The sequence below is a fragment of the Ruegeria sp. BF10 genome (assembly GCF_056538725.1).
The window spans coordinates 513,562-571,232 of the sequence record NZ_JBQFTR010000002.1 but is presented as its reverse complement, the minus strand read 5'-3'; the positions used below and the strand labels follow the sequence as shown (position 1 = coordinate 571,232).

Below are 57,671 nucleotides of genomic sequence, written 5' to 3'. Positions count from 1 at the left end.
TCGGGCTGGCCATCCTCACCCGGATGACGCTGGAGCTCGATGTAAAACCGATCGGGGAACATTGCCGCCAACCGATCGACCAACGCGTCGGCCGCCGGGCGCTGACCCTGTTGCAGCAGCATCCCGACCGGGCCGTCTGGTCCACCGGACAGGCAGATCAACCCTTCGGATCGTTCAGCCAATTCTTCCAAAGTGACCTGAGGCAGTTGCCCGCCCTTGCCCACATAGAGGCAAGTGCTGAGCTTCATCAGGTTTTCGTACCCGGTCTCGGACTGCGCCAGCAGCACCAGAGGCGCGGGTGTCTTCGGCTTCTCGCCGGGCTGGGCCTGAACATAGGTCAGATCGACCTGGCACCCCATGATCGGCTGCACCCCGGCCCCGCTTGCGGTGACCGCGAATTCCAGCGCCGAAAACATCGAATTGGTATCCGTTACGGCAACGGCTGGCATCTCCATCTTCTCGCACAGGCCCGGCAGCTTTTTCAGCCGCACGGCGCCTTCCAGAAGGGAATATTCAGTGTGAACGCGGAGGTGGATGAATCGTGGAGAGCTGCTCATGACACCCAAGCTACCCCAGCCGGCTGCGCGACAAAAGGTGGAACCGCGCCACGTTTGCCGCAAAAAAAATCGCCATTGATTATTCGGCTTTTTCAGAAGGTGCTTCGGGATTGACTGGGCGCCGCAATTAAAAACTGCTTTATTTACAAGTGGCTGCCCATTAATCAGACAAGACGGCAACAGGCCGTATACGTCTAATGGTGTATAACAGAGGCGGTTTTTCTTGCCAGACAAGCCGCGCTGTTTCTAACATCTCATGGCAAGCAATTCGCCCGCCACTCTTTCTACGTCGCATCGAAGGAGGGCCGCAGGGGCGCAACTGGGTAAGGCGACGGGTTTCTCGAATGAACATCACGTTTCTTCTGAACGGAGAGACAGTGGAGTTGGCTGGTGTTGATCCGACAGCCACCCTGCTGGATTGGCTGCGCGAAGATCGCGGTCTGACCGGCACCAAAGAAGGCTGCAACGAAGGCGATTGCGGGGCTTGCACCGTGATGGTGACGGATGACCAAGGCGCCAAGGCCCTGAACTCGTGCATTCTGTTTCTGCCGCAATTGCATGGCAAGGCCGTCCGAACAGTTGAAGGCGCAAGTGGCCCGAATGGCGAAGCGCACCCGGTCCAGCAGGCAATGGTCGATCTGCACGGCTCGCAATGCGGCTTCTGCACACCCGGGTTCGTCATGTCGATGGTCGCCGGGCACACGAATGGTGCAACGGACCATGACACTTTGCTTGCAGGCAACCTTTGCCGCTGCACCGGCTATGCGCCGATCATTCGCGCGGCGAAAGCGGCCGAGGAACAGCCCGTTCCGGTTTGGGTCAAAGATAGCCTACCTGCAACGATTGCCGCTTCGCGCATGCTGCCAACCTCATCCGACGAATTGGCCGCCGTGTATGCCGAGAACCCGAATGCGACTCTGGTCGCTGGTGCGACCGATGTGGGCCTTTGGGTCACCAAGCAACTGCGCGAACTGGACCCGGTGATCTTCCTCAACCGATGTGACGATCTGAAAGAGATCACGATCACCGACGATGAAGTCCGCTTTGGTGCCATGGTCGACATGAATCGCATGGCAGATGCATTGGTCGATCTGCATCCCTCCTATGCCGAGATGATCCGACGCTATGCGAGCGTTCAGGTTCGCCATGCGGCCACGGTCGGAGGCAATATCGCCAACGGCTCGCCCATCGGGGACAACCCGCCCGCGCTGATCGCATTGAACGCGACACTGCACCTGCGCAAGGGCAACGATCGGCGGTCGATCCCGCTGGAAGAGTTCTTCATCGACTACGGCAAACAGGATCGGGTTCCGGGCGAGTTTGTCGAAGCCGTCAGCTTCCCGCGCCAACCAGATCGCCTGAAGGTTTACAAGCTCAGCAAACGGTTCGATCAGGATATCTCGGCCGTCTGCGGCTGTTTCAACATAACCGTTTCGGAGGGCAGCGTCACACAGGCGCGCATCGCGTTTGGTGGCATGGCCGGTACTCCGAAACGGGCAACCCATGTCGAGGCCGCTTTGATCGGCAAACCGTGGACTCGCGCGACCGTTGACGCCGCGCTGCCTTCCTTTGCCGACGACTTTTCGCCACTCACGGATATGCGCGCCTCGGCCCTGTATCGACTGGAAACCGCCAAGGCGATGCTGCAACGGTATTTGCTGGAAGATCAGGGTGAGATCACCAATGTGCTGGAGGTGTCGGCATGAGTGTGACGCAAGCCCTGCCCCACGACGCCGCCCCATTGCACGTTTCGGGCGCGGCGCGGTACGTGGATGACATCCCGACACCCAAGGGCACGCTGCATCTGGCCTTTGGCCTGAGCCCGATCGCCAGGGGCAAGATCACCGCAATGGATCTGTCGGCTGTCAAAGACGCCGAGGGTGTCGTGATGGTCATGACGGCACAGGATCTGCCATTTGCCAACGATGTCTCGCCCTCGATCCACGATGAGCCGCTGCTGTCGGACGGCTCGGTGCACTATATCGGTCAGCCCGTGTTCCTGGTCGTTGCCACCAGCCATTTGGCCGCCCGCAAAGCGGCGCGATTGGGTAAGGTCGACTACGCCGAAGACGTGCCGATCCTGACGATCGAAGAGGCGCTGGCCGCCGACAGCCGGTTTGAAGACGGTCCACGCATCTATGCCAAGGGCGATGCGGATGCGGCCATTGCCAATGCACCGCATGTGATCGAAGGTTCGTTTGAACTGGGCGGGCAGGAGCATTTCTATCTGGAAGGTCAGGCCGCGCTGGCCGTGCCGAATGAGGGCGCGGATATGCTGGTGCACAGCTCGACCCAGCACCCGACCGAGATTCAGCACAAAGTGGCCGACGCTCTGGGCGTTCCTATGCACGCCGTCCGGGTCGAGACCCGCCGCATGGGCGGAGGATTTGGCGGCAAGGAAAGCCAGGGCAATGCGCTGGCCGTGGCCTGCGCGGTGGCCGCGCGGGCAACCGGCAAGGCGTGCAAGATGCGCTATGACCGCGACGATGACATGATCATCACCGGCAAGCGCCACGCTTTCCGCATTTCGTACAAGGCCGGGTTCGATGAGCATGGCCATATACAGGGCGTCTCACTCCACCACTATGCGATCTGCGGCTGGGCGCAGGACCTGTCGTTGCCCGTGGCGGACCGGGCGATGCTGCACTCGGACAACGCCTACCTTTTGCCGAACGCCCGGATCGAAAGCCACCGGTTGAAGACCAACACCCAATCTGCCACGGCCTATCGCGGGTTCGGCGGCCCCCAGGGCATGGTCGGCATTGAACGGGTCATGGACCATGCCGCGCATGCCCTGGGTTTGGATCCCGTTGAGCTGCGCCGCCGGAATTACTATGCACCCGCGCACGCCGTGGCCGAGAGCACACCGACAGAAAAACCACTGGGGCATCCCGATCCGCACGAAGACCTGACCAGCCGCGGCGCCGTTGAAATGGGCGACGCACCGGTGCGTCCCCTGCCCGCCGGCGGCAACACCACACCCTATGGGATGGAGGTCAGCGATTTCGAACTGCACGGCATGACCGAGGCGTTGCTGAAATCCAGCGACTATGCCGCGCGCAAGGCGGCCATCGCGCAATGGAACGCCGAAAACAGCGTAATCAAAAAGGGCATCGCCTTTTCCCCGGTCAAGTTTGGTATCTCGTTCACGCTGACTCACCTGAATCAGGCGGGTGCGCTGGTGCATGTCTATCAGGACGGATCAGTCCACCTGAACCATGGTGGTACCGAGATGGGCCAGGGCCTGTTCCAGAAGGTCGCTCAGGTCGCCGCGTCGCGCTTTGGCATACCGCTGGAGATGGTGAAAATCACCGCAACCGACACGGCGAAAGTACCAAACACGTCTGCGACGGCGGCATCTTCGGGAAGTGACCTGAACGGTATGGCGGTGAAGGCCGCTTGCGACACGATCCGTGATCGGATGGCCGTCTATCTTGCAGAGCGTTATCAGGCCGATCCATCGACGGTCACGTTCACGGATGGGTATGTCTCGGTCTCAGAAGAACGCTACACCTTCGCCGAAGCCGCCGCACTGGCCTATCAAGGGCGCGTCAGTCTGTCGGCCACGGGCTTCTACAAAACACCCAAGATCGAATGGGACCGGATCGCCGGGCGCGGTCGCCCCTTCTTCTACTTTGCCTACGGCGCTTCCGTTACCGAGGTGGCGGTGGACACTCTGACCGGTGAAAACCGCATTCTGCGAACGGATATCCTGCATGATGCGGGCGCGTCGCTGAACCCGGCGCTGGACATAGGTCAGGTCGAAGGCGGTTATGTGCAGGGCGCGGGGTGGCTGACGACCGAGGAACTCGTGTGGGACGGCAAAGGAAACCTGCGCACGCACGCGCCCTCGACCTACAAGATCCCGGCCTGCTCGGACCGGCCGGACATCTTCAACGTCACGCTTTGGGATGGCGAAAACCGCGAGGACACGATCTATCGCTCGAAAGCTGTGGGCGAGCCGCCTTTCATGCTTGGTATTTCCGCATGGCTGGCGCTGTCGAACGCAGTTGCCGCCTGCGGAGACAAGTACCCGGCCCTGAACGCTCCGGCCACGGCCGAAGAGGTTTGGCACGGGGTCCAGAGGATGAAGGGAGGCATCTGATGGGATTTGACCTTGAGGCTTTGAGGGAGGCGGTCAAAACCCACGGGAAAGTGGTTCGGGTTGTCATCGCCGGGATCAAAGGGTCGTCCCCGCGCGGGGTGGGTGCTGCAATGCTGGTCTGGAAAGACGGGCAAAGCGGAACCATCGGCGGTGGAACGCTGGAATACCAGGCCGCAGAGGCCGCACGAACGCAAACAGTGGCCACGCGCCTGACGCATCACACGCTGGGACCGGACATGGGGCAATGTTGCGGCGGAGCAGTCTCTTTGTTCAGCGAGGTCTATGATCTCAAGACGGTTGAAACGCTGGATGATACGATCATTGCACGATCAGCTTCGGGGGGCGCCATGCCTCTTTCCGTCAAGCGAATGCTGGCGGCGGCACGCAGTCAGGGCATTGCACCCGAACCGCGCCTGATCGACGGCTGGATGATCGAACCGGTGCATAAACCGGCGCGAAACCTGTGGATCTGGGGCGCAGGTCACGTCGGGCGGGCGCTGGTGGATGTTCTGTCCCCCCTGCCCGATCTTGCGATCACTTGGGTCGATACCGGCCCCGAGCGCTTTCCCGACGTGATTCCCCAAGGCGTGACCGATCTGCCAGCGACGAAACCGGCCGACCTTGTGCGACATGCACCGGCCAATGCCGAGCACCTTGTGCTGACTTATTCACACAATCTGGATCTGGAACTGTGCAACAGGCTGCTTTTGCACGATTTCCGCTTTGCGGGACTGATTGGCTCGGCTACCAAATGGGCGCGGTTCCGATCGCGGCTGGCGGCCCTTGGGCATCCGCCCGACCGGATAAGCCGGATAACCTGCCCGATTGGTGACTCGTCGCTGGGCAAACACCCGCAGATGATCGCCGTGGGCGTCGCAGCGCAACTGCTGCGTCCGGCCCGGCAGAACGAGTTGAAGAAGGACCTGAGCGCGTGACCACTCCATTGCTGAGCCTGCAAGGGTTGACCAAAGCCTATCCCGGTGTCGTGGCCAATGATCAGGTGTCCTTTGACATCGGTGAGGGCGAAGTTCACGCCTTGTTGGGGGAAAACGGGGCCGGGAAATCCACGCTGGTCAAGATGATCTATGGGCTGGTGAAACCTGACAGTGGCACCATGCTGTTGCGCGGTCAGCCTTTTGCGCCGCCTGAACCCCGCGCCGCGCGGGCTGACGGAATTGCGATGGTGTTTCAGCATTTTTCGCTGTTTGACGCCCTGAACGTGGCCGAAAACATCGCCTTGGGGATGGAAAACCCGCCCGCCATGGGTGATCTGGCCTCGCGCATCCGCGAAGTGTCCGAAACCTACGGCCTGCCGTTGGATCCGTTCCGCACTGTGGGCGATCTGTCCGCCGGCGAACGCCAGCGTGTCGAAATTATCCGTTGCCTGCTGCAAGACCCGAAACTGCTGATCATGGACGAACCGACCTCGGTACTGACCCCGCAGGAGGTCGAGATCCTGTTCGAAACGCTGAACAAGTTGCGGTCCGAGGGTACGTCGATCCTGTATATCTCGCACAAGCTGGAAGAGATTCGGACCCTGTGTGACCACGCCACGATCCTGCGGCTTGGGAAAAATGTCGGCGAGTGCGTCCCCTCTGAGACCTCGGCCCGCGACATGGCCGAACTGATGGTGGGAACGGCCCTGCAAACCCCGAAACGTTCCGGGCGTGATTTTGGCGCAGTTGCGCTGGATGTCAGCGGGCTGTCGGTGCCTTCTCCGTCAGAATTTGGAACTGCCTTGCGCAACGTGCATTTGACCGTCCGCAAGGGCGAGGTTCTGGGCATTGGTGGTGTTGCGGGCAACGGGCAGGATGAATTGCTGGGCGTTTTATCTGGTGAAATCTTGACGACGGCCGATGCGATCAAATTCAACGGTCAGGCAATTGGTAAGCTGGGCCCGACTGCGCGACGCAAACTTGGCGTGTTGACCGCGCCCGAAGAACGGCTGGGCCATGCCGCTGCCCCGAACATGAGCCTGACCGAAAACGCCCTGTTGACCGGTTCGGTTCGAGAGGGTCTGGAAAGCAACGGCTTTCTGAAATGGACCGAGACCAGGAGCTTTGCGGAGAAGATCATCGAGGTTTTTGACGTCCGGACACCCGGCCCGGACAACGCGGCACGGTCTTTGTCCGGGGGGAACCTACAGAAATTCGTGATCGGACGCGAAGTGCTGCAAAACCCGGATGTGTTGGTGGTGAACCAGCCAACCTGGGGCGTGGATGCCGCAGCGGCCGCGTCGATCCGGCAGGCAATCCTCGACCTGGCGGCAAAAGGAACGGCGGTTGTCTGCATCTCTCAGGATCTGGATGAGTTGATGGAAATCTCGGACAGCTTTGCTGCGCTGAACGAGGGCCGCCTGAGCGCGCCACGCCCGACGACCGGACTGACAGTGGACGAGATCGGGCTGATGATGGGCGGTGCCCACGGAATGGAGGTGGCGCATGTGTGATCTGTTGGGCCGCCTTCGGCGAGAGTATTTGAAAAAAGATGAAGAAGTCAGGGGAACGAGCTGATGATTGTGCTGGAGAAACGTCCTCAGCCTTCCAGGGTCTGGTCTTATGCGACGCCGTTGGTTGCAGTTTTGGCGACGATGTTTTTTGGTGGTTTGTTGTTCGCCATACTGGGCAAGAATCCGGTCGAGGCCATCGGCACCATCTTCTGGGAACCTCTTTTTGGTGAATTCGCCTTTTATTACCGCCCGCAGCTGCTGGTGAAAGGCGCGCCGCTGGTGCTGATCGCCATCGGCCTTTCGTTGGGGTTTCGGGCAGGCATCTGGAATATCGGGGCCGAGGGCCAGTATATCATGGGCGCCATTTTCGGTGCGGGTGCCGGGCTGGCATTCTACCCGCTTGAGGCATGGTACATATTCCCGATCATGGTCATCGCCGGTGCCTTCGGTGGCTGGCTGTGGGCAATGATCCCGGCTGTTCTGAAAGTACGCTTCGGCACCAACGAAATCCTCGTGTCGCTGATGCTGGTTTACGTGGCCGAGCAGATGCTGGCCTCGGTTTCGCTGGGGTTGCTGAAAAACCCCGAGGGGTTCGGCTTTCCGGGATCGCGCAACCTGCAATCTTATGAAAGTGCTCACAATGCTGAATTGATCATCGGTTCCGGGATGCACTGGGGTGTGGTCGCGGCTTTCATCGCGGTGATTTTTGCCTATGTGCTGCTCAATCGTCACATGTTGGGCTTCCACATTCGTTTGACGGGTGAAGCACCCCGTGCGGCCAAGTTTGCGGGTGTAAACCCCGCCCGCCTGATCCTGTTCTGTCTTGGGATGTCCGGCGCTCTGGCCGGTCTGGCCGGGATGTTCGAAGTATCCGGGCCTTCGGGTCAGGTCAGCATTGATTTCAACGTCGGCTATGGTTTCACAGCAATCATCGTGGCCTTTCTGGGCCGCCTGCACCCGGTAGGCATACTTCTTGCCGGGTTTCTGATGGCGCTCACCTATATCGGCGGTGAAATCGCGCAGTCTCAGCTGGGCCTGCCAGCCGCTGCCATTCAGGTGTTCCAGGGCATGCTTCTGTTCTTCCTGCTGGCCTTAGACCTGTTGACCAACTACCGCATCCGTGCGGCCCGAAAAGAGGTGGCGTGACTCATGGATCTTGGCCAAATCAACCCCGTACTTCTGGTCGCCTCACTGATGGTGGCCGCAACGCCCCTGCTGCTTGCAGCAATCGGAGAGCTGGTCGTCGAAAAGTCAGGTGTTCTGAACCTAGGCGTCGAAGGCATGATGATCGTGGGTGCGATCAGCGGCTTTGCCATCTCGGTCGAGACCGGCTCGCCCTGGCTGGGCTTTGTCGCTGCCGCCATCGGCGGCGCTGTTCTTTCGCTGCTGTTCGTCTTGCTGACGCAGTTTGCATTGGCCAATCAGGTGGCCAGCGGTCTGGCTCTGACCCTGTTCGGCCTTGGGTTCAGTGCACTGATCGGGCAGAGCTATGTGGGGATCAAACCCCCCAGTATGGGCGACATCCATATTCCGCTGATCAGCGATATCCCGGTTGTCGGCCCGATCCTGTTCCAACATGACCCGATCCTGTACCTGGGCATCGCGATCACGGCGGCCGTCTGGGCGGTGCTGAAATACACGCGTGTTGGTCTGATCCTGCGGGCCGTCGGTGAAAACCACGATGCCGCGCATGCGCTTGGCTACAAGGTGATCAAGATCCGCATTCTGGCCATCATGTTCGGCGGCGCCTGCGCCGGTCTGGGCGGGGCTTATATCAGCCTGATCCGCGTGCCGCAGTGGACCGAGGGCATGACCGCCGGCGTCGGCTGGATCGCATTGGCCCTTGTTGTCTTTGCAAGCTGGAAACCGTGGCGGGTCCTGTTGGGTGCCTATTTGTTCGGCGGCATTACCGTGTTGCAGCTTAATTTGCAGGCGGCAGGCGTTGCCATTCCCGTCGAGTATCTGGCAATGTCGCCCTATATCATCACGATCCTTGTGCTTGTGATCCTTTCGGCCGACAAGAGCAGCGCGCCTGCTTCGCTGGGCCGGATATTCCATGCCTCACACTAGGGGCCAACAGTACCAATTTGGGGAGTAACACATGAAATTCACCGCACTTCTGACGAGCGCCGCCATGGCGCTGGGTCTGGCCTCGGGGGCCATGGCCGAAGACAAGACCAAAGTCGGTTTCGTCTATGTCGGCCCGGTCGGCGATGGCGGCTGGACCTATGAACATGACAAGGGCCGGCAGGCCGTTGAAAAAGAGTTCGGCGACAAGGTTGAAACCGTATTCGTTGAATCGGTTCCCGAAGGCCCGGACGCCGAGCGTGTGATGACGCAGATGGCGCTGGAAGGCGCGGATCTGATCTTTACCACTTCGTTCGGTTACATGGACCCGACCATCAACGTGGCCAAGAAATTCCCGAACGTGAAATTCGAGCATGCAACCGGCTATAAAACCGCCGACAACGTCTCGGTCTACTCGGCCCGCTTCTACGAAGGCCGCGCGGTTCAGGGCCACATCGCCGGTAAAATGACCAAGTCGAACATCATCGGCTATATCGGGTCCTACCCGATCCCCGAGGTGATCCGCGGCATCAACTCGGCCTATATGCACGCCAAGAAGGTGAACCCGGATGTCGAGTTCAAGATCGTCTGGGCCTACACGTGGTTCGACCCGGCGAAAGAAGCTGACGCCGCCACCGTTTTGATCGAACAGGGCGCGGACGTAATCCTGCAACACACCGACTCGACAGCACCGCAAGCAGCGGCGCAAGAGGCCGGCAACGTGATCACCTTCGGTCAGGCATCGGACATGAGCGAATACGCACCGCTCCCGCGTGTGTCATCGATCATCGACAACTGGGCCCCCTATTACATCGCGCGGACTAAAGCGGTAATGGACGGGACATGGACATCCTCCAACACCTGGGACGGTATCGGAGCAGGAATGGTTGAAATCGGCGAGATTTCGGACGCGGTTCCCGCAGATGTCAAAGAAGAGGCGCTGGCCCTGAAGGCGGCGCTTGCAGATGGCAGCTATCACGCGTTCACCGGTCCGCTGAAGAAGCAGGACGGAAGCGACTGGCTGGCTGAAGGCGAAACCGCTGACGATGGCACGCTGGCTGGCATGAACTTCTATGTTGAAGGGCTGGAAGGCGAGATTCCGCAGTAAGCTTTTTCATCAAGGAATGAATTAGGCCCGCACCTGGTCTGCGGGCCTTTTTTATGCGCACCGGCATCGGACAACATCTGGTTAGCGTGAATGACGTTCGCATACCGCCCGGGTCGATCAAGCCCTGCCCTGCGTTCGCCACCCCACCAGGCTGAGACAGGCAAACAAAACAGCGGCCACGCAGACTATCGAAGGCCCCGCCGGAGTATCGAACACATAAGCCGCTCTGAGCCCCGCAATCGCGGAAAACGCGCCTATTGCGGCCGCTATCAATGCCATTGATTCGGGCGATCGGGCCAGATTTCGTGCCGCCGCCGCGGGAATGATCAGCATCGCCGCAATCAGCAATACCCCCACGACCTTGATCGCAACAGCCACGGTTACCGCCAGAGACAGGGTCAGGATCAACTGTTCCCGTCTCGGGTCGAAACCACTGGCATAGGCCAGTTCCTCATTCAATGTGGCCGTCAAAAGCTGAGCCCATCGCCAGGCGATCAGCGCCACGACAAGCGCGGCGCCGCCCCAGATCACCAGCAGATCCGATCGGGAAACCGCAAGAATATCCCCGAACAGATACGCCATCAAATCTATGCGGACGCCGGACAAAAACGAGACAGCAACCAGACCGAAGGCCAAAGCGGAATGCGCCAGGACCCCCAGCAGCGTGTCCATCGCATAGCCACGACCGGCCAACAAGGTGACCGTCAGCGCCATAATCAGTGCAACGGCCAGCGCTCCGGTGAAGATCGACATCTGAAAGGTCAGCGACAGGGCCACGCCCAGAATTGCGGCATGTGCGGTTGCGTCACCGAAATACGCCATGCGGCGCCACACCACGAAACACCCAAGAGGAGCAGCCGCAAACGCAACACCGATACCTGCGAGCGTTGCCCGCATCATGAAATCGTCAAGCATCATTCCGCCGCTTCCTGAGGGTTTGCATCATGGTCGTGATTGTGATCATGCTCGTGCCGGTACAGGGCAAGCGCACCGCCTGTTCCCGTTCCGAACAAGGCCCGGTATTCGGGTGCCGAAGCGACCACCGCCGGCGATCCTTCACAGCAGACATGCCCGTTGAGACAAATCACCCTGTCCGAGGCGCTCATGACCACGTGCAATTCGTGACTGATCATCAGGATTGCACATCCGGTTTCGCGGCGTACGGCCTCGATTTGCTGGTAGAAACTCGCCGAACCGCGCTGGTCCAGCCCTTGGGTCGCCTCATCCAGCAGCAGAAGGTCAGGTTTGTTGATCAGCGCCCGCGCCAGCAACACACGCTGAAACTGACCGCCCGACAGTTGCGACATCTGACGTTTCAACAGATCCGGGACGCCCGCCGTTTCCAGCGCCTCGACGCATTGGCGACGTGAAACGCGATCCGTCAGGCGCATGAACCTCTCGACCGAGATTGGCAAGGTGGGATCCACATGCAGTTTCTGCGGCACATATCCGATCTTCAATCCGGGTTTCAGTGATACATGCCCGGCACATGGCCTGGTCGCGCCAATGATGGCGCGCAACAGGCTGGTTTTACCCGATCCGTTTGGCCCGACGATGGTGACGATCTCACCAGGTTCGACTGCCATATCCACATGGCTCAGAACAGTATTGGCGCCGTAGCGCACACTGAGATTCTCGACACAGACGAGCGTCATTTTCAGGCCTTTTCGGTGCAGTCGGGGCAAAGTCCCTCGGCTTCTACAACCGTTCGCTCGATCTCGAAACCCGCAGCGCGCGCGGCAGCACCAAGAACACCTTTAGCCGGCGCAGACTGCGCTTCGGCAACCGCATCGCACTTCCTGCAAATCATGAATGCCGGAGAATGCGACGCGCCGGGATGAGAACAGGCGACGAACGCATTCAGGCGCTCGATCTTGTGAACGAACCCGTTTTGAACAAGGAAATCAAGCGCCCGATAGGCGACCGGTGGTTGAGATCCGAACCCTTCCTCTCGCAATCGGTCAAGGATGGCATAGGCACCAAGGGCCCGATGCTCTTGCAGCAGCATTTCCAAGACCTTGCGGCGAACCGGCGTCAGGCGCAGCCCCTCGCCCTTGCACCGTGCCTCGGCGGATAACAACGCCGTTTTGACGCAAGTCTGGTGGTCATGTTCCTGAAACCCGACCGGGGCCGCCTCATCGACAGAGACAGGATTCGTATCACTTGTCATGTTATTTCATATCATGTATTGCCACTCGTAACGTTATAAAATCACACAGAGGGTCTGATGTCCAGAAAGCTTCTTCCAGTTTCGATCACGGTTGCATTGATGGGAGGAACCGCCATCGCGGACGTTCCGAACGTCGCGGTCGATATCGCGCCTATCCACTCGCTTGTTTCCCGGGTTATGGACGGCGTCGGAACACCGGCCCTGATCGTCGCACCAGGTGCCTCGCCTCATGAATACAACCTGCGCCCATCCGAGGCGGCCGCATTGCAGGATGCCGATCTGGTGTTCTGGGTGGGAGAAGACCTGACACCTTGGATGGAAAGCGCCATCGAAACCCTTGCCGACAGTGCGACGGTCACGTCCCTACTTGACGCCGATGGTACGGTTCTTCTGGAGTTCCGCGAAAGCGCCGTTTTCGAGGCACATGAACATGCCGGCGAAGAGGAACATGATCATGATGATGAGCACGTCGAAGACGACGGGCACGATCATGATGATCATGAACATGGTCACGACGATCATGCAAAGGATGATGATCACGACGACCACGCCAAGGATGATGACCACGATCACGAAGAACATGCCGTTCAAGAAAGGCATGATGAGCATCACGATCACGCGCATGGCGAGCACGATCCACATGCATGGCTTTCACCCGCAAATGCAGAAACCTGGCTGAACCTGATCGCCGCACAGCTGTCGTCTGCCGATCCGGACAATGCAGGTGCATATTTTGCCAATGCCGCGGCCGCGCGCGCGGAATTGGCCGCGCTGTCTGCACAAGTGGCCGAGACGCTTGGACCGGTTCGCGGAGGAAGCTTCGTCGTGTTCCACGACGCCTACCAGTATTTCGAGGATGCATTTGACTTTCCAGCCGCAGGTGCGATTTCCATCGCCGACGCCTCGGACCCGAGCCCGGCTCGTATCGCCGAGATTCAAAGCCGTATCCGCGAAGAAGGTATCAGCTGCGTTCTGGCCGAGCCACAGTTCAACCCCGGCATCGTCAAAACCGTGCTGGACGGGACCGAGGCCAAAACGGGCGTCATCGATCCGCTGGGCTCTGATCTGGAACCCGGAGCGGATCTCTACCCGCAAGTCATTCTCAACATGGCAAAAACTCTGGCCGAGTGTCTCTAGCCCCGTTGCAAACCCGGCTCGGGTTGAGAAACCGGCCGGGTTCAACCTTGCAGGAGACAGGGCGGATCAGCTCGCAGACCGAAATAACCAGCAGCTGCATCATGTCCGACGGCAATGTCAGGGAAACCTGACGTTGCCGCTTCTCTGACCCAGCGTGTTGCAACCAAACGATCCTTCAGGAACACATCTCAATCGCCAACGCGCTTGTCAGATCGCCTCGGAAACGGATTGGTCTCACTCCTTGAGACGTGCTTTTAGGAAGGTGATTTCAAACCCAGCTTTTTCAGGGCTGCATCCGCTGCCCGCGTCCACCTTTCCCGAAGGGCAGCGTTGGTGCTGTGGCGCAAGCCAAGTGATCTCAGATGCTCAAATCGTTTCGGGTCATCCCTCCCGAAAGACACAGCTACGCGGGGCCACCAATAGTCCACAGCGTCTTGCATATCTTGCGACTCTCCGTTTTCAACCAGCTTCACAGCACCTTCCAACGCCAGTTCGCCGTGATGCGCCTCGATCGGTGCGATCTGCCGGAAAGCCTCGGCGAGTGGTTGATAAGAGACGGTCGAGAACTCCGCCAGTTGCTCTGCCACGGCACGGCTCATCAGCAGGTTCATGACGACGGCGTCAGTCCAACCGGCAATCGGATAATTGAACACCGCAAGCCGCATGTCATGTTCGCTGCGGGTCGCGCCGATATCCGCTTTTCGATCCAACCGGGCAGTCCAGGGGTGATGCGTGGCATAACGATCCGTGTCGGCGCCGAACTCACCCATGATTTTCAGAACCCGGTCCGCGTGGTCCGTCTTTTCCAGCACGATCTTCGCCGCCGCGATACGTTCCTTTATGCCAGGGCCCTGGTTGATGACATCAGCAAAGCCTGCGGCACCTGCGAGTTCGCTGTCCACAAACGTAGCCATCAGTTTCATCAGCTCGGCGCGGTAACGCGGCGGTACGTTGGTCGGATTGGTCAGCACTCCGCCTGCGGCCAGGTAGCTGTCGAGTGTCATGGCGTCGGTCATTGATCCTCTCCCTTTACTGGTCGTAGTCCACGACCACGCGGTCGGTCACCGGGTAAGCCTGACAACTCAGCACGTAACCTTTTTCGACCTCGTAATCTTCCAGCGCGTGATTGGCGAGCATCTCGACCTCGCCCTCAAGAACACGGCAGCGGCAGGTCGAACAAACCCCGGCTTTGCAGGCGTAAGGCGCATCCATGGCGTTTTCCAAGGCTGCATCCAGAATGGACTGATCTTTCGGCAAGGTCACGGTCTGCGTCGCGCCATCCAATGTGATCAAAGCGCTGGTCTGGTTTGCCTGCGTGCCTGCGTCGGCCGCACTTGTCTCGCGCTTGGCCCGACCCGGCTGGGCGCTGGCAAAGAGTTCGAACTTGATCTGGCTGTCCTCAAGACCGTGTTCCCGCAGAGCGGCGGCAATACCCAGCATCATCGGCTCTGGTCCGCAGATGAATGCGGTGTCGGCAGTCTTGACATCGATCCAGTGCTTGAACAGCTCGCGGCATTTTTCCTGCGTTACCAGACCGGTGAACAGGTCAATCTCCTGCGCGTCCGTTTCCAGAATGTGGATGACGTTCAGCCGGCCCATATAGAGGTTCTTCAGATCCTCCAGTTCTTCACGGAACATGATCGTGTTGATGCCCTTGTTGGCATAGATCAGCGTAAAACGGGATTTGGGTTCGCGGGCCAAAGTGGTTTTGAGGATCGACAGAACAGGCGTGATCCCCGATCCGCCGGCAAAGCCAAGGTAGTGTTTTTCCGCATCCGCATCGATGGGTACGTGAAAATTGCCCATTGGTGGCATCGCCTGCACGACGTCACCTATGTTGAGCTCTTCATTTGCCCAGCTTGAGAACGCACCACCCTCGACGCGTTTTATGCCGACCTGAAGAACACCGTCATCCTTGCCGGCACAGATGGAGTAGGAGCGGCGCAGTTCTTCGCCGTCGAATTCGCGCCGGAACGTCAGGTACTGGCCGGCGGCGAAGTCGAACTGATCCGCTGCGCCGTTAACGGGTTCAAGCGTAACGACAACCGCATCGCGGATGGTTTTGTGGATGTCGGTGACTTTCAGGTCGTGAAAACGTGCCATCCGGTGCTCCTCCTCAGATGCACTTGAAATAGTCAAAGGGTTCCAGACAGTCCGTGCAGCGCCAATGGGCCTTGCACGGGGTCGAGCCGAACTGGCTGACCTTTTCGACTGCTTTGCTGCCGCAATGCGGGCAGCGATCCGGGCCGCCCGCGGGTTGCGGCGGCGCAATTCCATAATCTTCCAGCTTGGCGCGGCCTTTTTCGCTGAGCCAATCGGTGGTCCAGGCGGGTGAAATGCTGGTTTCTATGCGCAGATCCCCGATGCCGTGATCGCGCAGGGCGGTTTCGATATCCAGACTGATGATGGATGTCGCCGGGCAACCGGAATACGTTGGCGTGACGGTTACGACCAGCGTGTCAGCATCCCAGCGCACATCGCGCACTATGCCCAAATCCACGACGGAAATCACCGGGATTTCGGGATCGGGCACGGCATCCAGCCAGCTCCATATCTGGTCAGTCGAGACCCGCATCCGCTTTTACCACTTTGCTCCGGGATAGGCGCGTTGCAGCCATTGCATCTGCGTCAGCAGATGGCCCAGATGTTCGGTATGCATGCGCCCGTCGCGGCCGCCTTTATGGGCAAAACGGCTTTCCGGAATACTCAGCGTTGCCTGATTGAGGACCCGCTCAACCAGCGCGTCGTATTCCTCTCGCAAATCCGCCGGGTTCGGCGCGATACCTGCGGCGACCATCTGGGCGTCAACCTCGTCGCTGGCAAACATCTCGCCCACATAGGGCCACAGGTAATCCAGTGCGTCCTGCATCCGGGCATGGCTTTCCTCGGTTCCGTCACCAAGCCCCACGACCGTGTCGCCCGAACGTTCCAGATGGTAGGTCACTTCCTTGCTGGCCTTGGCGGCGATTGCCGCAACCCGCTGGTCCGAAGATGCCATCAGGCGTCCCAGCATGATCGAGTGCCACGCATCGAACAGGAATTGACGCATCAGCGTACGACCGAAATCGCCGTTCGGCACCTCGACCAGCAACACGTTGCGGAAATCCCAGGCGTCGCGCAGGAAAGCCAGATCGTCGGCGCTTTTGCCACCATCGGCCTCTCCTGCAAGGCCCAGCCACATCTGGGTCTGGCCAATCAGGTCCAGCGCGGTGTTGGCCAGCGCTATGTCTTCTTCCAGAACCGGCGCATGGCCGCACCACTCACTGACACGATGCCCGAGGATCAGTGTGTTGTCCCCCATCCGCAGCAGGAATTGCAGAAATGCCTCATCCCGGGTCATCACATTGCCCCCACTTCATCGGGAATGTCGAAGAAGGTCGGGTGCCGGTACACCTTGCTTTCGCTTGGTTCGTACAGCGGGCCTTTGTCGCTGGGCGATGACGCCGAGATATTGTTGGCTTCGACCACCCAGATCGAGACGCCTTCGTTGCGGCGGGTGTAGACGTCGCGCGCGTTCTTGATTGCCATTTCCGCGTCAGGGGCATGTAGCGAACCGACATGTCGGTGGCTCATCCCATGCTGACCGCGGATGAAGATTTCCCACAGGGGCCATTCGGTATTCATCGGGTATCCTCCTCAGGGTAAGCTTATTCAGCAGCCAGATTGCCGGCCTTTTTCTTGCGGGCGTGGGCCAACAGCCCGTCACGGACCCACTTGCCGTCGTCCCATGCCTTGTTGCGCGCGGCCAGCCGGTCCACGTTGCAGGGGCCGTTGCCTTTGATCACGTCAAAGAACTCGGACCAGTCGGGTTCCGTAAAGTCGTAGTGCCCCCGCTCTTCATTCCACTTCAGATCCGGGTCAGGGATCGTCAGGCCCAGATATTCAGCCTGCGGCACGGTCTGGTCGACGAATTTCTGGCGCAGCTCGTCATTGGTGTTGATCTTGATCTTCCACGCCATCGACTGGGCCGAATGCACCGAGTCCTTGTCGGACGGGCCAAACATCATCAGTGACGGGTACCAGAAACGGTTCATCGCATCCTGGGCCATCTTGCGCTGTTCCGGCGTGCCTTCGGCCATCTTGCGAATGGCATCGTACCCCTGGCGCTGGTGAAAGCTTTCTTCCTTGCAGATGCGGATCATCGCGCGCGAATACGGCCCGTAGGACGTTCTTTGCAGCGGCACCTGGTTCATGATCGCCGCGCCGTCAACCAGCCACCCGACGGCACCGATATCGGCCCAGTTCAAGGTCGGGTAATTGAAGATCGACGAGTATTTCATGCGGCCATCCAGCAGCATCTCGGTCAGCTCATCGCGGCTGACACCCAGCGTTTCGGCGGCACAATACAGGTAAAGACCATGCCCGGCCTCGTCCTGCACCTTGGCGAGAAGGATCGCCTTCCGCTCCAGTGTCGGCGCGCGCGTGATCCAGTTGCCTTCGGGCAATTGACCCACAATCTCGGAATGAGCGTGCTGGCCAATCTGACGGATCAGCGTCTTGCGATACCCGTGAGGCATCCAGTCCTTGGGCTCGATCTTGATATCCGCGTCGATCCGCGCCTGGAATTCAGCAAGCTTGTCCGGATCTTCATTCGACGCTTCGGATTCTACCATCTGAGCATACATGTCCCGTCTCCTCCGTTACACGCGTTCAAGTATAAGGGCCGCACCCTGCCCGACACCCACACACATGGTGCACAGGGCATAGCGCCCGCCGGTACGTTTCAATTGATAGGCCGCGGTCAGCACAAGACGCGCACCGCTCATGCCAAGGGGATGGCCCAGCGCTATCGCACCACCATTGGGGTTCACGTGGGCCGCGTCGTCGGGAAGACCCAGCTCGCGCAAGGTGGCAAGGCCCTGAGACGCAAATGCCTCGTTCAGTTCGATCACGTCCATCTGATCCACGCTCAGCCCTGCCCGGGCCAACACCTTGCGGCTGGCCGGTACCGGACCGATGCCCATCACACGTGGCGCAACACCCGCAACCGACATGCCAACCACTCGGGCCATCGGGGTCAGACCGTTCTTGGCTGCTGCGGCCTCATTCGCCATCAGGATCGCCGCCGCACCATCATTCACACCGGACGCATTCCCCGCCGTCACAGTCTTGTCGGGCCCGTTCACACCTTTCAGACCCGCGAGTTTTTCGGCCGTTGTTCCCGGGCGCGGGTGCTCATCCGTATCAACGACAATCGGATCGCCCTTGCGCTGGGGAACCGAAACCGGGGTGATTTCATCCTTGAACACGCCTGCCGCGTGCGCGGTGGCCCAGCGGGACTGGCTGCGCGCGGCAAAGGCATCCTGGTCTTCCCGGCTGATACCATAGTCTTCGGCGACATTGTCGGCCGTTTGCGGCATGGAATCGACGCCGTATGCCTGCTTCATCTTCGGGTTCACGAAACGCCAGCCGATCGTGGTGTCGTACACCGCATTGCTGCGGGTGAACGCCGAACTTGCCTTGGGCATCACGAACGGCGCGCGTGACATGCTTTCCACGCCCCCCGCGATGGCCAGATCGTAGTCGCCCGCCTTGATGCCGCGCGCCGCCATACCCACAGCATCCATGCCGCTGGCACATAGACGGTTCACCGTCGTTCCCGGAACGTCAATCGGCAAACCCGCCAGAAGAGCAGCCATACGCGCAACGTTTCGGTTGCTCTCGCCCGCCTGATTGGCATCGCCATAGATCACGTCGTCAACACTGGCCCAGTCGACCTGAGGGTTGCGCGCCTTCAATGCCGCCAACGGAAGAGCAGCCAGATCATCTGTGCGGACCGACGATAGCGCCCCTCCGTACCGTCCGATCGGAGTGCGCGTCGCGTCACAAATGAAAGCGTCCATCTTAGAGTACTCCTGTTCCCAAGGAACAATATCAACCGTCTGGTCGGTTAATAAATCCTCCCCTGATTCGATGCAAGACTTATGTTACTCAATCTTCTCACATGTCGCACATCCTGTAACATTAAATGTGCCTTCTGACCGAAGCGGTTTTTGCGACGGCACAAAACAGCGCAGTCACTTTTTGATTATGGCAGGAAACCCAACAGCTCGCCCGAGCTTTGCCCCGCTGTGGGTCAGTCCATCAGCTCGGCTTCCAAACTCGATAGCGAGGGGCGCGGCAGCCTTTCCAACAAGTGCGAGACAGCTTCTCTGCACGCCGCACCTTTCCAGTCGTCCGGCAGGAAAACCGGCGGCAGGCTTGGATGGCGCAGAACGATGCGTCGCCAGGCGTGCACGACCAGAACACGCAGAACCGCCGAACGCATCGGATCGCCCGCCCCCTCTGCGGGCAAAAGCCGCTCAACAACCTGAATGGCATCCCAGAACTGATCATAGGCGGTTTTCAACGGCTCCGGCCCGCACAGGTCGCGAAGCCAGTTCGGGACGGACATCGTGTCGCTCTCGAAACCCAGAAGCTCCTCAAGATCATCCGGCATCGGCCCGGGCGCCATGGCCGTGGACGCATTCAGCGAGAAGTAATCCCCTGTCAGCATCAGATCCGACAATTCCTTCCGGGAACTTTCCGAGTTGCTGGCGATAAGAACATGCCAGATATCCGGCATGTTCGAGTCGCGGGAATAGATACGCGGTGCGGCTGCAACGCTTTGACGGCGACCAAAGCTGGTCAGCCTGTGCACACTGTTCCGACCGACCCGCGTGCTTTCAATCCAGCCTTCCTTGCGCAACCGATGCAACGCAACCCGTGTGGCCTCGGCCCTGATCCCCGCCAGACGCGTAAGCGCCGTGATGAGTGATCCACTGATCTGATCCGACCCATCCTGCGCCAGATCGCCGAAAATCGTGACCAGAACTGACCACACCCGCTGGGTGCTTGTCGTGGTCAGCCGGCTGACACAGGATTCAAACCAATCTGGAGCAGTATCTTTCATTTGCCCAGTATAATCGGGCCCGAAGGAAATGCCATCCGGCCCCGCACGCCCAGTTTCGTACAGGGTCAGGATTTCGCCAACCGGGTCGGTTCAGTCAAGCGCTGTCGGGCAAAACAAGTGATCCGCCAAAGTGGTGCCATCTGTGCACCGCCCGCGTTGCGCGCCGCTCTATTTGGCGTGCATGTCACGTTTGCGGTTGCGTGTTCGTTTCGTGGCCTCTTCCGAGCCGTCGTGATAGGTTCCGAACCACTTGTCCCAGGGCATTTCCGCGTTGCCGTAATTGCATTCGTAATACCGGTGATGCAACTGGTGGAAAAACGCCCCAATCAACAACGCCTGACGGTCGCGCGCCCAGATGGCCTCGTACCCGGAATGAGACGAGGCGGCACCCAGCATAAGCCAATAGCCCAGAAAGATCATGTGCACCGGGTGGCTGGGCAATACCAACACGATAAGGATGGCGCTGAGATACCCGAAAGCCTCGACGGGGTGCATCGACATGCCTGACCATGGGCCGGTGTTGACGTTGCGGTGATGCACGGCATGAACATGCTTGTAGATGAATGGCTGGTGCAGAAGCAGGTGTACAACGTAGAAATGAAAGCTCTGCCAGATCGCCAGGGTCGGGAACAGCAACACGAACCAGACCGGATGCGCCGCGAAGCTGAGCGTGGCGATATAGTTGTTGGCATACATCCAGCGCAGAAAGCACTCCAGCATCGACAGGAATGTCGCGCCAAAGACCATCGAATGGTAGATGTTGTCCCACGTCTGATAGCCGAACTTGTACAAAGCGTTCTTGCGCTTCATGTAAGGCCGTGGGTCGTATTTCAGCAGCTTTCCCTGCCCGTCGACCCCATAGAACCACATGTGCAGGCCACCGGCGACGATCAACAGCAGCACCCAGTTCCGAATGAATACCCATGACACCCAGCCCGGGGCAAACGAGGCCTGCCCGACACCGACGGGTTGTACCCAGAAGGCCACCAGGAAGGCCAAGGCCAGAAAGATCGAGCGGTCCGAGAACTGAAGCCAGTTCTGCCAAACCCATTTCGCCAGGACGCCGGTTTTCGGCGGCCAGTTCCAGTACGGGGCGTATTTCACCGGCAAGTCCGGGTGCCAATACCATTCGCGGCTCATGGGGCCGGGCTCGGGGTTTGCTTTGGTGATGTCCTGAGGGTTCCCATCTGGGGTCGTCACGTGATTGTCCTTTCCTGAATAAAGTCGCCTTTGCAGGACCAAGCCGGAGGCGGCTCGTAAGGATGTTTGCGTGATGGCCGGCGATACATGATGTGACCTATTCGCGGGACGGGCGGCGGTTGTCGAGCGCCTTGCGCGACCTGCCCCGCCCATCCGGTTTCTTGCGGACACCGGCACCGGAAAACGAACCGCTCCCCTCAGAAACGGCGGCACGAAAAACGGCCAGACGTTCCAGCCGATTTGCTTCAGGCGTGATGCAGGATCCGCCCATGTCGGCGAATGCAATGGCGCAAGAATGACGACCCGCCATGGCGTAGACCCGTTTCCTGCCCGCCGCGCACCGCCCTATTCGGCGGCCTTCAGGTCAGATCCTTGCGGGATCACTTCGTAACCGGGCTCTTCCGGTTCATCGTCCCGCATTTCCGATGGGAACCCCGGCGCGCGGATATCCAGCCCGGTTTTGTCTTCAAGCCGGCGGATGATGTTGGGGGAAAACTCACGAGGGCCGTATTTCTCGATCCCGTCCCTGAAAATCTCGATCATCAGCGGATTGATCTCCAGCGGCACCCCGGCGCGATCCGCGACCTCCTGAAACAGGCCGATATCCTTCAACACCAGGTCCATCGTGAACGAGATATCGCGAGATCCGTTTAGGATAACCTGGCTTTCGGTTTCATGCACGAAGGATGTCCCCGAACTGATCTTCATTGCCTCATACGCCGTGTTCAAATCCATTCCGGCGGCCTTGGCGACGACAAGCGCCTCTGAACAGGTGATCAGGTTTGCGGTGGCCAGATAGTTGGTCAGCACTTTCAGTACCGAAGCAGATCCCAGCTCACCGGTATGAAGGATGCGACGCCCCATCGTGGTCAGAAAGGGCAGAATACGTTCGAACGTGGCGCGATCACATCCGGCAAAAATCGAAATGTTGCCGGTATCCGCCCGATGACACCCGCCCGAAACCGGACAATCGACGGCAGCGCCACCGCGTTCCTTCACCATCGAACCCAGACGCTTGACCTCTGCTTCATCCGTCGTGGACATTTCCATCCAGATTTTGCCCTCGGTCACTTCGGGCAGCATGTCCTGCATCACGGCGTCCGAAGCCGCCGGAGAAGGTAGGCAGGTGATGACCGCATCACAATCCCGCATCAGTTGTGCCGGATTCTCGGCAGCCTTTGCCCCGCGGTCGACGAAACCTGACACCAGGTCAGAGCTCAGATCATGTACGGTCAGATCAACGCCATTGCGCAGCAAACTGCCACTGAGTTTCCCGCCGACATTTCCAAGGCCGATGAATCCAACTTTCATACCTGCGTTCCCTTTCCGGTGGCCAATCAGAGGACCAGCACTGTTTTCCCTGATGAAATCTACGGGCGTTGAATGCAGCGTGTAAAACGAATAAACATCGCCGGTATCCATAAAATTTTTTGGTGCTGGAAATGTCCAAATCGCCCAATCTGGTCTGGCTGCGGTCTTTTGACTGTGCCGCACGGCATATGAGCTTTACTGCTGCGGCAGAAGAACTTGGCATCACACAGACGGCCTTGAGCCTGCACGTCCGCTCATTGGAAGCTCAGCTGGGCTGTCCTTTGTTCTTTCGCGCCGCGCGAAACCTCAGCCTGACAGAGGTCGGGCAGGCGTATGCGTTTTCAGTTCGGCGTGCCTTGGGCGATATCGACCTATCAACCGCAAGCCTGTTTGGCTCCAGTCAAAAGCACGAGCTGGTCGTGCGTGTGCCGATTTCCACGGCCAGCTTGTTCCTTGCCGGCAGATTGCCCGAGTTTTCACGCACACACCCGGGTGTGTCGATCAGGTTGGTTTCAAATATCTGGGCAGAATCCGCAGGCAGGGAAAACGTCGATGTCGAACTGCGTTTGGGGAACGGGGAATGGAACGACGGGCCGTTCAGCAAGATCTCGGATGAGCGCATCGTTCCGGTTGCTGCCAGATCACGAGAACGGAAATGGCCTTCGACGAAAGAACTGCTGGTCAAGCCCCAGATACAGATCTTGGGATTTCAGGACATGTGGCACCGGTATTTTTCCGCTTTCGGCACAGAGTATTCTCCTGCGGCGTCTGCCTTCACCGTGGACACGACAATTGCCGCCGTGGACATCGTGGCGGAAGGTGGAGGATACGCGGTAATCCTTGAGCGCTTTGCCAGAACGGCAATCGAGGCCGGAAGATCCATCGCGATTGTCGGGGACGCCATTCCAATCGAACAGAGCCATTTCCTTGTCGATGGCCAGAGATCGAACGCGAACTCTGCGGCAAAACAGATGTTTGAAACCTGGCTCAAACAGGTTTTTGCCTGAGACGTGCCTGCGGGCAATGAGTTCAATCTTCTGTATTTGCCCAGTTACGCGCGTGCCCGCGTCTGCTTGCTGATCCAGTTTGCAAAAGCCTGAACCGCGTCGTTCTTCTGACCAGTTGGCGTCGCAATGTAATAGGCGCTGTTCGACGTGTTGGTGATCTGGCCGATTTCGGTCAGAACGCCGGACGCCAGCTCTTCTTCTATCAGGTAAGAGGGCAGAATGGCGGCACCCAAACCGACGACGGCGGCCTCGATCAGCATCGAGAACTGGTCAAACCGCATCCCCGGAAAAACCGCCCCCGGATCCAGCCCGAGTTGAGAGTGATAGGTGGACCACAGTTCGGGGCGCGAGGTCAGATGCAAAAGCGGCAGATCAAAGGTTTGCGCGCGGGTGTCCAGCCTGTGACGTCTCAGCAGCGCGGGTGCTGCCGTGACCACCAGATGCTCGGGGAACAACCTGCGCAGTTGCGCACCCGGCCAATCCTCCTGCCCGAAATGGATGGCCAGATCCATGCGTCGTTCTTCAAGGCTGAAAGGAGTCGTGTAGGAATGCAGATCCAGTTCGATCCCGGGATGGCGCGTTTTGAAATCCGGCAGGCGCGGCACCAGCCACCGTGTCGCAAAGGTGGGCAGGACGGCCAGCGTCAACAGCGACGCACCGTCTCCGGCTGCAATTGCACGGTTGATCGTACCACTGAGACGCTCAAGATCACCTGCCAGCTCGTCCCGCAAGGCCCGCCCCGCCTTGGAAAGGCGCACTGCGCGTCCGACCCGCCGAAACAGCGTAACGCCAATCGCGGCCTCAAGCTCTCGGACCTGACGGCTGATCGCGCTTTGGGTCACGCCAAGCTCCTCGGCCGCCATGGTATAGCTTTCATGGCGCGCGGCGGCTTCGAAACTGCGCATGAGCGCAAGAGATGGAAGTGAATTGATCCGGGGCATGACATTCATGAGTTTTAGTCACTGAAAGGATACTTATTGGCGTATTTTTATCAAGTGACTTTCTGGCTAGAACCGAACCTGTTTGCAGAGGAAGGTTCATGGTGTTCCAGCGCGCTGACCGGTTGAACGGTATCGAATTGTCGGAAATCGTCCAGATCTCAGAGACCGCCGCCCGCCTGCGCGCCCAAGGGCGTGATATTCTTGCGCTGTCTACCGGCGAACCGGACCTGCCGACGCCGCCCCATGTGGTCGAAGCTGCCCATTCAGCGACACTGGAGGGCAAAACCAAGTACCCGCCCACTGCGGGTGTGCCTGCGCTGCGCACGGAAATCGCCCGACAAGCGGGGGCCGAGATTGCTCAGGTCATCGTTTCAACAGGCGCGAAACAGGTGATCGCGAATGCCATGCTGGCCAGCCTTAACCCCGGCGACGAAGTGATCATGCCTGCACCTTATTGGACGAGTTATTCCGATATTGTCCGGATGGCAGGTGGGGTGCCGGTGGTTTTGCCCTGCCCGATGGAGCAGGGCTTCAAACTGCTGCCTGAACAATTGCAGGCCGCCATTACGCCGCGCACCCGCTGGCTGATGCTGAACTCGCCCTCGAACCCGTCGGGCGCGATTTATTCGAAGGCAGAACTTGCGGGGCTGGCAGAAGTGCTGGAGCACCACGCGCAGGTCTGGGTTCTGGCCGATGAGATTTATCGCCATCTCAGCTTTGCACCTTTCACGTCCGCAGCCGAGGCCGCCCCGGCGCTGACCCATCGCATGTTGATCGTCAACGGTGTGGCCAAAGCGTGGTCGATGACCGGATGGCGCATCGGCTGGGGGATCGGACCGACCGATCTGATAAGCGCCATGATCGCTGTTCAGGGTCAGGTCACATCAGGGGCATGCTCGATCTCGCAATGGGCGTCGCTGGCCGCGATAACTTGCGAACCCGAGTTGCTGGAGGAGCGTCGCGCCCTGTTTGTCGCGCGCCGCGATCTGGTCGTCGACGGGTTGAATGCCGTGCCCGGGCTGCGCTGTTCCACCCCGGACGGGGCGTTTTATGCCTTTCCGTCCTGCGCTGGCCTGCTGAAGGAACAAGGCGGGCCATTTGACAGCGACGCGGAATTCTGCACGTGGTTGCTGGAAGATGCCGGCGTTGCCCTGGTGCCCGGCCGCGCCTTTGGGATGCCAGGCCATCTTCGCCTGTCGTTCGCTTATGCCGAAGATACAATTGCAGCGGGCCTTGCACGTCTGAAAACCGCTGTGGAAAGGAAACTTGCATGAAACCTCAATCCGCCCCGCACCTTGGCCCCTTCACCTGGGACGACCCGTTCCTGATGGAAGACCAGTTGGCCGAAGACGAACGCATGGTTCGTGACGCAGCACATGCCTACGCGCAGGACAAGCTGCTGCCTCGGGTAACTGCCGCGTTTGCCAATGAAGAAACCGACCCGGCCATCTTTCGCGAGATGGGTGAGATGGGCTTGCTGGGGACAACCATCCCTGAGGAATATGGCGGCATTGGGTCCAGCTATGTGACCTATGGCCTGGTCGCGCGCGAGGTCGAGCGTGTGGACAGCGGCTATCGTTCGATGATGTCGGTGCAGTCCAGTCTGGTGATGTATCCGATTTACGCATACGGCACCGAAGAGCAGCGCCAGAAGTACCTGCCCAAACTGGCAACCGGCGAATTTATCGGCTGCTTCGGGCTGACGGAACCCGATGCCGGTTCCGACCCCGGTTCGATGAAGACCGTCGCAAGGAAAACCGAGGGCGGCTATGTGCTGAACGGGTCCAAAATGTGGATCTCGAACGCCCCGATCGCCGATGTGTTCGTCGTTTGGGCCAAGTCCGAGGCGCATGGCGGCAAGATCAAGGGCTTTGTTCTGGATAAGGGAACGGCGGGACTGTCGGCCCCCAAGATCGAAGGCAAGCTGTCTCTGCGCGCCTCGATCACCGGTGAGATCGTGATGAACAATGTCGAGGTCGGCGAAGACGCCCTGCTGCCCAATGTCGAAGGTCTGAAGGGCCCGTTCGGCTGTCTGAACCGTGCGAGGTACGGCATTGCCTGGGGGTCGATGGGGGCCGCCGAGGCGTGCTGGCACGCGGCCCGGCAATACGGGCTGGACCGCAAACAGTTCGGCCGTCCGCTGGCGCAGACACAACTGTTCCAGCTGAAGCTTGCCAACATGCAGACCGAGATCACGCTGGGCCTGCAAGCCGCGCTGCGCGTGGGTCGCCTGATGGACGAGGCCCGCGCCGCGCCCGAGATGGTCAGCCTGATCAAACGGAACAATTGCGGCAAGGCGCTTGAGATCGCCCGTCATGCCCGCGACATGCATGGTGGCAACGGGATCAGTCAGGACTTTCACGTGATCCGTCACATGGTGAACCTTGAAACCGTCAACACCTATGAAGGCACCCATGATGTGCACGCCCTGATCCTGGGCCGTGCGCAGACAGGTCTGCAAGCCTTCGCCTAAGGACATCAGACATGGATCGCGCCGCAATCGTGCATGACAATTTCCTGCGCCGTGTTGCGGCGCGGGACTTTCCCGAAGGGTCCGCACCGGCCGGACCGCTGAGCGGTCATGAAGCCGTCGCGCTTTACAGGGCGCAATGCCTGAGCCGGGCGCTGGACCGGCAAAGCCGCGCGATGCAGAAGGCCGGTCAGGGGTTCTATACGATCGGGTCGTCCGGACATGAGGGCATGGCGGCCGTTGCCGCAGCCCTGCGCCCGACCGATCCGGCCTTTCTGCACTACCGCGATGCGGCCTTTCAGATTGCCCGCTCGGATCAGGTGCCGGGCCACAGCCCGACATGGGATATTCTGCTGTCCTTTGCCTCGTCTTCCGAGGACCCGATCAGTGGCGGGCGTCACAAGGTGCTGGGATCGAAAGCGCTGTGCATTCCGCCGCAGACCTCGACCATCGCCAGCCATCTTCCCAAAGCGGTCGGCGCGGCATATGCCGTCGCCGCTGCACGGCGTCATCGCCCTGAGCATGCAGACATGCCCGAGGATGCCATCGTATTTTGTTCCTTCGGGGATGCCTCGGCCAACCACTCCACCGCACAGGGCGCGTTCAACACGGCGCAGTGGACGTCCTTTCAATCTGTGCCTCTGCCCCTGATGTTCTGCTGCGAAGACAACGGGATCGGCATCTCGACCAAAACGCCGAAAGGCTGGATCGCGGCCACTTTCGCCAACCGTCCGGGCCTGAAGTATTTCTCGTGCGACGGGTTGGATTTGTTCGACACCTACCGCGTCGCGCAACAGGCGGCCGACTATGTGCGCAGCCGAAAGAAACCCGCCTTCCTGCATGTTCGGACCGTGCGTCTGTACGGTCACGCCGGGGCCGATATGCCAACCACCTATATGCCAAAGGCCGAGGTTGAGGCCGAAGAGGCCAACGACCCGCTGCTGCATTCCGTGCGCCTGCTGGATCAGTGCGGCGCGATGAGCCCGGACCAGGCGTTAGGCGTCTACAATGATACCTGCGCCCGGGTCGCCCGCGTGGCCGAACAGGCTGTCACACGCCCGCGCCTGCAAAACGCAAAAGAGGTGATGGCCAGCCTGATCCCGCCCGCACGCCCCTGCGCACCGACCAACGGCCCAACCCCCGAGCGTCGGGCCGAGGTGTTCGGCGGCGATCTCAAGGCCCATTCCGAACCGCAGATCATGTCGCGATTGATCAACTGGGCCCTGACCGATCTGATGCTGGAACATGGCGAGATCGTCATGATGGGCGAAGATGTAGGGCGCAAAGGCGGCGTTTACGGCGTGACCCAAAAGCTGCAAACACGGTTTGGCCCTGACCGGATGATCGACACGTTGCTGGACGAACAGTCGATCCTGGGCCTGGCGATCGGCATGGCTCAGAACGGGTTCACGCCAATGCCTGAAATCCAGTTTCTGGCGTATCTTCACAATGCCGAGGATCAGCTGCGTGGTGAGGCCGCCACCCTGCCCTTTTTCTCGAATGGTCAATACACCAACCCGATGGTCGTGCGCATTGCCGGGCTGGGGTATCAAAAAGGGTTTGGGGGACATTTCCACAACGACAACTCGGTCGCTGTATTGCGCGACATTCCGGGCCTGATCCTGGCCTGCCCGTCGAACGGTGCCGACGCCGCGCGGATGCTGCGTGAATGCGTGCGTCTCGCGCGTGAAGAACAGCGGCTGGTCGTCTTCCTCGAACCCATCGCGCTCTACCCGATGCGGGACCTGCACGAGGCCGGAGACGGCGGCTGGATGCAAACCTATCCCGACCCTTCTGAAAAGATCGGCTTCGGCGAGGTGGGCGTGGACGGTGACGGTGACGATCTGGCCATCGTCACCTTTGGAAATGGCGTCTATCTCAGCCATCAGGCGCGCACGGCCTTGCAGGCCGACGGGATCAAGACACGGATCATCGATATGCGCTGGTTGTCCCCTTTGCCCAAAGCGGCACTGACACGGGCCGTAACCGGGGCCAAACGCATCCTGATCGTCGACGAAACCCGCCACCATGGCGGCGTGGCCGAAGCTTTGATGGCGCATTTCCACGAAACCACCGATGTGCCGCTGGCTCGTATTACCGCCGAAGACAGCTTTATCGCCACGGGCCCGGCCTATGCTGCGACCATGCCATCGAAAGACAGCATCGAAGCCGCCGCGCGATCCTTGATGGAGGCCGGCACATGAGTTCCGCCAAACAGACTGCCGTCGTCATCTGCCCTGGCCGGGGTACTTACAACAAACCCGAACTGGGTATCTTGAGCCGGCAATTCAGCGACAAGGCCCTGCTGCGGCGCTTTGATGACATGCGGCGCGCGCGGGGACAAGATACCCTCAGCGAACTGGACGGTGCCGCCCGATATTCCATTGCCAAGCACACGCGCGGCGACAATGCATCTGCTTTGATCTATGCCGCTACTCTGGGCGATTTCCGCGCCATCAACCCTGACAAAATCGAAGTGGTTGCGGTTACGGGAAATTCGATGGGCTGGTATTCGGCGCTGGCCTGCGGCGGTGCGCTGTCAGCCGAAGGAGGGTTCGAGGTGGTCAACACCATGGGCACTCTGATGCAGGAAAACATGATCGGCGGCCAATTGATCTATCCTTTCATGGATTCCGACTGGCATCCTGACCGGGTCCGCAAGGCAGAGCTGCTTGCCTTGGTGGATGACATTGACCGAACCGATGCAACGCTGACGCTGTCGATTGATCTGGGCGGCATGTTGGTGCTTGCAGGCGATGACGCCGGTTTGGCCGCGTTCGAAAAGGCCGTACCGGTGGTTCAGGAACGTTTTCCAATGCGATTGGCCAACCATGCCGGGTTCCATTCGCATCTTCAGACTCCGGTCTCGGCGCAGGGCCGCACGCAACTGGGCGCTGGCCTGTTTCGGCAACCGGACCTGCCCCTGATCGACGGTCGTGGCCGGATATGGTGGCCCGGAGCGTGCGACCCGAATGCGCTTTGGGATTACACATTGGGCCACCAAGTGACCGAAACTTATGATTTCACCCATGCCATAGCGCAAGCCGCGCATGAGTTCGCACCGGATCTGTTCATTGTGACCGGTCCCGGCACCACGCTGGGCGGAGCCGTCGCACAAAGCCTGATCCTGACCAATTGGTCCGGACTGTCGGACAAGTCGACATTCCAGTCTCGCCAGAGAAACAGCCCGATTCTGTGTTCGATGGGAATGGATGATCAAAGGAAACAGGTGACATGATCCTGCGGGCCCGCCGGTCAGCCTCTGAGCCGGCGCGCCGGGATTGCCAAGCCGTCTCAGAAAACCGGTGCAGGGAGTCCGGTTGTCACGACCGTCGCTATTCAATGCGATAGAAACGTTTTGATGTGCCGCGAAAGACGTCGTCCAGCATCGACCCCGGGATGAGTTTCTCATGCCGGGAAACGGCTTCCGTGTAGGTCGAAGTAAGGCTGTCGACCGGGAAATTCGATCCGAACATGCAGCGATCGGCGCCAAACTGGGACAGGCAAGTTGAAACGATCGGCGAGACACTTTCAGCGTTCCAGTTGTGGTCGAACATTCCCAGGCCGGAGAGTTTGCAAAAGACATGTGGCAGGTTTGACAAGGCCGTCAATTCATCTGCCCACCGTCGCAACCCTTGCGGAGTCCGGTCGTAGGGCGAACCTGCGTGGCAAAGAACGATCCGGGTCTCCGGAACCTGTGCAAGGACATTCGCGGCTTGACCCATCAGCTCAGGCAGCAGTTGAAGATCAAAGGAAAGACCGCGCGCACCCAGATTCACAAGACCTTCCAAGAATTTTGGGTCTTGCAGCAGGACGTTGGTCCCTGAAAGCGCGTCTTCACCCGGAGCCCGGCCAATAATCTGACGAACGCCACGCACTGAAGGCAGGGTTTGAAGACGGTCGAGCTGTGCATCCAGATCATCCGATGTCAGATCGCAGAATGCCACCTGCACCAACGGCCAGTCCGGGAACTGGTCGGCAACGGATTGTACCCACTGCGCCTCGGCCCAGGGGTCAGCGGCGCCGACCTGAATGTGAACCGAAGCGCCGAACCCCATGGCTTCGGCGTCCGCGCGAAACTCCGGCAGCAAATAGTCCCGCTGGATGGAAGACGGATCGCCGAAAAACCGAACGATACCTTTCTCTGTAAGCCAGGGGTAGTGCACGGCGGAAAGATCCCACAGGTGGTGATGCGCATCTATCTTCATGATGCTTCGATCCCGGTGGTACGCGCCAGAATATCCACACCCTGCCCTTTCCAGAAATGCAGCAAGTCGATGAAGATCCAGTTTTCGGCCAGCTTGTCTTCGACGCGGCGATAGATATCGATCACCCTGAATTCGCCGGGTTTGCCGGTGGCTGGCATCCCCATGAAACCCCCTGTAGGCGTGGCAGTGAAGTTGGGCCATCCAAAGAAGCCACCGTAATGCCCTTCGGCCAGACGGCAGACGTGATTGGTCTTTGACCGGTCCGTGAAGGCGGCGCGAAACGGGCCAGAGTGTTGCCTGGCATAGCGTTCTATCGTGTAGGTCGCGCCAATTCCTTCGGGGCCCCACCAGATCATGTCCTGATGCCACGTTCGCGCCAATTCTTCTTCCAGCGACAGTCCGCTGTCCCAACGACCCAGATCCGCAATCATCGCGTTGATGACCGCCAGCGTCTTTTCGCCTTCGTCTGCGGGTTGCTCATCAAGCAGCAAACCATCATGGGACCTCGGTCCGGGCTGCACCAGATGTGCCGCGGTCTGGGGGGGGAACGGGTTCTGGCCAGCCTGGACCATCAGGTGCGGGATGTCGAAATACATCGCCGTTTCGACAATTCTGCCACCGGCCACCTTGTAGAACGCGCAATAACGCAGGAATGCCATCTTGCCGGTCGGGCGAATACCTAGCCACGGTCGGTCGAACAGCCCCATCAGATGGCCCATGGCAACAACCCAAACGTCGGTTTCCTTGCGTAACGCGTTTTGTCCCGCAAACAGAATATCCACTCGGTTCTGCACGTGAGCAAGGCTGCCCTTCAGCGGCTGCCAGAATTGCCGGGCAACCTGTTCGGCGCCGTTGATTTCGTTGAACGGGTGAAAGCCGCGCCACCTCAAATCCGAAGCGCAGAATTGGCTCATCACCTTCGGAGTTTCCGTCACTGTGGCGGAGTCCAGTGCGGTGTGAAACGCAGAGACCAGTTTTTTTTCTGTCTGAAAGTTCACGGTTTTACCATTGTAGTCATAGTTTTGCGAGCGGCGTGAAGCCAGATTGAGTCGGATTTCCTCCGCCATTTTTGCATACGTATGCAAAAAAGTCTTGCCTGATTTGATACATGCGAATTACAGTTTTGCAAACGTATGCAAAACGATTCCTTGCAGGGGGCACCATGGCGGAAATTCAATTGCGGAACGTCGGCAAGCGATGGGGCTCATTCGTTGGGGTTCACAATTTCGACCTGACGATTGCAGATCGCGAGTTTCTGGTGCTGCTCGGCCCATCCGGCTGCGGCAAGACAACCACCATGCGCATGATCGCCGGCCTTGAAGACGTGACGGAGGGCGAAATCCTTGTCGACGGCAACGTGATCAATGATCTGGAGCCCAAGGACCGCGACGTGGCGATGGTGTTCCAAAGCTACGCTCTGTATCCCAACATGAACGTTTACGAGAACATCCGCTTTCCGCTGAAAGTGCGCGGTATCGACCCGGCAACCCACGACGAAAAAGTGCGCCGCGCCAGCGCGATGGTTGAACTGGACGATTTTCTGCATCGCAAGCCAGCCGAGTTGTCGGGTGGTCAGAGACAGCGTGTGGCACTTGCGCGTGCCATCGTTCGCGAACCCAACGTGTTCCTGATGGACGAGCCGTTGTCCAATCTGGACGCCAAGCTGCGGGTTTCCACCCGGGCCCAGATCAAGAACCTGAGCCATGAGCTGGCCGTCACCACCATTTACGTCACCCACGACCAGATCGAGGCCATGACCCTTGCCGACCGCGTCGTCGTGATGAAACAGGGCGTGGTTCAGCAGGTCGGAAGCCCGACCGAAATCTATGACCGTCCCGCGAATACGTTCGTCGCCAGCTTCATCGGTTCACCTGCAATGAATTTGATGGATGGCGAAGTTGCCGGCGGAATTTTCCGCGCCGAGCATGTCGAAATTGCTGTGGACGCACCGGATGGCCCAATGACACTGGGCTTCAGGGCCGAAGATGCCAGCCTTGCCGATGGCAAAGGTCAGATCACCGCTCCGATCTATACGCTGGAATTGCTGGGCGACGCGACCATGATCTCGGTTCGGGTCGGCGGAGCTCTGGTTTCGGTGAAAGCAGACAAAGCATTCCGCGCCGAGATTGGCGAAACGGTCTCGTTCTCTGTGCCGACGGAAATCTGTCACCTCTTCGAAGCTGGAAGCGGTGCGCGGATCGGGGGCTGACCCCACAAACGGCCCGCAAGGGCATAACGCCGGTCCGGACGTCGACGACGGACCGATCCTGACAGGGAGAAACCTATGAAACTCAAGACGATCCTCATGGCCGGTGCCATGTCCATCGCCGCCACCGGCGCGTGGGCAGATTGCGCCTTTGAAAACGATGTGCCGCTAAAATCACTGTCCGCCGGTTTTGAAGCCTGGAAGGCGGTCACCGATGCGATGGCAGAATGCGGCAATTTCAGCGCATCGCTGGATCAGGAATTCCGCGAAAAGCAACCCGAAGCATTTGCTGCGGATCCCGCACTTTATCAGATTGGCGGTGTATCGAACGCGACCCTGGTGCCGTTGCTGAACGCAGGCACGATCCGTCCGCTGGATGATCTGGTTGAAAAATACGGTCAGGATTTGCTGCCCAACCAGTTGATCAAGGTCGATGGCAAGACCATGGCCATTGCGATGATGGTGAATGCGCAGCACCTGATGTATCGCGATGATGTTCTGGCTGAGCTGGGCATCGAAGAACCAAAAACCTATGATGACGTCCTGGCCGCGGCTGCCAAGATCAAGGAAGCCGGTGTCATGGACTATCCCATTGGTGGGACGTTCAAGACCGGTTGGAACCTCGGCCAGGAATTCGTCAACATGTACCTTGGCGAAGGCGGCTCGTTCTTTGGCGATGGCAACATGCCCGCGATCAACAACGAACAGGGCGTTGCGGCACTTGAGACATTGAAAGCCATGACCGAGTACATGGATCCGGAATATCTGGTTTCTGACTCGACCTATGTTCAGCAACAGTTCCAGCAGGGCAAGATCGCCATGGCGAACCTTTGGGCCAGCCGTGCAGCCGCGATGAATGACGAGGCCGAAAGCCAGGTCGTTGGCAAAGTCACCATGGCAGCCGCTCCTATGGGTTCGGCAGCGCCGGCAACCACCATCTGGTGGGATGGCATCGTTCTGGCGTCGAACATGAGCGACGAAGAAGCAGATGCCGCTTTCCGCGTCGCGCTTGAGGGCATGGACAGCGAGATGGTCAGCGCAAACAACGACGTCGCTGTTTGGCTGAGCCCTGCCTATTCAGCGGGTGCTTTGGCGGCAGGAGCAGCAGCTTCGGCTGAAGCGGGTGCAAAGGCGTACCCGGCATCTGGCCCGATGGGCATCATGCACACTGCCCTGGGCAACGGTCTGGCCGACTACCTGACCGGCGCCAAGGATGCTCAGACAACGCTGGCTGATATCGAGGCGGATTACATCACTGCCGCGAAAGAAGCAGGTCTGATCAGCAACTGATCCTCCCGTGGGAGGGCTACGGCCCTCCCGCCCCTTCCCCTCGAGAGTCATGAGAAAGGCAGAGCCATGAATTTCCGGACATTTGCCGCGTTTGTCGGCCCCTCTGTCTTTATGATGCTTCTCTTCATCGCGTTCCCGTTGATCAGCGTGTTCAAGCAGAGTTTCTATGTAACCCAGCCAATCTATGAGACTGTCGAAAAGGAAACCTGCACGCCCGGTTTCCTGACGCAGACCTGCGTGACCGAGATGGTTTCGCAGCCAAAGCTCGACGAACATGGCGAGGTCATTACCCAAACCCAATATGTCGGCTTGCAAAGCTATCGCAACGTGTTGGAGCCTGAACGCGCATGGCGCGCCATAAGCGACGGCAGTTGGCATGTGCTGTCTACGATCAACTTCTGGAAGGCGCTTCGGTTCACCTTGACCTTCACCTTGATCACTCTGCCGCTGGTGGTCGGGTGCGGGCTTGGAATAGCAATCCTGATAAACAATGCCGCGCGGTCCATCCGCGGGCCTGTGATCTTTGTGTCCCTGCTGCCCTTCATCATCACACCCGTGATCGGTGTGCTGTCGATCAACTGGCTGTTTCGGGGCGACGGCATCCTGACCGCTATGATGGAATGGTGGCTGAACCGGGACATCGCCTTGTTCGCCCAAGCCTGGACCATCGAGTTACTGATGATGCTCTACCGCGTCTGGCACGTGGCACCCTTTGCCGCCATTGTCTTCTATGCCGGGCTGCAAACGGTCAATCAGGACAGCCTGGAAAGTGCCGTGATTGACGGTGCGACCCGATGGCAGCGCCTGAAATACATCGTCATTCCACACCTGATGCCGCTGATCATCTTCGTGTCGATGATCCACCTGATGGACAGCTACCGCGTGTTCGAAGAGATCGTCGGTTTTTCAAGCCAGGGCTACGTCATCTCGCTGCAATGGCTGACCTTCGACTATCTGACGCCGGATCAGGCCGGCAACCGGTCGATCAGCCGGGCGTCCGCCAACTCGATGCTGACCATGATCGGTGTCGTCATCCTGCTTATCCTGCCGCTGCGCCGAACGTGGCGCGACCATAAAGGAGGTCACTGACATGTCCTCGCGTGCGCTTCGCCAGCCCTTCAGCCTGCGGTTGACCTCGAACATCTTCCTTGCGCTCTGGTGCCTGATCGCGGCCTTCCCGATCTTCTGGATCGTGGTGATGAGCTTCAAATCACCCGTTGATGCGTTCGACGGCAACGCGCTGAACGTGATCTTCGGGCCGGCCACGCTGAGCGTCGGAAAGGGCTTGTCACTGCTGGATATCATCCTGGGCATCGCGGTCATCTGGGGCACGATCCTCGTGGCGACCAGAACGTTACCTTCAATGGTCAGGTCCTACACCAAGCCCGGACAGGAATGGTTCGGCTGGCTGATCGGTGTTCTGGCCGTGCTGGTGGGTTTCCTGCTGGTGTTCTTCGTCGTCCTGCCTGCACTCCTGAATGTGTTGAACCCCCTGTTTGGCCCTCTGGGACGGGATGTGCTTGGTCTGACGACCGAGCATTACAAAACCGTCTGGATCGACCGGGGCTTTTCGAACAACTTCAAGAATTCGCTGATTGTCACAACGGGCGTGGTGACCGTGTCGCTGACCGTGGGCACGTTGGCAGGCTACGGTCTGGCCCGGTCAGGGTCGACTTTGGCCTTCTGGATCCTGATCGTTGCACTGGTGTTCCGAGCCCTGCCACACTCGGTTCTGGTGGCGGGCTATCTGCCGGTTTTCATCAACTCGGCCGAATGGCTCAGCCCGATCCTGGGGGAAAACGCACCAACCCTGTACGGCAAACCCTTCGCTGTGATCGCGGTGCTGGTCGCGATCAATCAGCCCTTCACGATCTGGATGCTACGCTCGTTCTTCCAGAACATCCCGGCCGAATTGGACGAGGCCGCCCGCGTGGATGGGTGCAGCCACTTTCAGGCCTTCCGCCGTGTCATCATGCCGGTGATGTGGCCGGGTGTCATAACCACAGGGCTGTTCAGCTTCCTGCTGGCGTACAACGATTTTCTGGTCACCGCGCTGCTGCTTGATGCGCAGAACCAGACCATGGTTCCCGCCATCGTCGGCATGTTCAACCGCGAGACCACGACAACCGATCAGGTCGTTGCGGTTGCCGCTGCCGTGTCGATCACCGCGCCACTGATCTTCCTTGTCCTGATCTTCCAGCGCCAGATTGTCAGCGGTCTGACAGCCGGGGCGGTGAAAGGCTGATGAGCAAGAACGCCCGACATAACGCCATGTCGCGCCACCCGGCGCTGAACAGGATGCCAAGGGACTTTCTGAGCATTGGGGCCGCACGTCCCAATCCCTTCCCTCGGCAACCTGAAAGGATAGAAAGATGAAAGGTTCCCGTCCCGAACAAGCGGTTCTGACCCGCGACACGGACATGAGCAAAACCGACGACACGCGCCGCGTGATCGAAACAATGGTGGATGGTCTGAATGACCACCGCATCGATGACATCGGTGAATTCTTCGCCGAAGGTTTTCGCTGGATGGGCAATCAGGGCTGCGGCACCAAGACCGGCCTGCAAGAGTTTCAGGACAATTGGCAGCGCCCGTTTCAAGCCGCGTTTTCGGATAAGGTCTGCGTTGACGAAGCGCGCCTTTACATGGGTGAATGGGCCGCCGCGTTTGGCCGTCAGGAAGCCACGCATTCCGGCGAGTTTCTGGGCATCGCCCCCACGGGCAGGCGTGTCGAGATCAGGTACATGGACTTCTGGAAAGTGGTCAACGGCAAGATCGTCGACAACTGGGTGAATGTCGACTTTGCCCACGTTGCGGCTCAGCTGGGCGTGGACCTGTTCAACGGCGAAGGCTGGGAAGCATTTGACCGGGGCGAGAAGACTCCGCCCCGGCCGGAAAACTGAGGATTGGAAAGATGGCAATCGAGTATCTTAAACGCGGCAAATCCGATGCGGATCGGGCAGAGGATGATGCCAAGACCCGTGCCGTGGTTGAGGCGACGCTGAAAGACATCGAAACCCGTGGGGATGCCGCGGTGCGTGCGTTGAGTGAGAAGTTCGACAACTACTCGCCAGCCTCGTTCCGCCTGAGCCAGCGGGAAATTGATGACCTGATCGGGCAATTGTCCGATCGTGAGCTGGCCGATATCAAGTTCGCGCAGGAACAGGTGCGCAACTTTGCGCAGGCGCAGCGGGATTCAATGCTGGACATCGAGGTCGAAACCCTGCCCGGCGTCATTCTGGGGCATAAGAACATCCCGGTGCAATCGGTTGGATGCTACGTTCCTGGCGGCAAGTTCCCGATGGTCGCCTCGGCGCATATGTCGGTAGCGACCGCCTCGGTGGCAGGGGTGCCGCGCATCATCGCATGCACGCCTCCGTTTCAGGGCAAACCCAACGCGGCGGTGATTGCCGCCATGCACTTGGGTGGCGCGCATGAGATCTATGTCATGGGCGGCATTCAGGCCATCGGAGCCATGGCATTGGGCACCGAGACGATCGATCCCGTTCACATGCTTGTTGGTCCCGGCAACGCCTTTGTCGCGGAAGCCAAACGTCAGTTGTTCGGTCGTGTCGGGATCGATCTTTTTGCAGGGCCGACCGAAACGATGGTCATTGCCGACGAAACCGCCGCAGATGCCGAGCTGTGCGCAACCGATCTTCTGGGGCAGGCCGAGCATGGATACAACAGCCCCTGCGTTCTGCTGACCAACTCACGCAATCTGGCCAATGACACCATGACCGAGGTCGACCGGCTGCTGGGCATCCTGCCAACCGCGGATACCGCAAAGGTGTCGTGGGACGAATATGGTGAGGTGATCGTTTGCGACACTTATGATGAGATGCTGCAGGTTGCCGATGACATCGCCTCGGAACACGTGCAGGTGATGACCGACCGAGACGACTGGTTCCTTGAAAACATGACCTGCTATGGGGCGTTGTTCCTTGGGCCGCGCACCAATGTTTCGAACGGGGACAAGGTGATTGGCACCAACCACACGCTGCCGACCAAGAAGGCCGGGCGATACACGGGTGGTCTTTGGGTTGGTAAATACCTGAAGACGCACAGCTATCAAAAGGTTCTGACCGATGAGGCCGCAACGCTGATCGGCGAGTATGGTTCGCGCCTGTGCATGCTCGAAGGGTTCGTTGGTCACGCTGAACAGTGCAACCTTCGTGTGCGCCGATATGGCGGAATCAATGTTCCCTACGGTGCGCCGGCGCCTTACCGGGACGCTGCTGAATGAGTGACAAACACACGCATCACAAAGCCCTGATCGAACCGCTCAGGGCTGCGATGTACGATTTCGATGAGGCGGGCGTACGTCGGGCTTTCGCGGATATCACGTCACCGGATGCCGTGTTCCATCTGTGTCATCCCTTTGGGGACAGCATCGGCAGTGATGCTTTCTATGACACTGGCTACAAAGACTTGCTGGCGGCCTGGCCCGATCTTGAACGGCGCGATTACATCGTCATGGCCGGCCCGGATGAGTTCGGCGCAGATTGGATCGGATGTGGTGGCTATTACACCGGTGTTTTCACCGGCCCCTGGCTGGACATCCCACCGACGGGTCATCAGGTTACGATGCGGTTTCATGAATTCTACCGCTTTGAAAACGGCAAGATCGTCGAGATGCAGGCCCTGTGGGACATCCCCGAAGTCATGATGCAGGCGAATGCCTGGCCGATGGCACCCAGCCTGGGCCGGGAATGGCACGTACCGGGACCTGCCACCCAGGACGGGTTTGTGCCTGGCCCTTATGATGAAGCCAAGGGCAAACTGACCTGCCAGCACATCATCGACATGCTGGAGCATCTCAAGAAACACCCGTCCCAAGGTGGCCCCGAAGTGATGGAGATGGAACGGTTCTGGCACCCGCGCATGAACTGGTACGGCCCTTCGGGCATCGGCACCGGGCGCGGGTATGCAGGGTTCCGCAACTGGCACCAGATCCCGTTCCTGAACGGAATGCCGGATCGAGGGCAGTTTGTGGACGACATCACCTATCACTTTTTCGGGGATGGGGATTACGCGGCCGTGACGGGCTGGCCCAACATGATCCAGACCGTCACCGATGATGGCTGGATGGGCATCGCTCCGTCAGGCAAGAAGATCACCATGCGCAGCCTCGATTTCTGGCGTTTGGAAAACAGCAGGATCCGGGAAAACTGGGTGCTGGTTGATTTGCTGGATGCCTACCGGCAGCTTGGCGTTGACGTTTTTGCCCGCCTGCGGGAATTCAACAAGGCCCGGAATATGGGCCGCATTGAAATACCGGATGGAATGAGCTGATGACGGAATTGCCACGCACCCCTTCGTTTTCCCTGAACGGGAAATCCGCCCTCGTTACCGGAGCCTCGTCTGGCATCGGTCAGGGCTGTGCAGTGGCTTTGGCCGAGGCGGGTGCACATGTTGTTTGCGCGGCCAGAGGGGCGGATCGGTTGAATGAGACAGTATCCGCTCTGAAAGAGAAGGGATGGTCTGCCGAAGCGCTTGTGATGGATCAGGGTGATCTGCGCGCATTGGAACAGCTTTTTGCATCGCGCTGCTTTGATATCGTGGTGAATTCGGCGGGGATCGCGCGCCACAGCCCGGCCATCGAAACCACGCCCGATGACTTCGATGTTGTCACCAATGTCAATTTGCGTTCCGCCTATTTCCTGTCCGCCTACGCCGCCCGCGCTTTGATCAAGGCAGCAAAGCCGGGATCGATCATCCACATCTCCAGCCAGATGGGGCATGTCGGCGGGGTCGACCGGGCGCTTTACTGTGCGACCAAACATGGGCTGGAAGGCATGGTCAAATCCATGGCCATCGAATGGGGCAAACACGGCATTCGGATCAACACGGTCTGCCCGACTTTCATCAGAACGCCGCTGACCCAATCCACATTCGACAATCCTGAACGTGCCGCGTGGATCATGGAAAAGATCAAGCTGAACCGGGTCGGAGAAGTCGAAGACATCATGGGCGCGGTGCGGTATCTCGCGTCAGACGCCTCTGCTCTGGTCACCGGTACTTCGATGTTGATTGACGGGGGTTGGACGGCAGATTGATGGCGGAAAAAGTTACATCCCTTCAGGTCGCCCAACTGGCTGGTGTCAGCCAGTCCGCCGTCAGCCGCGTATTCACGCCCGGCGCCTCGGTCAGCAAAAAGACCGAGGAGAAAGTGCGCAAAGCCGCCGCTGAACTGGGCTATCGTCCAAACGTTCTGGCCCGCGCCATGGTGTCCGGGAAAAGCCGGATTATCGGTTTGGTGGTGGGCTACCTTGATAACTATTTTTATCCGGAAGCGCTCGAGAAGCTGTCAAACGCCCTTCAGGAGCAAGGCTATCACGTGCTGATCTTCATGGCCTCACGATCGGCCGGGAACATCGACGATGTGATGGAAGAGATTCTCGATTACCAGGTGGATGGCGTCATCCTGGCCTCGGTGCCCATGTCGTCGGATATCGCCATGCGCTGCCAACAGGCCGGGGTGCCAGTGGTGCTGTTCAACCGCAGCCAGGACATCGAGGGCATCACCACGGTCACGTCCGACAACTATGCCGGGGGCCGCAAAGTCGCGGAATTTCTGCTAGCCGGTGGGCACCAACGGATTGCCTATATCGCAGGTTGGCAAGGGGCCTCGACGCAGCGGGACCGCGAAGCCGGGTATCGCGCCGCACTGGCCGAGGCCGGGCAGGAACTGTTTGCCCACGAAGTAGGGGAGTTTCACACGGAAAACGCCCGTACAGCAGCCCGTCGGATGTTCGATGTCGCCCCTGAACGACGGCCGGATGCCGTATTTGTGGCCAATGATCACATGGCATTGGCGGCGATGGATGTGATCCGTTTTGAACTTGGCCTGCGCGTCCCCGAGGATGTCTCGGTCGTGGGCTATGACGACGTGCCGCCGGCCGGTTGGCCAGCTTACAATTTGACGACGATCCGGCAGCGGGCCAACCTTATGGTGGCCGAAACCGTTGCCGCCCTTTTCGAACATATCGACACCCCGGCGAAAGCCGAACCGCGCAAAGTGGCCATTGATGGACCACTGGTTGTGCGGACCTCGGCTCGATTGCCCAAGGGATGGGCCCCTCAAAGGACAGAGACATGAAAGGCTTCGATCCGAAATTCCGGGATTTTCCGGATTACATCATCGGCATCACCAAGGAGATCTGGGAAGACAGGGGGATCGCCACGCTGCATGAGTATTACAGCGATGACATCGTGGTCCGTTCACCCGGCTCGGTTGTTTTGGGCAATCAGAATGTCATTGGGGCCACAATGGCAACGCTGGCCGAGTTTCCGGACCGGCAGTTGCTGGGCGAAGACGTGATCTGGTCCGGCACACCGGAAGAAGGCATGCTGAGCTCTCACCGCATCATTTCAACGGCCACGCATTTGGCCGAGGGCGTCTATGGCAAGCCCACCGGCACCAAGCTGCGTTACCGGATTCTTGCGGATTGCCACGCCATCGACAATCAGATCAACGATGAATGGCTGATCCGCGATCAGGGCGCGATTGTGCGCCAGATGGGCTGGGATCCCAAGGAATACGCCGCCGATCTGATTGCCCGGGAAGGCGGCAAGGAAAACTGCGTCAAACCCCTGACCCCCGAAATCGATCAGCCTGGTCCCTACAAAGGTCGCGGCAACGAGAATGAATGGGGGCAGCGCTACGCCGACATTCTGACGCGGATCATGAACGCAGATATGGGCGTGATCGGTTCAGAATATGACCGCGCTGTTCAGTCAGAATATGTGGGCGGCGTAACAGGGCATGGCCGGGATGCTGTCGACCGTTTCTGGATGGGTCTGCGGGCGAGTTTTCCGAATGCAGAATTCAAGATCGAGCATCAGATCGGGCGAGATGACCCTGATATGCCTTCGCGCGCGGCCATTCGCTGGAGCCTTTGGGGCAAGCATGACGGCTGGGGTGTGTTCGGGGCGCCGACTGGTGCACAGGTTTATGTCCTCGGGATCAGCCACGCTGAATTCGGCGCGCTTATAACGGGGCAGCCGCAGTTGCGCCGTGAATACACCCTGTTCGATGAAACCTCGGTCTGGAAGCAGATCCTGTTGCAGAACGGCGAGGTCTGAGTGGGCCGCCCGGTCTCATATCGCATCCTGTCGGGCGGTCTGTCCGAGCCGCGGGCCATTCGGCGTTTCCATATGTACCGTCAAAGCCTGAGGGCGCGGCGACTGAACCTGCGCCCGCCCGGAAAGCAAGGGCGTGTCCTGTTTGGGCACACGAGCTTTCTTTCCAAAAACGTAATATCGGATCCTACGTCATGACAAAATCACCCATCCCTTCCCGCATCGTCCGCTATGGCGAGCTTCAACCCTGTAAAACCGCTTTCATCGATGCCCATACTCCCGGCAGCGATCAGAAAGAGAATTTCACGATAATCGGCGGCGGCGTCTCGGAATCTCCGGACCAGCATGTCCACATCACCGACAAGATCGGCTTCAACATCGGAGCGGCCGGGCAGCCGCCGAAATGCCGCAACTCACTGCACAGCCACACCACGGCCGAGGTCTTTTTCGTTGCCAAGGGTCGTTGGCGGTTTTTCTGGGGCCGCTATGGCACGGCCGGGGAATTCATCGCCGAGGAAGGGGACATCTTCAACATTCCAACCGGGATTTTCCGGGGCTTTGAGAATGTCGGACAGGATTACGGAATGATCATGTCGATCCTGGGCGGAGACGATGCGGGCGGCGGCGTCACATGGGCGCCTCAGGTGATCGAAGATGCGCAGGCACATGGTCTGATGCTGGGCGACAATGGCGTTCTGTACGACTCCAAACTGGGCCAGGACCTGCCCCATAATGTCCGCCCGATGCCTGTGCTGACCGAAGAACAACTGAAAAGCTATCCCGAAGTTCCTGTCGAGGACGTGGTTGGCAAATTCGTTGCGCGGTATTGGGATCTGATGGCGTTGTCGGCCAATAAGCCGGCAAAGGTGATTGGCGAAAACGCGTTGATCAAGGACAAACCCGGATTCGAGGTCGATTTTCTGGGGCGCGGGTCCGCGGTGACGCAACCGATCGCTGCCGAGAAACCAGTGGTTCTGATGCCGGCCAGCGGTCACTGGCGTGTTGCGATCGACGGGTACGAGACAACAATCTCGGTGGGCGACACGGCCTTGGTTCTTCCCGGCGAAACCTACGGCATTCAACCGTCGATGACCGGACAGGCGGGCCTGTACCGCATCACCGCAACCGATGACCCGGCAGGAGCGACCTGGACAGGATGAACGCGGACCCGAATGACACCCACGCGGTTTATGAACGGCAGGCCACCGAATATGACAGGCGCCGTTCCAAGGCCCTGTTCGAAGCGCGCTGGCTGGCGCGCTTCACGGCCAGCCTGAAACCGGGTGACCGCGTATTGGACTTGGGCTGTGGTTCGGGCGACCCCATCGCCCGGTGGTTCATGGCCGAAGGATTTGATGTAACAGGCATCGATTTTTCCGACGCAATGCTTGCCATTGCACGCGACCGTTGGCCCGATGGGGACTGGCGCAACGCGGATATGCGGAACTTTGAACTGGATCAACAGTTCGACGGCATCATCGCCTGGAACAGCTTTTTCCACCTTACGGCGGATGAGCAGAAAGACTGTATCGCCCGGATGGCGCGCCATTTGCGGCCCAAGGGAATGCTCATGCTGACCGTCGGACCTCGTGCCGGAGAGGTCAGCGGCACAGTCGGATCAGAGCTTGTCTACCACGCCTCGCTGTCCCCGGCCGGTTACGCCGGGTGTCTCGAGGAAAACGGGCTGCAAATGACCGGATACCTGGCCGAAGACCCAGAAGCCCAAAGCCACACGATCCTGATGGCACGAAAAATTTAAGGAGGTCCCCATGACCGTAAAAACAACACATGTTGGCTCTCTGCCCCGAACGCAGGACGTCGTGGATTTTATTTTTGCCCGCGAAAACGATGAACCCTATGACACAGGCGCCTTTGATGCCTGCATGGCCAACGCCGTGGCCGAAACGGTGCGCAAACAGGTCGAAGCCGGTGTTGATATCGTCAGCGACGGCGAAACTTCGAAAATCTCCTATGCGACCTATGTCAAGGATCGCTACACCGGGTTTTCGGGCGACAGCCCTCGTAACGCGCCGGCAGACTTGAAAATGTTCCCCGGCTTTCTGCAAAGACTGGCCGATGACGGCGGTACGCCACAATACGCAAGGCCGATGTGCACGGGTGAGGTGCGATCAAAAGGGCAAGGCGAGTTGCAAAAGGACATCGCCAACCTCAAGGCGGCCATGGCGCGGCACGGGGCCGAGCGCGGTTTCATGAATGCCGCGTCTCCCGGAGTGATCTCGCTGTTTTTGCAGAATGATTTCTACCCAACGCGCGAGGCCTACCTGGCGGCGTTGGCCGACGCGATGAAAGAAGAATATGAAACCATCGTCGCCGCCGGTTTGGACCTGCAACTGGATTGCCCCGATCTCGCCTTGTCGCGCCACATGCTGTTCACCGACCTGTCGGATGAGGCGTTCATCAAGATTGCTAACATGCATGTCGAGGCCCTGAACCACGCGCTTCAGAACGTCCCGCAGGATCGCGTACGGGTACATATATGCTGGGGCAACTACGAAGGCCCGCATTGCTGTGACATCGCCATGGACAAGGTCTTCAACACCCTGATGGCGACCAAGTCGCGCTATGTCCTGTTCGAAACGTCCAATCCGCGGCATGCCCATGAATGGACAGTGTTCCGGGACCGCAAGGCCGAGATTCCCGATGACAAGGTTCTGGTGCCCGGCGTGGTCGACACCACGACCAATTTCGTCGAACATCCCGAACTTGTGGCCCAACGGATTGACCGGTTCACGGAAATCGTGGGGCCGGACCGGGTGATCGCGGGCAGCGATTGCGGCTTTGGCACTTTTGCGGGATTCGGCGCCGTCGATCCCCAGATCGCCTATGCCAAGCTGGCGGCGTTGTCCGAAGGGGCAAAGCTGGCCTCGGCATGAAACCTCTGATTTTGTTGCCGGGCATGATGTGTGATGCCCGGCTTTTTGGCCCCCAGATCAATGCTCTGTCGGGCAGAATGCCGGTGATGACCTTTCCGTTGTCTCACCACGACAGCATAGAGGCCATGGCCCGGGATATCCTTGGAAATGCACCGCCGGTTTTCACGCTGGCCGGGTTGTCCATGGGGGGTATCGTGGCGATGGAAGTCACGCGCCAAGCCCCCGAACGTGTTTCGCATCTGGCTTTGCTTGACACCAATCCACTGGCTGAAACGCCAGAGATAAAAGCGCGTCGAACGCCGCAGATGTCCGCCGTGCGCAACGGCCAGCTGAGGACCGTGATGCGTGACGAGATGAAGCCCGGTTATCTGGCTGACGGACCGAACCGGGGGGCGATCCTGGATCTGTGCATGGCAATGGCCACCGACCTGGGCCCTGACGTTTTCATACGTCAGTCCAAGGCACTTATGAACCGACCGGACCAAAGCAAGACTCTGACGGCTTATACCGGAAGGGCTCTGGTTTTGTGCGGGCGTGAAGATCGGCTTTGCCCTGTTGAACGCCACCGACTTATGCATGACCTGCTGCCACGAAGCGCGCTTGAGATCATCGGCGACGCGGGCCATCTCCCGACATTGGAACAACCTGAAAAAACAACAGCGGCGCTGTCCCGCTGGCTGGAGGACACATGACACCGTCCCTTTTGTCTTTGCTTCGCAAGGTCGATACGCCAACTGTCTGCAATGCCATCGAGGTGGCACAGGGCAGGCGTGGGTTCGACAGGTTCACGCGTGGCACCATGCTAAGCTCGGCCCCCGAAGGGCCTGCCATCGTCGGCTATGCGCGCACTGCCAAGATCGCTGCAGTCAATCCCCCGACCGAGCCGCCCGAAGTCATCAAAGCCCGACGTATGGCCTATTACAAGTACATGGCCGAGGCACCGGGCCCTTCAATCGCCGTTGTCGAGGATCTGGATTATCCCGAATGCATCGGCGCTTATTGGGGTGAGATCAATACGACGGTTCACAAGGGTTTCGGCATGTCGGGTGCTCTGACCAATGGTGTCATGCGGGATCTGGGGGATTTGCCCCAAGGGTTCCCGGTTGTCGCTGGTTCCATCGGACCGAGCCACGGTTTCGTCCACATCCGCGAGATTGACACTCAAGTTTCGGTTTTTGGTCTGACAGTTGAGCCCGGTGATCTTGTTCACGCCGATCGTCATGGCGCATTGGTCATACCGAATGATGTCGTCGATCAATTGGAAGGTGCCATCCAAAAGCTTTTGGCGACAGAACGTATTGTTCTGGACGCAGCCCGCGAGCCTGCGTTTGATTTCGAAGCATTCGAAACCGCCTGGGCCGCCTTTGAAAAAGCAAGGGTCTGATCGCAGGGGTCGGAGACAACGAAAGCCGGCTGGGTGAAAAGCACCCACAGGTCCCTTGCTCGTCAACCCAGAGCAAGACAGTCTCTGCCAACGCAATGCCCGTGACGAAGGGTTACCCACATCTGACTGTCCGGTGGCGGCGTCGCGCCGCTGCCGGTGGCGTCCGAATGTGATCAGAATTATGTCGCGCCATTATGCAGACAGCAGCCCATTTCATTGGGATGTGCGGGGGTTCAGATCCGTTCAGCCCCGCCTGAAATCCGCGTTTCCGGACAGGTTCCGGAAAGAACATTCAAGCCTTGTGAGAAGCGGCGCCCTGCGCATCCCTTCGCTGTTCTCCGATCACGTTCAACATTGCATCTACATCCGCGCGTACGGTTTGTGTTGCCGCTTCGCGCACCGGGCCAAAGCCGCGGATATCCAGCGGGGCTGACAGGATTTTCAGGCAGGTTTCCGTCTCGAGGTCCGTGTCTTCGACGCGATCCAGGACACCCAGAAACCAGGCCAGGGTTTCGTTTTCAAGCTTGCGGTCCCTTGAAAACCGGAACGGATCAAGCCAGCCGCCGCGAAGCCTGCGTGCACGCGAAAGGAGCCTCAGAACGGGGGTCATCCAACCACCATAGCTTCGCTTGCGCGGCCGTCCGCGTGCATCCTTCTGACCACCTAAAACCGGAGGGGCGAGGTGGTATTTGATCCGAAAATCCCCCTCGAACTCGGACCGCAGTTGTTTCTCGAATTGTTGCGATGTCAGCAGCCGGGCAACCTCGTATTCGTCCTTGATTGCCATGAGGCGAAACAGGGATTTTGCCGCAAGCGAAAGCGCTTCCTCGCGAATCTGGTCAGGCAGTGCTGCGGACAGACGGGCCAGGCGATCCCGGTACTGTTGCGCATAAGCGTCATCGTGATAGGTTGCCAATTCGTCGGACCGGTAATCGATTATCTGCTGCGCCGATTCTTGCGAGAAGCTCTTTTCCTTCGCATTCAGCATCTGTGGGTTTGCTGCGATCACCCGCCCGAGATCAAAGGCCCTTATGTTGGCCTCGACCGCGGTTCCATTGAGCTTGATCGCCTGTTTGATCGCAACTTCACTGATCGGAATGTTCCCCAACTGCCATGCGACACCAAACAGCAAGGTATTGGCAAAGACCGAATCCCCCAGCAAATCCACGGCCAATTGGTTTGCATCCAAACCGAAGACATTTTCTTCGCCGACGGTCCAGCGTATCAACGCTTCTCGTTCATCGACCTTGAGCTGGGCATCGCGGTGCAGAACAAGATCGCCTGTTGGCATTTCCGCACGGTTCAGCACGACTTTTGTGCCCTTGCGATAGTGAACCGAGGCTTTGGGCGCCGAAGACACGACCACGTCACACCCAATGACAGCATCGGCGCTTTTGGCCTCAATTCGGACCTGATTGATTTCTTCGGGCGTGCGGGCAATGCGAACATAGCCGACAACCGTACCGAATTTCTGGGCGAACCCGGTAAAATCCAGCACGCTGGCGCCTTTGCCTTCCAAATGCGCCGCCATCGTCAGAACGGCGCCCACCGTTACGACACCGGTACCACCGACCCCACCGACCAGAAGATCGTACGGCGCGTGCAGGTCAGGAAGCTGCGGGTCGGGAACCTTGGCAAGAAGCGACGGGATATCCAGTTTCTGCTTGGGTTCTTTTCGCCGCATCGCCCCTTCCACCGTAATGAAACTGGGGCAAAACCCGTTCAGGCAGGAATAGTCCTTGTTGCACGAGTTCAGGTTGACCTTTCGCTTGCGGCCCAATGGGGTTTCCAATGGTTCAATACTCAGACAGTTGCTTTCGACAGAGCAATCGCCACAGCCTTCGCACACCGCGGGGTTGATGAACGCAAACCGCTTGGGGTCTTCTGTTTTGCCACGCTTGCGGCGACGGCGTTTCTCGGTGGCGCAGGTCTGCTCGTAGATCAAAACCGTTACACCTTGGATGTCACGCAGCTCGCGCTGCACGGCATCCATCTCTTCCCGGGGGTGAAAGCTGGTTCGTGCCGGAAAATCGCCGGAATCGAACTTTGTTATATCGTCTGAAACCAAGGCGATCCGGTCCACACCTTCTGCGCGACAGGTCTGGGCGATCCCGGAAACGCTGATAGGGCCATCAACAGGCTGCCCCCCCGTCATTGCCACTGCGTCATTGTAGAGGATCTTGTAGGTGATGTTCGTGCCCGCCGCCACGGCCTGGCGAATGGCAAGCGACCCGGAATGATACCAGGTACCCTCGCCAAGGTTTTGAAAGATATGTTTGTTGCCATTGAATTTCGAGGCAACAACATGCGGCACACCCTCGCCGCCCATCTGCGCATAACCGACCGTGTTGCGATTCATCCAACTTGCCATCACGTGACAGCCGATGCCTGACGCAGCCGTGCTTCCATCCGGGACTTTGGTGGATGTGTTGTGGGGACAACCCGAGCAAAAATACGGAGCCCTGACCGCACCTGGAACATTAAGCACGGATGGCGGTTCGTCCGTCAGCGCCTTCGCCTTTTCCAGGAATCCCTCTTCCGGAAAAAAACGGTCGAGTCGCTCTGCAACGACCGGAATCAGGTTCGACGGGCTCAACTCTCCGGTCCAGGGAATCAACGGATCGCCTGCTGCGCGGTGTTTTCCGACCATCTTTTCGGGTTTGTCCCCCGGCCAGTCATAGAAATATTCCTTGAACTGGCTTTCGATGATCCCGCGTTTTTCCTCGACGACCAGAACCTCTTTTTTGCCACGGACAAAAGACAGCGCATCGCGCCGCGCCAAAGGCCAAACCATCCCGACCTTGTAGATGTCGATGCCCAAACGGCGGCATCCGCTTTCGTCCAGCCCCAGAAGACGCAGCGCTTCCATCAGGTCCAGATGGCTTTTGCCCGTTGTAACAATCCCGAATGGGGCATCCTTGATGTCATAGATGCGCCGGTCGATCGGGTTGGCTTCGACAAAAGCCTCGACCGCCCGCAACTTGTGTTCGATCCGCGTCTCGATGGCCGGGCTTGGCAAATCGGCGCTGCGCACGTGCAAGCCGCCCGACGGCAGATCTATTTCCGGCATGGTAAATGCACGGTCCGGTCTCAACTGCACAGATTGCCCGCTTTCCACGGTTTCCGAAATCGCCTTGAACCCGACCCAGGTGCCTGAATACCGGCTCAGCGCGATCCCGTATTCACCGAATTCCAGGTATTCAGCCACGTTGGCCGGATTCAGCGTTGGCATGAACCAGGTCATGAAGGCGACGTCGGACTGATGCGGCATTGAAGAAGACACGCAGCCATGATCGTCACCCGCGACAACCAGAACCCCGCCCTTCGGCGACGAGCCATAGGCATTGCCATGGCGCAGCGCGTCCCCTGAACGGTCAACTCCGGGGCCCTTCCCGTACCACATCGAAAACACGCCCTCGACCTCACAATCGGGATCCAGCGAAGCCTGCTGGGCACCAAGAACCGCTGTGGCACCGAGGTCTTCGTTTACGGCCGGCATGAATGTGATCCTGGCCGCCTCGGTTTCCTCTTTCGCTCGCCACAGCTCCAGATCCAGACCACCAAGGGGGGACCCCCGATATCCGGAAATGAACCCAGCCGTGTTGTTTCCTGCTGCTGCGTCCCTGCGGGCCTGGTCCAACATGATGCGCACCAGAGCTTGCGTTCCCGTCAGGAAAACACGACCCTCCGAGGCTTTGTATCGGTCCGACAGGGCGTAAGTATCGAATTTCAGGGACTGGTCAGTCATGGGTGCCTCGCCTTTTCTGGGTATTTTACCGGAATCCTTTGAGGAATCTGTTCTAGCTTCCCGCCATTTCCGGATGTTTTTGAAAAATCCTCTCTTCTTTTGTCGCGATATGGGGTATTTTTCTCGGATGCTTCTCGACTCACGTGACTGCCAACTTCTCGCGCTGCTACAGAATGATTGCCGCATCTCAAACGCTGACCTTGCTGAACGGGTGGGCATGTCATCTTCTGCCTGCTGGCGTCGAGTCCGCGCGTTTGAAGAGGCCGGCCTGATTTCGCAGTACCGGGCCGAATTGTCGCCTGAACATGCCGGGCTTTCGTTTCAGGCCCTGGTGCATGTTCATCTGACCCGGCACAATCCGGAACATCTGGAGCAGTTCATCGCAGCGATCGAGAAGCGCCCGGAAGTCATGGAGTGCTACGCAACGACCGGGCAGGCGGACTACCACATGCGGGTGATCTGCAAGGATATCGGGGCTTACAACGTTTTCCTGGAAGAATTCCTGTTTCGCCTGCCGGCGGTGGAAAGCGCGCAAACAAATGTTGTTCTGCGCGAAATCAAACGCAGCAACGCCCTGCCCATACCTTCCTTATGATATCGGTTCCCGAGGGTACTTGCCGTCTGGCATCGGCTTTGTTGCAAAACTCTGCACGCACCAAGCGAAAGATCCATTCGAACAGGTTCCGAAGCGACGATGAGGCCCGCGAAACCCCACGGCGTCGCCGTTCATTGGATTTTTCCCGGATCAGGTTTGGGAACGCCCCCAAAAAACCGTCGCCAGCTTCATCATCAAGGCAGGTAAAACGTGGTTGCCGTTTCGACCGCAACGTTTTGGATTCCGCCTTCTGCGCCGCGCTCTGGTCTGTTCGATCGGGCCCCCGAAGAACTGGCCTCGACTGTGGAACGAACCGGTTCACCGGAATCGAGGTGATCTCCTGCCCCGCGCCCTGGACGGACGCTTTTCTCGACGCCGAACAGCCTCAAAACCGAGCTTCGAAACTGAGGCCACTTTTTTGCTTCGAACTTCGTTTTTCCTGTTTTCTTTTCCCGTGCTTGCATCGGGTCCGGCTCCTGTTCGCTGCCGTCATCCCGAGTGTAGCATCGTTCCTTTTCTTTTTCAGATTTTTGTCAGAGAACCTTCCGGCTATTTCGCAATTTCGTCGATCAGCCGCGTCTCGAGAAGCTGGCCATTCTGGTACAGCACCGGGTACGCAATAGATGCGATATGGCTGTTGAACTCCCGGAACGCCCGCAAGGTCTCAAGATGAATATCACTGGTTTCGAAACTCTCGCGTGACCCGTGCTGCAATCGGCGCAGATGTCGTTTACGGCTTTCACGTTCCACCCGTTTGATTTCGGTCTTCTCAAGGCTCAGCAGGCGCGCGCTTTCCAGATCGTCCGAGATAAGCACGTTTGATGCCAGCTTCATGTTGGCCAGAATGCCCTCGTGCATCTGAACAAGTTCCGACCAGCCTTCCTGCGAAAAGCTCGAGCCTTTGGCCCGCATTTCACCCGCCAACACGGTCAAGCGTTTGGCCACGACATCACCGGCCGTCTCCAGCCGGATAGCGAATTCCATAAGGTCGCGCGCGGATTTTTCATCCTTTTTTTCGTATACATCCGGTGGAATCGCCGAAACGAATGCCCTGATCCCGGACAGGCAATTGTTCACGTCCTCGTCGATGGCTTGCACCGCTCGAATCTGTTGTTTGTCGCCACTGCGATACAATTCCAGACAAGGCCGGAACATGGTTTCGACAAGGTCGCTCATCCGCAGCAGCTCTCGCTTGAGGCTTGGCAGGGCTTGGCTGGGATTGGCCACATTGCCTATGTCCAATGCGCTGGCCGGTCGTGCCGGTTGCGGAACCAGTTCTTGCTTCTGAACCGGCAAGAACCTTTCGAACAGATCTTTCAACTTCCCGCAAAATGGCAAGGCCAGAAGCAGCAGTGACAGGTTGAACAAAACATGCACATTGACCAGCATCTGCCCGCCTTGCGGGTCTCCTAACAACCCGGTACGCAGAGCCATGTTGGCCGCAAACAAACTCAGCAAGGCCCAACTGCCACGCAATGCCAGGTTGGCATAGGGAATGCGCCGGGCCTGGACTGGCATGGCACGGGTGAGCCAGACCGGAATGAAGGCAGAGCCGAAATTCGCGCCAAATACCAAAGACATCCCGGCGGCAAACGGGATCGCTCCGATCTGAACAAGGGTCACACACATGAGGATGGCCGCCACCGAGGAATGCATGATGAAAGCCAAGGCGCCCCCGACCAAAAACGCGGTGATGTAATCGCGCGCCAGATAATCCGCCACCGCGGGCAGAAACGCGCTGTCCCGAATGGGATCCATCGCCTCGCGAAGGAACCGAAGCGAGATCAGGATAAAGGCCACACCCATCAGGATGCGCCCCAGCTGCCGCGTCTTCTTGGCTTCGGTCTTTACGAACAGATACCCCCCAACCGCCAACAGCATAGGAACAAGCCAGTCCAGCCGGAACGAAAGGATCTGGATGATAAGTGCCGAACCCAGATCGCCACCAAGTACAATCGCAAGGCCGGCAGGAAAACTGAGCATTCCACTGGCCGCAAATCCAGAGGTCAACAGAGCAACAGCCGCCGAGCTTTGCAGCACGACCGCCATCGTCAACCCGACCACCGAGGCCTGAAGGTAACTGCGCTGTTGGGTCATTACCCGCTGGAACGACGCGCCATAGCTGCGCTCGATCCCGGTTCGCACCATACGAACCGCGTAAAGCAGCAGCATCGTGGCCCCGGCAAGGCTGATAAGGAAGCTGACAATTGCCATACTCTACCCCGTTATTCTTTTTGGCCCAGCTTGTCGCAGCGCGTTGTATTGTTCATGTTACCGACCGCGATTGGGAAGGGATATATCCCATTTTGGCCTACAAGGCGTAAACTCCTGTGTGCTTCACCGCAACCACTTGTCCGCGCTTTGACGGAACATCCGTCACCCATGAACCTGGCCAAAGGGTCCCGGAAAGGCGCGGCCCCTGATCCCATTGTGACACGAGATCGGTAAGGGGCGTCAACTCTCGGCCTTGATTGCGGCAATTACGATGTCGATTGCGCGGTCCAACTCCAAACGCGAGATGGTCAGCGGCGGTGACAATGTCAGAACGCACCCCTGGCTGATCTTATAGCTCAGACCGGCCTCGAGACAGGCATAGTAGATCCGTTCGGCGCTCGCGTTCCCCGGCGTTTTGTCGGCGCGATCATCGACGATTTCGATCCCGAACATCAGGCCCCGTCCCCGGATGTCACCGACAATCGGAACGTTCTGAAGTTCATCCATCAAGCGACCAAGGGCATGTTCACCCAGTTCCGCTGACCGGCGAACCAGGCCTTCGTCTTCGATGATCTGGATCGTCGTCAAAGCGGCCCGGGCGGTGACCGGGTTCTTTTCGTGCGTGTAATGCCCGATGGCAAAATCTCCGCAGACATCCAGCTGTTTGCGGGCGACACAGGCCGCGATGGGCAGGATTCCTCCGCCAAGCGCTTTCCCAAGTGTCACGATGTCCGGGATGATCTCGTCATGCTCAAAGGCGAACATCCTGCCAGTCTTGCCAAGGCCCGTCGGAATTTCATCCATGATCAACAGCGCCCCGTGACGGTTGCATGCCTCGCGCACCGTCTTCCAGAACCCCGGCGGCGGGACATAGGGCACCGCGCGCATCGGTTCCGCAATGACTGCCGCCACGTCTCCTTCACGCTCCAGAACATATTCGACCATTTTTGCACAGGCCAGTCCGCAGGTTTCGGGGCCCGCATGATTGTACGGGCATCGATAGCAGGCAAAGGGGGCGACATGTTCGGTGCCGGACAAAAGGGGCCCCGCGATATGACTGCGAAAGGTCGCCTCTCCGCCGACGCTTGCAGCGCCGAACCCCGCGCCATGGAAAGCATCCCAGAAGCTGATCGTTTTGAACCGGCCGGTAGCGGCGCGCGCAATCTTGAGGGCGACCTCGTTGGCGTCGGATCCGCCGGTGGTAAAAAGCATTTTGCCCAGATCACCAGGCACGATCTGAGCCAGTTTCTCGGCCAGTTCCACCGCCGGATCATTGGTGAAGCGGCGGGGCGCAAAGGGCAGATCGTCAAGCTGTGCCTTAATGGCGGCAACCAAACGGGGATGGCCATACCCGATATGGTGCACCGAATTGCCATGGAAATCCATGTACCGGCGACCCTCGATGTCCTCGATCCAGATCCCCTCGGCCTTTGCAATGGTGCTGACGCAGGGTGAGGACAAAGATTGATGCAGGAACACGTTCGCATCGCGTTTGAGCAATGGCGTTGACTTCGGTCCCATGGACTTTCGCAGCCACGCCTTGCGCGCCTCGGACGTGTTTGATTCCCCTTCAGTATGGACAATCTGTGGCATGTCCGCTCCTCATTGTCGTCATCAAAAGATGCGGACCCCGCAAGGCCCGCCAGTACCAGGGAGGAACTGTGTTGCCCTTTCCGCAAAAGGGGTAAGGGCACCAGACTCAGTTAGGCCACGGCAGCGAATAGGTTTTAACGTTGGTGAAAAACTTCATCGCTTCGATGACGCCTTCCTTCACCCCGTTTCCACTGTCCTTGATGCCGCCAAAGGGCGACATTTCAATGCGGTAGCCCGGCTGTTCCCAGATGTTGCAGGTGCCGACGTTCAACCCGTTGATAAAGGCAATCGCCCGGTTCAGATCGTTTGTGCAGACACCCGAAGACAGGCCGAACTCGGTACCGTTTGAAATTGCCATCACCTCTTCGTCGTTGTCCGGTACGCGAACGATCGGCACGATGGGGCCAAAGGTTTCCTCCATCACCAGTTCGCTATCATGGGGCACCTTGTCGACCACGATAGGCGGCAGCAGCGCCCCCTGACGACCGGGGTGGTACAGAATTTCAGCACCCTCTTTTTCAGCCTGAAGAACGCGGTTTTCAAAAATCTCGGCGGCCTTGTCATGGATCACGCAACCCAGTTCGGTTTCCGGGTCCTGGGGGTCGCCGAACTTGATCTTCTTCGCCTTCTCAAGAACCAGCGGCACAAACTTGTCGGCCACACTTTCCTGCACGAGTATGCGCTTGACCGCCGTGCAACGCTGACCGGAGTTTCCGGTAGCCCCCGCCACGGCAATGGTTGCCGCCTTGTCCAGATCGGCCTCACTGAGGTCATTCAGAACGATCAGAGGGTCGTTGCCGCCAAGTTCCAGCGCCTGACGTTTGTAGACGCCCTTTTCGGCAATCATCTTGCCCACGGGCACACCACCGGTAAAGGTGATGATATCGATGTGTTCATTGGTGATCATCTCGTCGCCAATGTCACCGGGCCAGCCGGTCACGACCTGGAACATCTCGGGTGGCAAGCCGGCCTCATAAAGAATGTCAGCCAGTGTCAATGCGGTCAACGGCGTCAGTTCAGTCGGCTTGCAAACCATGCAATTGTTGGTGGCAATCGACGGCGCGATCTTGTGGCTGACCATGTTCAGCGGGTGATTGAACGGCGTGATCGCACTGATTGCTTTCACCGGCTCTCGGGTAGTGAAAATCTTGCGGGCCTTGCCGTTGTGGGTCAGGTCGCAGGAAAAGATCTCACCATCATCCTTCAGTGCCTCGGCCGCCGCGAATTGATACACGTCCTGCGCGCGCTTGGTTTCGTAGATCGCATGCTGGTGACAGATCCCCAACTCCAGCGTCAGCCATTTCGCAAGATAGTCGCGCTTTTCGCCGATCAACTCGCCTGCCCGTTGCAGGATCTGGCTGCGCTCGTATCGGGTCAGCTTGGGTTTGTAATTCGCCGCAATCTCAAAAGCCCGGCGCGCATGTTCGGCTGTACCGGCTGGTACGTGGCCCACAACTTCATTGGTGTACGGGTAGAGAACGGGAACGGTCTCGTCGGTAAAGACAATCTCGCCACCGATCCGCATTCCCTCGTTGCGTACTTCGATTTTCGACATGGTCTGATCTTTCATAGCTTACTGTGCCGCCGCTGTTGTTGCGTAAAAGAAGGCATCGAAATTGCGCAGCACCGGTTGGTTCGGCAGGTCGATGACGCGGTTCACGATGAAGGGAACTTCCTGTTCGGTCAAACCGCCATGGCTGCGCAACGGTTCTTTGAGCGCTGCCAGATCATGGCGATGCTCGGACGTGCCGATGCAGATGTTTTCGCCGGAAACCATCACGATGTCGCCAATGCGGTCGCCCGGCAATTCGAATTGCTCGATCGCTTCGGCCTTGGTCAGCACATGCGTAATGCCGTTGGTCGCCTTGAGCTTGCCGATGATGTCGTCCCGGTCTGCTCCGTCAGGCAAATAGGCGGTTGCGAAGGAACCCAACGCGCCATGATGCACGACGTATGGATCGGTAATCGGAAGGATGACCCGTGCCGTGTCCTTGCCCAGCCATTCGTCCATCAGGTCCTGCACGTACACCACCGAGGGGG

General features: G+C 58.9%; 52 protein-coding genes (2 of these 52 only partly in view). 29 read left to right on the top strand and 23 right to left on the bottom strand.

Translation table 11 applies throughout. The annotated features are described in order from the left end of the window. Nucleotides 1–557, bottom strand: partial view of a DNA polymerase III subunit alpha gene (dnaE, locus tag ACR0DJ_RS12450; protein WP_480685175.1) — the start only. It extends 2,947 nt beyond the left edge of the window; only the first 557 of its 3,504 coding nucleotides appear in the window; the start codon lies at nt 555–557; the stop codon falls past the left edge of the window. Between the two features lie 344 nt (nt 558–901). On the opposite strand from dnaE, the gene xdhA reads away from it, so the two are divergent. From xdhA to ACR0DJ_RS12415, 7 genes are all read left to right on the top strand, one after another. Next, complete coding sequence (gene xdhA, locus ACR0DJ_RS12445) at nt 902–2,263, top strand: xanthine dehydrogenase small subunit (RefSeq protein ID WP_480685173.1); 1,362 nt, start codon at nt 902–904, stop codon at nt 2,261–2,263. After that, nucleotides 2,260–4,662: a xanthine dehydrogenase molybdopterin binding subunit gene (gene xdhB, locus ACR0DJ_RS12440; RefSeq protein WP_480685172.1), complete on the top strand. Its 2,403-nt coding sequence runs from the start codon at nt 2,260–2,262 to the stop codon at nt 4,660–4,662. The genes xdhA and xdhB overlap by 4 nt, the downstream gene beginning before the upstream one ends. Then, nucleotides 4,662–5,597 (top strand): xanthine dehydrogenase accessory protein XdhC, encoded by a 936-nt coding sequence (gene xdhC / locus ACR0DJ_RS12435; RefSeq protein ID WP_480685171.1) that lies wholly within the window; start codon nt 4,662–4,664, stop codon nt 5,595–5,597. Before xdhB ends, xdhC begins: the two co-directional genes overlap by 1 nt. Further along, the gene (locus tag ACR0DJ_RS12430) at nt 5,594–7,111 is read left to right on the top strand and encodes an ABC transporter ATP-binding protein (RefSeq protein ID WP_480685169.1); all 1,518 of its coding nucleotides are present in this window, start codon (nt 5,594–5,596) and stop codon (nt 7,109–7,111) included. Before xdhC ends, ACR0DJ_RS12430 begins: the two co-directional genes overlap by 4 nt. Nucleotides 7,112–7,174: 63 nt before the next feature. Beyond that, nucleotides 7,175–8,257, top strand: coding sequence for an ABC transporter permease (locus ACR0DJ_RS12425; protein WP_170346887.1), 1,083 nt, complete (start codon nt 7,175–7,177; stop codon nt 8,255–8,257). A gap of 3 nt (nt 8,258–8,260) precedes the next feature. Beyond that, a complete protein-coding gene (locus ACR0DJ_RS12420; RefSeq protein ID WP_257601226.1) occupies nt 8,261–9,181 on the top strand; it encodes an ABC transporter permease in 921 nt (306 codons plus the stop codon). Nucleotides 9,182–9,212: 31 nt separating this feature from the next. Next, entirely contained in the window at nt 9,213–10,286 is a 1,074-nt protein-coding gene (locus ACR0DJ_RS12415) for a BMP family ABC transporter substrate-binding protein (RefSeq protein ID WP_480685167.1), read from the top strand. Nucleotides 10,287–10,403: 117 nt separating this feature from the next. Here ACR0DJ_RS12415 and ACR0DJ_RS12410 read toward each other — a convergent pair whose 3' ends face one another. Genes ACR0DJ_RS12410 through ACR0DJ_RS12400 form a run of 3 tightly spaced genes read right to left on the bottom strand, consistent with a single transcriptional unit; the run spans nt 10,404 to nt 12,456 of the window. After that, nucleotides 10,404–11,201: a metal ABC transporter permease gene (locus ACR0DJ_RS12410; RefSeq protein WP_170346929.1), complete on the bottom strand. Its 798-nt coding sequence runs from the start codon at nt 11,199–11,201 to the stop codon at nt 10,404–10,406. Further along, nucleotides 11,201–11,941: a metal ABC transporter ATP-binding protein gene (locus ACR0DJ_RS12405; RefSeq protein ID WP_170346884.1), complete on the bottom strand. Its 741-nt coding sequence runs from the start codon at nt 11,939–11,941 to the stop codon at nt 11,201–11,203. The genes ACR0DJ_RS12410 and ACR0DJ_RS12405 overlap by 1 nt, the downstream gene beginning before the upstream one ends. 2 nt (nt 11,942–11,943) lie before the next feature. After that, nucleotides 11,944–12,456: a Fur family transcriptional regulator gene (locus ACR0DJ_RS12400; protein WP_170346883.1), complete on the bottom strand. Its 513-nt coding sequence runs from the start codon at nt 12,454–12,456 to the stop codon at nt 11,944–11,946. 57 nt (nt 12,457–12,513) lie between these two features. Between ACR0DJ_RS12400 and ACR0DJ_RS12395 the strand changes: the two genes are divergently transcribed. Next, nucleotides 12,514–13,593 (top strand): zinc ABC transporter substrate-binding protein, encoded by a 1,080-nt coding sequence (locus ACR0DJ_RS12395; protein WP_480685165.1) that lies wholly within the window; start codon nt 12,514–12,516, stop codon nt 13,591–13,593. A gap of 254 nt (nt 13,594–13,847) precedes the next feature. On the opposite strand, the gene ACR0DJ_RS12390 is transcribed toward ACR0DJ_RS12395, so the two are convergent. From ACR0DJ_RS12390 to ACR0DJ_RS12340, 11 genes are all read right to left on the bottom strand, one after another. Then, complete coding sequence (locus tag ACR0DJ_RS12390; RefSeq protein ID WP_170346881.1) at nt 13,848–14,609, bottom strand: Phenylacetic acid catabolic protein; 762 nt, start codon at nt 14,607–14,609, stop codon at nt 13,848–13,850. 13 nt (nt 14,610–14,622) lie between these two features. After that, complete coding sequence (gene paaE, locus ACR0DJ_RS12385; RefSeq protein ID WP_257601224.1) at nt 14,623–15,696, bottom strand: 1,2-phenylacetyl-CoA epoxidase subunit PaaE; 1,074 nt, start codon at nt 15,694–15,696, stop codon at nt 14,623–14,625. Nucleotides 15,697–15,709: 13 nt separating this feature from the next. Next, nucleotides 15,710–16,168: a 1,2-phenylacetyl-CoA epoxidase subunit PaaD gene (gene paaD / locus ACR0DJ_RS12380; RefSeq protein ID WP_170346879.1), complete on the bottom strand. Its 459-nt coding sequence runs from the start codon at nt 16,166–16,168 to the stop codon at nt 15,710–15,712. Nucleotides 16,169–16,174: 6 nt separating this feature from the next. After that, complete coding sequence (gene paaC, locus ACR0DJ_RS12375) at nt 16,175–16,933, bottom strand: 1,2-phenylacetyl-CoA epoxidase subunit PaaC (RefSeq protein WP_170346878.1); 759 nt, start codon at nt 16,931–16,933, stop codon at nt 16,175–16,177. Continuing rightward, entirely contained in the window at nt 16,933–17,217 is a 285-nt protein-coding gene (gene paaB, locus ACR0DJ_RS12370; protein ID WP_050604311.1) for a 1,2-phenylacetyl-CoA epoxidase subunit PaaB, read from the bottom strand. The genes paaC and paaB overlap by 1 nt, the downstream gene beginning before the upstream one ends. A gap of 23 nt (nt 17,218–17,240) precedes the next feature. Next, nucleotides 17,241–18,218 carry a 1,2-phenylacetyl-CoA epoxidase subunit PaaA gene (gene paaA, locus ACR0DJ_RS12365; protein ID WP_152460123.1) on the bottom strand — a complete coding sequence of 326 codons (978 nt, stop codon included), beginning with the start codon at nt 18,216–18,218 and terminating at the stop codon, nt 17,241–17,243. A gap of 15 nt (nt 18,219–18,233) precedes the next feature. Next, on the bottom strand, nt 18,234–19,436 hold the full coding sequence (gene pcaF / locus ACR0DJ_RS12360; RefSeq protein ID WP_170346877.1) for a 3-oxoadipyl-CoA thiolase: 1,203 nt from the start codon (nt 19,434–19,436) through the stop codon (nt 18,234–18,236). 233 nt (nt 19,437–19,669) lie between these two features. Beyond that, the gene (locus ACR0DJ_RS12355; protein ID WP_480685162.1) at nt 19,670–20,485 is read right to left on the bottom strand and encodes a PaaX family transcriptional regulator C-terminal domain-containing protein; all 816 of its coding nucleotides are present in this window, start codon (nt 20,483–20,485) and stop codon (nt 19,670–19,672) included. A 168-nt stretch (nt 20,486–20,653) separates the two neighbouring features. Next, the gene (locus ACR0DJ_RS12350) at nt 20,654–21,685 is read right to left on the bottom strand and encodes a sterol desaturase family protein (RefSeq protein ID WP_480685160.1); all 1,032 of its coding nucleotides are present in this window, start codon (nt 21,683–21,685) and stop codon (nt 20,654–20,656) included. A 97-nt stretch (nt 21,686–21,782) separates the two neighbouring features. After that, nucleotides 21,783–21,995, bottom strand: a complete 213-nt coding sequence (locus ACR0DJ_RS12345) for a hypothetical protein (protein ID WP_480685159.1) — start codon at nt 21,993–21,995, stop codon at nt 21,783–21,785. Between the two features lie 35 nt (nt 21,996–22,030). Further along, nucleotides 22,031–22,996 (bottom strand): NAD(P)-dependent oxidoreductase, encoded by a 966-nt coding sequence (locus ACR0DJ_RS12340; protein ID WP_480685157.1) that lies wholly within the window; start codon nt 22,994–22,996, stop codon nt 22,031–22,033. 131 nt (nt 22,997–23,127) lie between these two features. Here ACR0DJ_RS12340 and ACR0DJ_RS12335 point away from each other — a divergent pair, with 131 nt between their 5' ends. Then, nucleotides 23,128–24,003, top strand: a complete 876-nt coding sequence (locus ACR0DJ_RS12335) for a LysR family transcriptional regulator (protein WP_425079121.1) — start codon at nt 23,128–23,130, stop codon at nt 24,001–24,003. 44 nt (nt 24,004–24,047) lie between these two features. Here the strand turns inward: ACR0DJ_RS12335 and ACR0DJ_RS12330 are convergent, their stop codons facing one another. Next, entirely contained in the window at nt 24,048–24,908 is an 861-nt protein-coding gene (locus ACR0DJ_RS12330; RefSeq protein ID WP_480686267.1) for a LysR family transcriptional regulator, read from the bottom strand. A gap of 134 nt (nt 24,909–25,042) precedes the next feature. Here ACR0DJ_RS12330 and ACR0DJ_RS12325 point away from each other — a divergent pair, with 134 nt between their 5' ends. The 4 genes from ACR0DJ_RS12325 to ACR0DJ_RS12310 are packed head-to-tail and all read left to right on the top strand — an operon-like array spanning nt 25,043 to nt 30,652. Then, on the top strand, nt 25,043–26,218 hold the full coding sequence (locus tag ACR0DJ_RS12325; RefSeq protein ID WP_480685156.1) for a pyridoxal phosphate-dependent aminotransferase: 1,176 nt from the start codon (nt 25,043–25,045) through the stop codon (nt 26,216–26,218). Beyond that, a complete protein-coding gene (locus tag ACR0DJ_RS12320) occupies nt 26,215–27,417 on the top strand; it encodes an acyl-CoA dehydrogenase (RefSeq protein WP_170346870.1) in 1,203 nt (400 codons plus the stop codon). The genes ACR0DJ_RS12325 and ACR0DJ_RS12320 overlap by 4 nt, the downstream gene beginning before the upstream one ends. Nucleotides 27,418–27,428: 11 nt before the next feature. After that, nucleotides 27,429–29,618, top strand: coding sequence for a thiamine pyrophosphate-dependent enzyme (locus tag ACR0DJ_RS12315; protein WP_425079124.1), 2,190 nt, complete (start codon nt 27,429–27,431; stop codon nt 29,616–29,618). Then, nucleotides 29,615–30,652 carry an ACP S-malonyltransferase gene (locus ACR0DJ_RS12310; RefSeq protein WP_480685154.1) on the top strand — a complete coding sequence of 346 codons (1,038 nt, stop codon included), beginning with the start codon at nt 29,615–29,617 and terminating at the stop codon, nt 30,650–30,652. Before ACR0DJ_RS12315 ends, ACR0DJ_RS12310 begins: the two co-directional genes overlap by 4 nt. 97 nt (nt 30,653–30,749) lie before the next feature. Here ACR0DJ_RS12310 and ACR0DJ_RS12305 read toward each other — a convergent pair whose 3' ends face one another. Together ACR0DJ_RS12305 and ACR0DJ_RS12300 are read right to left on the bottom strand one after the other, a co-directional pair. Next, nucleotides 30,750–31,622 (bottom strand): amidohydrolase family protein, encoded by an 873-nt coding sequence (locus ACR0DJ_RS12305; protein ID WP_480685153.1) that lies wholly within the window; start codon nt 31,620–31,622, stop codon nt 30,750–30,752. Then, complete coding sequence (locus ACR0DJ_RS12300; protein ID WP_257601213.1) at nt 31,619–32,620, bottom strand: nuclear transport factor 2 family protein; 1,002 nt, start codon at nt 32,618–32,620, stop codon at nt 31,619–31,621. The genes ACR0DJ_RS12305 and ACR0DJ_RS12300 overlap by 4 nt, the downstream gene beginning before the upstream one ends. 164 nt (nt 32,621–32,784) lie before the next feature. Between ACR0DJ_RS12300 and ACR0DJ_RS12295 the strand changes: the two genes are divergently transcribed. From ACR0DJ_RS12295 to ACR0DJ_RS12225, 15 genes are all read left to right on the top strand, one after another. Continuing rightward, a complete protein-coding gene (locus ACR0DJ_RS12295; RefSeq protein WP_170346865.1) occupies nt 32,785–33,831 on the top strand; it encodes an ABC transporter ATP-binding protein in 1,047 nt (348 codons plus the stop codon). Nucleotides 33,832–33,906: 75 nt separating this feature from the next. Then, on the top strand, nt 33,907–35,118 hold the full coding sequence (locus tag ACR0DJ_RS12290; protein ID WP_425079128.1) for an ABC transporter substrate-binding protein: 1,212 nt from the start codon (nt 33,907–33,909) through the stop codon (nt 35,116–35,118). Between the two features lie 111 nt (nt 35,119–35,229). Next, nucleotides 35,230–36,207, top strand: a complete 978-nt coding sequence (locus ACR0DJ_RS12285; RefSeq protein WP_480686266.1) for a carbohydrate ABC transporter permease — start codon at nt 35,230–35,232, stop codon at nt 36,205–36,207. Nucleotide 36,208: 1 nt separating this feature from the next. Then, the gene (locus ACR0DJ_RS12280) at nt 36,209–37,363 is read left to right on the top strand and encodes a carbohydrate ABC transporter permease (RefSeq protein ID WP_480685151.1); all 1,155 of its coding nucleotides are present in this window, start codon (nt 36,209–36,211) and stop codon (nt 37,361–37,363) included. A 127-nt stretch (nt 37,364–37,490) separates the two neighbouring features. After that, a complete protein-coding gene (locus ACR0DJ_RS12275; RefSeq protein WP_480685149.1) occupies nt 37,491–38,021 on the top strand; it encodes an ester cyclase in 531 nt (176 codons plus the stop codon). An 11-nt stretch (nt 38,022–38,032) separates the two neighbouring features. Continuing rightward, nucleotides 38,033–39,364 carry a histidinol dehydrogenase gene (gene hisD / locus ACR0DJ_RS12270; RefSeq protein ID WP_480685148.1) on the top strand — a complete coding sequence of 444 codons (1,332 nt, stop codon included), beginning with the start codon at nt 38,033–38,035 and terminating at the stop codon, nt 39,362–39,364. Then, nucleotides 39,361–40,413, top strand: a complete 1,053-nt coding sequence (locus ACR0DJ_RS12265; RefSeq protein ID WP_480685146.1) for an ester cyclase — start codon at nt 39,361–39,363, stop codon at nt 40,411–40,413. Before hisD ends, ACR0DJ_RS12265 begins: the two co-directional genes overlap by 4 nt. Further along, nucleotides 40,413–41,177: an SDR family NAD(P)-dependent oxidoreductase gene (locus ACR0DJ_RS12260; protein ID WP_480685144.1), complete on the top strand. Its 765-nt coding sequence runs from the start codon at nt 40,413–40,415 to the stop codon at nt 41,175–41,177. Before ACR0DJ_RS12265 ends, ACR0DJ_RS12260 begins: the two co-directional genes overlap by 1 nt. After that, the gene (locus tag ACR0DJ_RS12255) at nt 41,177–42,220 is read left to right on the top strand and encodes a LacI family DNA-binding transcriptional regulator (protein ID WP_216597841.1); all 1,044 of its coding nucleotides are present in this window, start codon (nt 41,177–41,179) and stop codon (nt 42,218–42,220) included. Before ACR0DJ_RS12260 ends, ACR0DJ_RS12255 begins: the two co-directional genes overlap by 1 nt. Beyond that, the gene (locus tag ACR0DJ_RS12250; RefSeq protein ID WP_480685141.1) at nt 42,217–43,206 is read left to right on the top strand and encodes a nuclear transport factor 2 family protein; all 990 of its coding nucleotides are present in this window, start codon (nt 42,217–42,219) and stop codon (nt 43,204–43,206) included. Before ACR0DJ_RS12255 ends, ACR0DJ_RS12250 begins: the two co-directional genes overlap by 4 nt. A gap of 191 nt (nt 43,207–43,397) precedes the next feature. Next, nucleotides 43,398–44,363, top strand: a complete 966-nt coding sequence (locus ACR0DJ_RS12245) for a cupin domain-containing protein (protein ID WP_480685139.1) — start codon at nt 43,398–43,400, stop codon at nt 44,361–44,363. After that, nucleotides 44,360–44,962 (top strand): class I SAM-dependent methyltransferase, encoded by a 603-nt coding sequence (locus tag ACR0DJ_RS12240; RefSeq protein ID WP_170346854.1) that lies wholly within the window; start codon nt 44,360–44,362, stop codon nt 44,960–44,962. Before ACR0DJ_RS12245 ends, ACR0DJ_RS12240 begins: the two co-directional genes overlap by 4 nt. Before the next feature lie 10 nt (nt 44,963–44,972). Continuing rightward, entirely contained in the window at nt 44,973–46,097 is a 1,125-nt protein-coding gene (locus ACR0DJ_RS12235) for a cobalamin-independent methionine synthase II family protein (protein WP_480685137.1), read from the top strand. Next, a complete protein-coding gene (locus ACR0DJ_RS12230; RefSeq protein ID WP_480685135.1) occupies nt 46,094–46,789 on the top strand; it encodes an alpha/beta fold hydrolase in 696 nt (231 codons plus the stop codon). The genes ACR0DJ_RS12235 and ACR0DJ_RS12230 overlap by 4 nt, the downstream gene beginning before the upstream one ends. Further along, a complete protein-coding gene (locus ACR0DJ_RS12225) occupies nt 46,786–47,481 on the top strand; it encodes an RraA family protein (RefSeq protein WP_480685133.1) in 696 nt (231 codons plus the stop codon). The genes ACR0DJ_RS12230 and ACR0DJ_RS12225 overlap by 4 nt, the downstream gene beginning before the upstream one ends. A gap of 292 nt (nt 47,482–47,773) precedes the next feature. On the opposite strand, the gene ACR0DJ_RS12220 is transcribed toward ACR0DJ_RS12225, so the two are convergent. Then, complete coding sequence (locus ACR0DJ_RS12220; protein ID WP_480685132.1) at nt 47,774–51,229, bottom strand: indolepyruvate ferredoxin oxidoreductase family protein; 3,456 nt, start codon at nt 51,227–51,229, stop codon at nt 47,774–47,776. A 127-nt stretch (nt 51,230–51,356) separates the two neighbouring features. Here ACR0DJ_RS12220 and ACR0DJ_RS12215 point away from each other — a divergent pair, with 127 nt between their 5' ends. Beyond that, on the top strand, nt 51,357–51,824 hold the full coding sequence (locus ACR0DJ_RS12215) for an Lrp/AsnC family transcriptional regulator (RefSeq protein WP_170346849.1): 468 nt from the start codon (nt 51,357–51,359) through the stop codon (nt 51,822–51,824). A 549-nt stretch (nt 51,825–52,373) separates the two neighbouring features. Here the strand turns inward: ACR0DJ_RS12215 and ACR0DJ_RS12210 are convergent. The 4 genes from ACR0DJ_RS12210 to phnA form a co-directional block, all read right to left on the bottom strand. Then, on the bottom strand, nt 52,374–54,038 hold the full coding sequence (locus ACR0DJ_RS12210; protein ID WP_480685131.1) for a Na/Pi cotransporter family protein: 1,665 nt from the start codon (nt 54,036–54,038) through the stop codon (nt 52,374–52,376). A gap of 240 nt (nt 54,039–54,278) precedes the next feature. Continuing rightward, nucleotides 54,279–55,631: a (R)-1-hydroxy-2-aminoethylphosphonate ammonia-lyase gene (gene pbfA, locus ACR0DJ_RS12205; RefSeq protein WP_480685130.1), complete on the bottom strand. Its 1,353-nt coding sequence runs from the start codon at nt 55,629–55,631 to the stop codon at nt 54,279–54,281. A gap of 106 nt (nt 55,632–55,737) precedes the next feature. Continuing rightward, entirely contained in the window at nt 55,738–57,201 is a 1,464-nt protein-coding gene (phnY, locus tag ACR0DJ_RS12200) for a phosphonoacetaldehyde dehydrogenase (RefSeq protein WP_480686265.1), read from the bottom strand. 3 nt (nt 57,202–57,204) lie between these two features. Then, nucleotides 57,205–57,671, bottom strand: the end of a protein-coding gene (phnA, locus tag ACR0DJ_RS12195; protein ID WP_480685129.1) for a phosphonoacetate hydrolase. The gene runs 778 nt beyond the window's last position; the window shows 467 of its 1,245 coding nt (coding positions 779–1,245); its start codon lies beyond the right edge, outside the window; its stop codon occupies nt 57,205–57,207.

Coding starts and splice junctions, on each gene's coding strand:
- ACR0DJ_RS12315 (WP_425079124.1), top strand. CDS start 27,429: ATGGATCGCGCCGCAATCGTGCATGACAATTTCCTGCGCCGTGTTGCG.
- ACR0DJ_RS12310 (WP_480685154.1), top strand. CDS start 29,615: ATGAGTTCCGCCAAACAGACTGCCGTCGTCATCTGCCCTGGCCGGGGT.
- ACR0DJ_RS12255 (WP_216597841.1), top strand. CDS start 41,177: ATGGCGGAAAAAGTTACATCCCTTCAGGTCGCCCAACTGGCTGGTGTC.
- ACR0DJ_RS12355 (WP_480685162.1), bottom strand. CDS start 20,485: ATGAAAGATACTGCTCCAGATTGGTTTGAATCCTGTGTCAGCCGGCTG.
- ACR0DJ_RS12325 (WP_480685156.1), top strand. CDS start 25,043: ATGGTGTTCCAGCGCGCTGACCGGTTGAACGGTATCGAATTGTCGGAA.
- ACR0DJ_RS12410 (WP_170346929.1), bottom strand. CDS start 11,201: ATGCTTGACGATTTCATGATGCGGGCAACGCTCGCAGGTATCGGTGTT.
- paaB (WP_050604311.1), bottom strand. CDS start 17,217: ATGAATACCGAATGGCCCCTGTGGGAAATCTTCATCCGCGGTCAGCAT.
- xdhC (WP_480685171.1), top strand. CDS start 4,662: ATGGGATTTGACCTTGAGGCTTTGAGGGAGGCGGTCAAAACCCACGGG.
- ACR0DJ_RS12425 (WP_170346887.1), top strand. CDS start 7,175: ATGATTGTGCTGGAGAAACGTCCTCAGCCTTCCAGGGTCTGGTCTTAT.
- ACR0DJ_RS12335 (WP_425079121.1), top strand. CDS start 23,128: ATGTCCAAATCGCCCAATCTGGTCTGGCTGCGGTCTTTTGACTGTGCC.
- pcaF (WP_170346877.1), bottom strand. CDS start 19,436: ATGGACGCTTTCATTTGTGACGCGACGCGCACTCCGATCGGACGGTAC.
- ACR0DJ_RS12405 (WP_170346884.1), bottom strand. CDS start 11,941: ATGACGCTCGTCTGTGTCGAGAATCTCAGTGTGCGCTACGGCGCCAAT.
- phnY (WP_480686265.1), bottom strand. CDS start 57,201: ATGAAAGATCAGACCATGTCGAAAATCGAAGTACGCAACGAGGGAATG.
- hisD (WP_480685148.1), top strand. CDS start 38,033: ATGGCAATCGAGTATCTTAAACGCGGCAAATCCGATGCGGATCGGGCA.
- ACR0DJ_RS12225 (WP_480685133.1), top strand. CDS start 46,786: ATGACACCGTCCCTTTTGTCTTTGCTTCGCAAGGTCGATACGCCAACT.
- ACR0DJ_RS12295 (WP_170346865.1), top strand. CDS start 32,785: ATGGCGGAAATTCAATTGCGGAACGTCGGCAAGCGATGGGGCTCATTC.
- paaE (WP_257601224.1), bottom strand. CDS start 15,696: ATGGCACGTTTTCACGACCTGAAAGTCACCGACATCCACAAAACCATC.
- ACR0DJ_RS12250 (WP_480685141.1), top strand. CDS start 42,217: ATGAAAGGCTTCGATCCGAAATTCCGGGATTTTCCGGATTACATCATC.
- ACR0DJ_RS12240 (WP_170346854.1), top strand. CDS start 44,360: ATGAACGCGGACCCGAATGACACCCACGCGGTTTATGAACGGCAGGCC.
- ACR0DJ_RS12245 (WP_480685139.1), top strand. CDS start 43,398: ATGACAAAATCACCCATCCCTTCCCGCATCGTCCGCTATGGCGAGCTT.
- ACR0DJ_RS12345 (WP_480685159.1), bottom strand. CDS start 21,995: ATGGCGGGTCGTCATTCTTGCGCCATTGCATTCGCCGACATGGGCGGA.
- ACR0DJ_RS12220 (WP_480685132.1), bottom strand. CDS start 51,229: ATGACTGACCAGTCCCTGAAATTCGATACTTACGCCCTGTCGGACCGA.
- ACR0DJ_RS12285 (WP_480686266.1), top strand. CDS start 35,230: ATGATGCTTCTCTTCATCGCGTTCCCGTTGATCAGCGTGTTCAAGCAG.
- ACR0DJ_RS12415 (WP_480685167.1), top strand. CDS start 9,213: ATGAAATTCACCGCACTTCTGACGAGCGCCGCCATGGCGCTGGGTCTG.
- ACR0DJ_RS12340 (WP_480685157.1), bottom strand. CDS start 22,996: ATGAAAGTTGGATTCATCGGCCTTGGAAATGTCGGCGGGAAACTCAGT.
- xdhB (WP_480685172.1), top strand. CDS start 2,260: ATGAGTGTGACGCAAGCCCTGCCCCACGACGCCGCCCCATTGCACGTT.
- ACR0DJ_RS12390 (WP_170346881.1), bottom strand. CDS start 14,609: ATGACCGACGCCATGACACTCGACAGCTACCTGGCCGCAGGCGGAGTG.
- ACR0DJ_RS12420 (WP_257601226.1), top strand. CDS start 8,261: ATGGATCTTGGCCAAATCAACCCCGTACTTCTGGTCGCCTCACTGATG.
- ACR0DJ_RS12400 (WP_170346883.1), bottom strand. CDS start 12,456: ATGACAAGTGATACGAATCCTGTCTCTGTCGATGAGGCGGCCCCGGTC.
- ACR0DJ_RS12265 (WP_480685146.1), top strand. CDS start 39,361: ATGAGTGACAAACACACGCATCACAAAGCCCTGATCGAACCGCTCAGG.
- ACR0DJ_RS12395 (WP_480685165.1), top strand. CDS start 12,514: ATGTCCAGAAAGCTTCTTCCAGTTTCGATCACGGTTGCATTGATGGGA.
- paaA (WP_152460123.1), bottom strand. CDS start 18,218: ATGTATGCTCAGATGGTAGAATCCGAAGCGTCGAATGAAGATCCGGAC.
- paaC (WP_170346878.1), bottom strand. CDS start 16,933: ATGACCCGGGATGAGGCATTTCTGCAATTCCTGCTGCGGATGGGGGAC.
- ACR0DJ_RS12235 (WP_480685137.1), top strand. CDS start 44,973: ATGACCGTAAAAACAACACATGTTGGCTCTCTGCCCCGAACGCAGGAC.
- ACR0DJ_RS12210 (WP_480685131.1), bottom strand. CDS start 54,038: ATGGCAATTGTCAGCTTCCTTATCAGCCTTGCCGGGGCCACGATGCTG.
- ACR0DJ_RS12290 (WP_425079128.1), top strand. CDS start 33,907: ATGAAACTCAAGACGATCCTCATGGCCGGTGCCATGTCCATCGCCGCC.
- ACR0DJ_RS12230 (WP_480685135.1), top strand. CDS start 46,094: ATGAAACCTCTGATTTTGTTGCCGGGCATGATGTGTGATGCCCGGCTT.
- ACR0DJ_RS12320 (WP_170346870.1), top strand. CDS start 26,215: ATGAAACCTCAATCCGCCCCGCACCTTGGCCCCTTCACCTGGGACGAC.
- ACR0DJ_RS12260 (WP_480685144.1), top strand. CDS start 40,413: ATGACGGAATTGCCACGCACCCCTTCGTTTTCCCTGAACGGGAAATCC.
- ACR0DJ_RS12215 (WP_170346849.1), top strand. CDS start 51,357: ATGCTTCTCGACTCACGTGACTGCCAACTTCTCGCGCTGCTACAGAAT.
- paaD (WP_170346879.1), bottom strand. CDS start 16,168: ATGCGGGTCTCGACTGACCAGATATGGAGCTGGCTGGATGCCGTGCCC.
- ACR0DJ_RS12275 (WP_480685149.1), top strand. CDS start 37,491: ATGAAAGGTTCCCGTCCCGAACAAGCGGTTCTGACCCGCGACACGGAC.
- ACR0DJ_RS12305 (WP_480685153.1), bottom strand. CDS start 31,622: ATGAAGATAGATGCGCATCACCACCTGTGGGATCTTTCCGCCGTGCAC.
- ACR0DJ_RS12280 (WP_480685151.1), top strand. CDS start 36,209: ATGTCCTCGCGTGCGCTTCGCCAGCCCTTCAGCCTGCGGTTGACCTCG.
- xdhA (WP_480685173.1), top strand. CDS start 902: ATGAACATCACGTTTCTTCTGAACGGAGAGACAGTGGAGTTGGCTGGT.
- ACR0DJ_RS12330 (WP_480686267.1), bottom strand. CDS start 24,908: ATGCGCAGTTTCGAAGCCGCCGCGCGCCATGAAAGCTATACCATGGCG.
- pbfA (WP_480685130.1), bottom strand. CDS start 55,631: ATGCCACAGATTGTCCATACTGAAGGGGAATCAAACACGTCCGAGGCG.